The 56,345-nt window shown below is 70.9% G+C and carries 53 protein-coding genes (1 of these 53 running past the window's edge); 31 read left to right on the top strand and 22 right to left on the bottom strand.

Annotation, left to right across the window (positions count from 1 at the left end; translation table 11 throughout):
- The 3 genes from ABZY33_RS07365 to ABZY33_RS07355 all read left to right on the top strand — a co-directional run.
- Nucleotides 1-738, top strand: partial view of a DUF4097 family beta strand repeat-containing protein gene (locus ABZY33_RS07365; protein ID WP_356490522.1) — the 3' portion only. 60 nt of this gene lie to the left of the window's left edge; the window shows 738 of its 798 coding nt (coding positions 61-798); its start codon lies beyond the left edge, outside the window; the stop codon is at nucleotides 736-738.
- 209 nt (nucleotides 739-947) lie between these two features.
- The gene (locus ABZY33_RS07360; protein WP_356490615.1) at nucleotides 948-2,234 is read left to right on the top strand and encodes a hypothetical protein; all 1,287 of its coding nucleotides are present in this window, start codon (nucleotides 948-950) and stop codon (nucleotides 2,232-2,234) included.
- Between the two features lie 367 nt (nucleotides 2,235-2,601).
- On the top strand, nucleotides 2,602-2,823 hold the full coding sequence (locus tag ABZY33_RS07355; RefSeq protein ID WP_356490521.1) for a zinc ribbon domain-containing protein: 222 nt from the start codon (nucleotides 2,602-2,604) through the stop codon (nucleotides 2,821-2,823).
- 635 nt (nucleotides 2,824-3,458) lie between these two features.
- On the opposite strand, the gene ABZY33_RS07350 is transcribed toward ABZY33_RS07355, so the two are convergent.
- From ABZY33_RS07350 to ABZY33_RS07340, 3 genes are all read right to left on the bottom strand, one after another.
- The gene (locus ABZY33_RS07350) at nucleotides 3,459-4,271 is read right to left on the bottom strand and encodes an HAD family hydrolase (RefSeq protein WP_356490520.1); all 813 of its coding nucleotides are present in this window, start codon (nucleotides 4,269-4,271) and stop codon (nucleotides 3,459-3,461) included.
- On the bottom strand, nucleotides 4,268-6,736 hold the full coding sequence (locus ABZY33_RS07345) for a phosphoribosyltransferase (RefSeq protein WP_356490519.1): 2,469 nt from the start codon (nucleotides 6,734-6,736) through the stop codon (nucleotides 4,268-4,270). The genes ABZY33_RS07350 and ABZY33_RS07345 overlap by 4 nt, the downstream gene beginning before the upstream one ends.
- A gap of 218 nt (nucleotides 6,737-6,954) precedes the next feature.
- Complete coding sequence (locus ABZY33_RS07340) at nucleotides 6,955-8,118, bottom strand: HpcH/HpaI aldolase/citrate lyase family protein (RefSeq protein ID WP_356490518.1); 1,164 nt, start codon at nucleotides 8,116-8,118, stop codon at nucleotides 6,955-6,957.
- Between the two features lie 221 nt (nucleotides 8,119-8,339).
- Between ABZY33_RS07340 and ABZY33_RS07335 the strand changes: the two genes are divergently transcribed.
- Entirely contained in the window at nucleotides 8,340-9,140 is an 801-nt protein-coding gene (locus tag ABZY33_RS07335; protein WP_356490517.1) for a TerD family protein, read from the top strand.
- A 35-nt stretch (nucleotides 9,141-9,175) separates the two neighbouring features.
- Here ABZY33_RS07335 and ABZY33_RS07330 read toward each other — a convergent pair whose 3' ends face one another.
- The 6 genes from ABZY33_RS07330 to ABZY33_RS07305 form a co-directional block, all read right to left on the bottom strand.
- Complete coding sequence (locus ABZY33_RS07330; protein ID WP_356490516.1) at nucleotides 9,176-9,922, bottom strand: Tellurium resistance; 747 nt, start codon at nucleotides 9,920-9,922, stop codon at nucleotides 9,176-9,178.
- A 180-nt stretch (nucleotides 9,923-10,102) separates the two neighbouring features.
- Nucleotides 10,103-11,248 carry a DUF475 domain-containing protein gene (locus tag ABZY33_RS07325; RefSeq protein WP_356490515.1) on the bottom strand — a complete coding sequence of 382 codons (1,146 nt, stop codon included), beginning with the start codon at nucleotides 11,246-11,248 and terminating at the stop codon, nucleotides 10,103-10,105.
- Between the two features lie 81 nt (nucleotides 11,249-11,329).
- Nucleotides 11,330-11,905 (bottom strand): TerD family protein, encoded by a 576-nt coding sequence (locus ABZY33_RS07320; protein ID WP_356490514.1) that lies wholly within the window; start codon nucleotides 11,903-11,905, stop codon nucleotides 11,330-11,332.
- Between the two features lie 104 nt (nucleotides 11,906-12,009).
- Nucleotides 12,010-12,585, bottom strand: a complete 576-nt coding sequence (locus ABZY33_RS07315) for a TerD family protein (RefSeq protein ID WP_356490513.1) — start codon at nucleotides 12,583-12,585, stop codon at nucleotides 12,010-12,012.
- A 141-nt stretch (nucleotides 12,586-12,726) separates the two neighbouring features.
- Complete coding sequence (locus tag ABZY33_RS07310) at nucleotides 12,727-13,185, bottom strand: peroxiredoxin (protein ID WP_356490512.1); 459 nt, start codon at nucleotides 13,183-13,185, stop codon at nucleotides 12,727-12,729.
- 163 nt (nucleotides 13,186-13,348) lie between these two features.
- Nucleotides 13,349-13,780 (bottom strand): DUF3052 domain-containing protein, encoded by a 432-nt coding sequence (locus ABZY33_RS07305; RefSeq protein ID WP_356490614.1) that lies wholly within the window; start codon nucleotides 13,778-13,780, stop codon nucleotides 13,349-13,351.
- A gap of 441 nt (nucleotides 13,781-14,221) precedes the next feature.
- Between ABZY33_RS07305 and aceE the strand changes: the two genes are divergently transcribed.
- Nucleotides 14,222-16,969, top strand: coding sequence for a pyruvate dehydrogenase (acetyl-transferring), homodimeric type (gene aceE, locus ABZY33_RS07300; protein ID WP_356490511.1), 2,748 nt, complete (start codon nucleotides 14,222-14,224; stop codon nucleotides 16,967-16,969).
- Nucleotides 16,970-17,444: 475 nt separating this feature from the next.
- On the opposite strand, the gene ABZY33_RS07295 is transcribed toward aceE, so the two are convergent.
- The 3 genes from ABZY33_RS07295 to ABZY33_RS07285 form a co-directional block, all read right to left on the bottom strand.
- Nucleotides 17,445-17,753: a small hydrophobic protein gene (locus tag ABZY33_RS07295; RefSeq protein WP_356490510.1), complete on the bottom strand. Its 309-nt coding sequence runs from the start codon at nucleotides 17,751-17,753 to the stop codon at nucleotides 17,445-17,447.
- A gap of 82 nt (nucleotides 17,754-17,835) precedes the next feature.
- The gene (locus tag ABZY33_RS07290; RefSeq protein ID WP_356490509.1) at nucleotides 17,836-18,222 is read right to left on the bottom strand and encodes a peptidase inhibitor family I36 protein; all 387 of its coding nucleotides are present in this window, start codon (nucleotides 18,220-18,222) and stop codon (nucleotides 17,836-17,838) included.
- Between the two features lie 206 nt (nucleotides 18,223-18,428).
- On the bottom strand, nucleotides 18,429-20,039 hold the full coding sequence (locus ABZY33_RS07285; RefSeq protein ID WP_356490508.1) for an MFS transporter: 1,611 nt from the start codon (nucleotides 20,037-20,039) through the stop codon (nucleotides 18,429-18,431).
- Between the two features lie 109 nt (nucleotides 20,040-20,148).
- Here ABZY33_RS07285 and ABZY33_RS07280 point away from each other — a divergent pair, with 109 nt between their 5' ends.
- From ABZY33_RS07280 to ABZY33_RS07250, 7 genes are all read left to right on the top strand, one after another.
- On the top strand, nucleotides 20,149-20,784 hold the full coding sequence (locus tag ABZY33_RS07280) for a TetR family transcriptional regulator (RefSeq protein WP_356490507.1): 636 nt from the start codon (nucleotides 20,149-20,151) through the stop codon (nucleotides 20,782-20,784).
- A 187-nt stretch (nucleotides 20,785-20,971) separates the two neighbouring features.
- Nucleotides 20,972-22,183, top strand: a complete 1,212-nt coding sequence (locus ABZY33_RS07275; protein WP_356490506.1) for an alpha/beta hydrolase — start codon at nucleotides 20,972-20,974, stop codon at nucleotides 22,181-22,183.
- A 76-nt stretch (nucleotides 22,184-22,259) separates the two neighbouring features.
- Nucleotides 22,260-23,135 carry a DUF4429 domain-containing protein gene (locus ABZY33_RS07270; protein WP_356490505.1) on the top strand — a complete coding sequence of 292 codons (876 nt, stop codon included), beginning with the start codon at nucleotides 22,260-22,262 and terminating at the stop codon, nucleotides 23,133-23,135.
- Nucleotides 23,136-23,236: 101 nt separating this feature from the next.
- Nucleotides 23,237-24,631, top strand: coding sequence for a sensor histidine kinase (locus ABZY33_RS07265; RefSeq protein ID WP_356490504.1), 1,395 nt, complete (start codon nucleotides 23,237-23,239; stop codon nucleotides 24,629-24,631).
- Between the two features lie 15 nt (nucleotides 24,632-24,646).
- Nucleotides 24,647-25,321 (top strand): response regulator transcription factor, encoded by a 675-nt coding sequence (locus ABZY33_RS07260; RefSeq protein ID WP_356490503.1) that lies wholly within the window; start codon nucleotides 24,647-24,649, stop codon nucleotides 25,319-25,321.
- Nucleotides 25,322-25,575: 254 nt separating this feature from the next.
- Nucleotides 25,576-26,706: an alpha/beta hydrolase gene (locus ABZY33_RS07255; protein WP_356490502.1), complete on the top strand. Its 1,131-nt coding sequence runs from the start codon at nucleotides 25,576-25,578 to the stop codon at nucleotides 26,704-26,706.
- A complete protein-coding gene (locus tag ABZY33_RS07250; protein WP_356490501.1) occupies nucleotides 26,703-27,932 on the top strand; it encodes an acyltransferase in 1,230 nt (409 codons plus the stop codon). Before ABZY33_RS07255 ends, ABZY33_RS07250 begins: the two co-directional genes overlap by 4 nt.
- Nucleotides 27,933-28,224: 292 nt before the next feature.
- Here ABZY33_RS07250 and ABZY33_RS07245 read toward each other — a convergent pair whose 3' ends face one another.
- Both ABZY33_RS07245 and ABZY33_RS07240 read right to left on the bottom strand, forming a co-directional pair.
- Complete coding sequence (locus ABZY33_RS07245; RefSeq protein WP_356490500.1) at nucleotides 28,225-29,268, bottom strand: aldo/keto reductase; 1,044 nt, start codon at nucleotides 29,266-29,268, stop codon at nucleotides 28,225-28,227.
- Between the two features lie 64 nt (nucleotides 29,269-29,332).
- Complete coding sequence (locus tag ABZY33_RS07240) at nucleotides 29,333-29,827, bottom strand: MerR family transcriptional regulator (RefSeq protein ID WP_356490499.1); 495 nt, start codon at nucleotides 29,825-29,827, stop codon at nucleotides 29,333-29,335.
- Nucleotides 29,828-29,921: 94 nt separating this feature from the next.
- Between ABZY33_RS07240 and ABZY33_RS07235 the strand changes: the two genes are divergently transcribed.
- On the top strand, nucleotides 29,922-30,401 hold the full coding sequence (locus ABZY33_RS07235) for a GNAT family N-acetyltransferase (protein ID WP_356490498.1): 480 nt from the start codon (nucleotides 29,922-29,924) through the stop codon (nucleotides 30,399-30,401).
- A 73-nt stretch (nucleotides 30,402-30,474) separates the two neighbouring features.
- Nucleotides 30,475-31,284 (top strand): serine hydrolase domain-containing protein, encoded by an 810-nt coding sequence (locus tag ABZY33_RS07230; protein WP_356490497.1) that lies wholly within the window; start codon nucleotides 30,475-30,477, stop codon nucleotides 31,282-31,284.
- Nucleotides 31,285-31,303: 19 nt separating this feature from the next.
- Here ABZY33_RS07230 and ABZY33_RS07225 read toward each other — a convergent pair whose 3' ends face one another.
- Nucleotides 31,304-31,978, bottom strand: coding sequence for a pirin family protein (locus ABZY33_RS07225; protein ID WP_356490496.1), 675 nt, complete (start codon nucleotides 31,976-31,978; stop codon nucleotides 31,304-31,306).
- A gap of 93 nt (nucleotides 31,979-32,071) precedes the next feature.
- On the opposite strand from ABZY33_RS07225, the gene ABZY33_RS07220 reads away from it, so the two are divergent.
- The 5 genes from ABZY33_RS07220 to ABZY33_RS07200 all read left to right on the top strand — a co-directional run bounded on the left by ABZY33_RS07220 (nucleotide 32,072) and on the right by ABZY33_RS07200 (nucleotide 37,064).
- Nucleotides 32,072-33,304 (top strand): helix-turn-helix domain-containing protein, encoded by a 1,233-nt coding sequence (locus ABZY33_RS07220; RefSeq protein ID WP_356490495.1) that lies wholly within the window; start codon nucleotides 32,072-32,074, stop codon nucleotides 33,302-33,304.
- Nucleotides 33,305-33,393: 89 nt separating this feature from the next.
- On the top strand, nucleotides 33,394-34,308 hold the full coding sequence (locus ABZY33_RS07215) for an ACP S-malonyltransferase (RefSeq protein ID WP_356490494.1): 915 nt from the start codon (nucleotides 33,394-33,396) through the stop codon (nucleotides 34,306-34,308).
- Nucleotides 34,309-34,326: 18 nt separating this feature from the next.
- Nucleotides 34,327-35,358: a ketoacyl-ACP synthase III gene (locus tag ABZY33_RS07210; protein ID WP_356490493.1), complete on the top strand. Its 1,032-nt coding sequence runs from the start codon at nucleotides 34,327-34,329 to the stop codon at nucleotides 35,356-35,358.
- A 97-nt stretch (nucleotides 35,359-35,455) separates the two neighbouring features.
- Nucleotides 35,456-35,704: an acyl carrier protein gene (locus tag ABZY33_RS07205; RefSeq protein WP_356490492.1), complete on the top strand. Its 249-nt coding sequence runs from the start codon at nucleotides 35,456-35,458 to the stop codon at nucleotides 35,702-35,704.
- 88 nt (nucleotides 35,705-35,792) lie between these two features.
- Nucleotides 35,793-37,064, top strand: a complete 1,272-nt coding sequence (locus ABZY33_RS07200; RefSeq protein WP_356490491.1) for a beta-ketoacyl-[acyl-carrier-protein] synthase family protein — start codon at nucleotides 35,793-35,795, stop codon at nucleotides 37,062-37,064.
- Nucleotides 37,065-37,163: 99 nt separating this feature from the next.
- Here ABZY33_RS07200 and ABZY33_RS07195 read toward each other — a convergent pair whose 3' ends face one another.
- Nucleotides 37,164-37,658: a DUF3145 domain-containing protein gene (locus ABZY33_RS07195; protein WP_356490490.1), complete on the bottom strand. Its 495-nt coding sequence runs from the start codon at nucleotides 37,656-37,658 to the stop codon at nucleotides 37,164-37,166.
- 383 nt (nucleotides 37,659-38,041) lie between these two features.
- Here ABZY33_RS07195 and ABZY33_RS07190 point away from each other — a divergent pair, with 383 nt between their 5' ends.
- Nucleotides 38,042-38,962 carry an SGNH/GDSL hydrolase family protein gene (locus tag ABZY33_RS07190; protein ID WP_356490489.1) on the top strand — a complete coding sequence of 307 codons (921 nt, stop codon included), beginning with the start codon at nucleotides 38,042-38,044 and terminating at the stop codon, nucleotides 38,960-38,962.
- Between the two features lie 31 nt (nucleotides 38,963-38,993).
- On the top strand, nucleotides 38,994-39,986 hold the full coding sequence (locus ABZY33_RS07185; protein ID WP_356490488.1) for an aldose epimerase family protein: 993 nt from the start codon (nucleotides 38,994-38,996) through the stop codon (nucleotides 39,984-39,986).
- Nucleotides 39,987-40,050: 64 nt separating this feature from the next.
- On the opposite strand, the gene ABZY33_RS07180 is transcribed toward ABZY33_RS07185, so the two are convergent.
- Entirely contained in the window at nucleotides 40,051-42,510 is a 2,460-nt protein-coding gene (locus ABZY33_RS07180) for a glycoside hydrolase family 3 C-terminal domain-containing protein (protein WP_356490487.1), read from the bottom strand.
- A gap of 135 nt (nucleotides 42,511-42,645) precedes the next feature.
- On the opposite strand from ABZY33_RS07180, the gene ABZY33_RS07175 reads away from it, so the two are divergent.
- Nucleotides 42,646-43,254, top strand: coding sequence for a TetR/AcrR family transcriptional regulator (locus tag ABZY33_RS07175; protein WP_356490486.1), 609 nt, complete (start codon nucleotides 42,646-42,648; stop codon nucleotides 43,252-43,254).
- Nucleotide 43,255: 1 nt separating this feature from the next.
- Here ABZY33_RS07175 and ABZY33_RS07170 read toward each other — a convergent pair whose 3' ends face one another.
- From ABZY33_RS07170 to ABZY33_RS07155, 4 genes are all read right to left on the bottom strand, one after another.
- A complete protein-coding gene (locus ABZY33_RS07170) occupies nucleotides 43,256-43,585 on the bottom strand; it encodes a YrdB family protein (protein WP_356490485.1) in 330 nt (109 codons plus the stop codon).
- Nucleotides 43,582-44,370, bottom strand: a complete 789-nt coding sequence (locus tag ABZY33_RS07165; RefSeq protein ID WP_356490484.1) for an EI24 domain-containing protein — start codon at nucleotides 44,368-44,370, stop codon at nucleotides 43,582-43,584. Before ABZY33_RS07165 ends, ABZY33_RS07170 begins: the two co-directional genes overlap by 4 nt.
- A gap of 40 nt (nucleotides 44,371-44,410) precedes the next feature.
- Complete coding sequence (locus ABZY33_RS07160; protein ID WP_356490483.1) at nucleotides 44,411-44,833, bottom strand: organic hydroperoxide resistance protein; 423 nt, start codon at nucleotides 44,831-44,833, stop codon at nucleotides 44,411-44,413.
- A 128-nt stretch (nucleotides 44,834-44,961) separates the two neighbouring features.
- On the bottom strand, nucleotides 44,962-45,987 hold the full coding sequence (locus ABZY33_RS07155) for an NADP-dependent oxidoreductase (RefSeq protein WP_356490482.1): 1,026 nt from the start codon (nucleotides 45,985-45,987) through the stop codon (nucleotides 44,962-44,964).
- Nucleotides 45,988-46,152: 165 nt separating this feature from the next.
- On the opposite strand from ABZY33_RS07155, the gene ABZY33_RS07150 reads away from it, so the two are divergent.
- A complete protein-coding gene (locus tag ABZY33_RS07150) occupies nucleotides 46,153-46,590 on the top strand; it encodes a MarR family transcriptional regulator (protein ID WP_356490481.1) in 438 nt (145 codons plus the stop codon).
- Nucleotides 46,591-46,614: 24 nt separating this feature from the next.
- Here the strand turns inward: ABZY33_RS07150 and ABZY33_RS07145 are convergent, their stop codons facing one another.
- Complete coding sequence (locus tag ABZY33_RS07145; protein WP_356490480.1) at nucleotides 46,615-47,289, bottom strand: hypothetical protein; 675 nt, start codon at nucleotides 47,287-47,289, stop codon at nucleotides 46,615-46,617.
- A gap of 212 nt (nucleotides 47,290-47,501) precedes the next feature.
- Here ABZY33_RS07145 and ABZY33_RS07140 point away from each other — a divergent pair, with 212 nt between their 5' ends.
- The 8 genes from ABZY33_RS07140 to ABZY33_RS07105 form a co-directional block, all read left to right on the top strand.
- Nucleotides 47,502-48,659, top strand: coding sequence for a mandelate racemase/muconate lactonizing enzyme family protein (locus tag ABZY33_RS07140; RefSeq protein WP_356490479.1), 1,158 nt, complete (start codon nucleotides 47,502-47,504; stop codon nucleotides 48,657-48,659).
- On the top strand, nucleotides 48,656-49,660 hold the full coding sequence (locus ABZY33_RS07135; RefSeq protein WP_356490478.1) for an alcohol dehydrogenase catalytic domain-containing protein: 1,005 nt from the start codon (nucleotides 48,656-48,658) through the stop codon (nucleotides 49,658-49,660). The genes ABZY33_RS07140 and ABZY33_RS07135 overlap by 4 nt, the downstream gene beginning before the upstream one ends.
- 62 nt (nucleotides 49,661-49,722) lie before the next feature.
- Complete coding sequence (locus tag ABZY33_RS07130; RefSeq protein WP_356490477.1) at nucleotides 49,723-50,679, top strand: hypothetical protein; 957 nt, start codon at nucleotides 49,723-49,725, stop codon at nucleotides 50,677-50,679.
- Nucleotides 50,680-50,821: 142 nt separating this feature from the next.
- Nucleotides 50,822-51,940, top strand: a complete 1,119-nt coding sequence (chvE, locus tag ABZY33_RS07125) for a multiple monosaccharide ABC transporter substrate-binding protein (protein WP_356490476.1) — start codon at nucleotides 50,822-50,824, stop codon at nucleotides 51,938-51,940.
- Nucleotides 51,941-51,976: 36 nt separating this feature from the next.
- Nucleotides 51,977-53,539 (top strand): multiple monosaccharide ABC transporter ATP-binding protein, encoded by a 1,563-nt coding sequence (gene mmsA, locus ABZY33_RS07120; RefSeq protein ID WP_356490475.1) that lies wholly within the window; start codon nucleotides 51,977-51,979, stop codon nucleotides 53,537-53,539.
- Entirely contained in the window at nucleotides 53,536-54,783 is a 1,248-nt protein-coding gene (gene mmsB / locus ABZY33_RS07115) for a multiple monosaccharide ABC transporter permease (protein WP_356490474.1), read from the top strand. Before mmsA ends, mmsB begins: the two co-directional genes overlap by 4 nt.
- An 80-nt stretch (nucleotides 54,784-54,863) precedes the next feature.
- Nucleotides 54,864-56,018 carry an aldose epimerase family protein gene (locus ABZY33_RS07110; RefSeq protein ID WP_356490473.1) on the top strand — a complete coding sequence of 385 codons (1,155 nt, stop codon included), beginning with the start codon at nucleotides 54,864-54,866 and terminating at the stop codon, nucleotides 56,016-56,018.
- A 111-nt stretch (nucleotides 56,019-56,129) separates the two neighbouring features.
- A partial coding sequence (locus ABZY33_RS07105) for a hypothetical protein (RefSeq protein WP_356490472.1) occupies nucleotides 56,130-56,345 on the top strand: 216 nt, incomplete at its 3' end.

Genomic DNA, 56,345 nt, shown 5'->3' with positions numbered 1-56,345 from the left:
GTGGCGGCGGTGGCCGCCCTTGCCGCGACGGTCACCGCGTGCGGCGCCGACGCCTCGGACGACAAGCACCCCGACCACCGCTCGTTCGCCCTGCACGGCAGCACGCTCACCGTCGACTCGGACGACTCCGCGCTCGAACTGGTCCCGGGCGACGGGGACCAGGTGAAGGTCACCCGCTGGTTCCGCGGCTCCACCGTGGTCGGCTCGGACCCCAGGGTGTCGTGGGCATGGCAGGGAGACGAGGACCGGCTGACCCTGCGGCTGCACTGCAGCGGTTTCGTCGCCGACTGCTCGGCCCGGCACCGCGTCGAGGTGCCGCGCGACGTCGCCGTTGTGGTCCGCAGCGACGACGGCAGCGTCCGCGCGGACGGCTTCGGCAAGGGCCTCGACATCACGACGCAGGACGGTTCCGTACGCGTCAAGAACGTCTCCGGGACGCTGCGGCTGCACAGCGACGACGGTTCGGTGCGCGCCACCGGCGTCGACGCACGGCAGGTCTCGGTCCGTACCCAGGACGGCAGCGCGCACATCGACACGCGCACCGCCCCCGACCGGCTCGACGCGCGCACCGACGACGGCTCGCTCACCCTGACGCTGCCCGGCACGGCCAGGTACCGGGTCTCGACGCACACGCAGGACGGCGGCGTCGACGTCTCCGTCCCCCGCGACCCCCGCAGCGCGCACCGGATCACGGCCAGCACCCAGGACGGCAGGCTCACGCTGCGCACCGCGAACTGACCGGCCCGTGTATTCGCTCCCGACCGGTGGGAGAATGGACACCGGTCAGGGCGACGGCGGCACGGGCAGCACGGGAGTGGTTGGTGACAACGGCGGCGAACGAGCTTCCCGAAGAGGTGCGCCCGGCCCACAGCGGGCCCGGTTGCGCGGCCGACGACCGGCCGGCCTCCCGTGGCCGGCCTCTCCTCGATCTCCTCACGCTCACCCTCCTGCCCCTGCCGGTGCTGGCCGCCGCCATGAGCATCGCCTTCGCCGGGGGTGGCACGCGCAAGTGGTTCGGGGGCCGCGCCGAGTCCCAGCGCGCCCAGGCGCAGGAGGCGAAGGACGCCGCGGCCGCCGCCTTCTACGAGCTGGACACCGCGCAGCGGGACCTGCGCATCTCGATAGAGACCATCACGGCGGTCGACGACTCGCCCGCGGCGCGCCGCGCGGTCAGCGACTTCCAGCAGCTCGGCGCCCGCATCGACGAGGTCAGCGGTCAGTACATCACCGCCGTCGACGCCCACGACCTGGACCGGGACGACCTGGAGGCGAGCGTCGCGACCCAGGCCCGCACCGAGCTGACGCAGGCCAAGGACCAGCTGACCCGGACCAAGCAGGACCTGGACCGGTTCGCCGCCGGGCTCGGCCCGCTGCTCGGCAAGGCCGAGACTCAGCTGGCCCGCCTCGCCCCGTCCGTGGAGCGCGCCCGGCAGGCCCTGCTCGCCGCGACCACGGCCTTGGACGCCGTCCGCGAGGCCGGGCTCAAGGCCGACGACCTGGCCGGCCGGCTCGCCGCCCTCGGCCCGGAGCTGACCAGGCTGAACGAAGGCGCGGGCCGACACGGCGTCCCCGAGACGCTGGAGCGCGCCGACCGGGTCGCGCGGGACGCCGAGTCCGTACGGGCGGAGGCCGAGCGGCTGCCCGAGCGGGCCGCCGAGATCGACCGCCGCCTGGTCTCGCTGCGCACCCGGGCCCAGGCCCTGACGACGCGGGCGGGCCAGGTCGAGCCGGTCCTCAGCGAGCTGCGGCGCCGGTTCACCGCCGCGTGCTGGCAGGACCTCCAGGGCGTACCGGAGCAGGCCGCGGCGAACGTGGCGCAGGCCGAGGCCAAGCTCGCCGAGGCCCGCACCGCCCGCGCCGAACAGCGCTGGCCCGACGCGACCGCGCGCCTGTCCACGGTCCGCGCCCTGCTGAACACGACGGACGAGTCGGTCTCCGCCGCCGCCGACCGGCTGCACCGGCTGAACGCGGTGGCGAAGGACCCGCAGCAGGAGATCGACCGCACCCGGTTCGCCGTCCGCGACGCCCAGCGGCTCGCGATGACGGGCCGCACCACCCCCGACCCGCGCCACGCCCGCCCGCTCGACGATTCCGTGGCACGCCTGGAGCGCGCCGTCGCCGGTCTGGAGGGCCGCCACCCCGACTACTGGCAGTTCCTCACCGAGACGGAGGCGGTGCGGCAGACGGTGGCGCAGGTCGTGACGCGGATCCGCGAGGAGCGCGGCGGCGGCTGACCCGGCGCGGCCCTGCCCGCCCAACGGGCGCTGCCACAGGGCGGATGCTCTCTCACGGGTACCGTGCGAGCCTGCTCCGCATGACCAGCTCACCGCCGGTGCGCACGGGCACGACGTGCACCGCGCCGCGGTCGAGACACTGGCGCGCCGCACCGCATCACCGACGGCGCGTACACGACCGGCAGGCTTCTGCGGCCCGCCGTGCGCAGCGAGTACGGAACCCGCGAGCCCGCATCGTCATGCGTTGCCGTTGCCGCTGTACGCGGAAGTCGCGGGACAGGTGCGGGAGATGGATGCCGACGGGGCCCACACGGCGATGCTGGAACTCCTTGACATGTCGCTGCGCGGCGACCCGTAACCTGGGCGCATGCCTCGCTACGAATACCGCTGCCGGACCTGCGGCGACACCTTCGAACTCAGCCGCCCCATGTCCGAGTCCGCCGCCCCCGCGACGTGCCCCACGGGCCACGACGACACGGTGAAGCTCCCGTCAACGGTCGCCGTGACCGGCACGGCGCCGTCCTCCGGGGCTCCGGCCCCCTCAGGAGGCGGCGGAGGGGGTTGCTGCGGAGGCGGCTGCTGCGGCTAGCCCCCGGCGGGGCTCGGACGGGGCTCGCCTCGGGCGCCGGGACACCCTTCTCGCGCCGGGCAGGCCCCACGTACCGGGGCAGGCCCCACGTGCCGGGGCGTGCCTCACGCGCGGGGCGGACCCCACGTACCGAGGCGTGCCTCACGCGCGGGGCGGACCCCACGTGCCGGCGCAGGCCCCACGTACCGGGGCAAGCCCCACGTACCGGAGCGTGCCTCACGCGCGGGCGGACACCACGTGTCGGCGCAGGCCCCACGTACCGGGGCAACCCCACGTACCGGAGCGTGCCTCACGCGCGGGGCGGACCCCACGTGCCGGCGCAGGCCCCACGTGCCGGGGCAAGTCCCCACACGCCAGGGCAGGCACCACACCGGAGGAGGCCTCACGCCCCGAGACAGCCCCCACCCGCCGAGGACATGCCTCACTCACCGGGGCATGCCCTCACCCACCGGGGCAGACCCCACACGCCAGCCACCCCAGGCCACCGACGCCCCAGTCCCGCGCGACCAGGGCCACCAAAAACCGGGGCTACCAAGGCCCAGGACCACCAGAAAACCCGGCCCCCACAGGCCCCGGCCTCGCCACGCCACGCCAACGTTCGCCTCAGCACCGGCCCCGCCACGCCGATCCCCGCGTCACATCTCCCCCAGGAACCCCCTGAGCACCGCCTCCCCCGCCAGCACCCCGCGCTCCGCCAGCGCCGTCACCCCGGGTGCACTCCAGCCCGCGTCGGCCAGTTCGCCGTGGCCGGGGCGCCAGCCGCGGTCCACGGTGTGCAGCAGGTCCGCGTCGAGCAGGGAGTCCCCGGCGCCCAGGGTCCGCGCGGCCCCAGTCCGCCGGGCCACCTCCTCGACCGCCGCGCCCTTGGTGAGCGGCTTCGGCACGGCGTACACCTTGCGCCCCTGGAGCGACACACTCCAGCCGAGTTCGCCGGCCCACTCCGCCAGCTCCTCGACCCACCCGGGAGGCAGCAACGCCCGGTCCACGACGAGGTACGCGAAGAGGTCCTCGGCGACCCGCTCCTTCAGCAGCCAGGCCGGGTCCGCGGCGGCGACCATCCGCTCCCGCACCTCCCCCAGCGGCGCGCACCCCGCGTCGAGGCGGGCGGCCACCGCGGCGCTCCACTCCGGGTCGGACACCCCGTCGACCAGAAGATGGCCGCCGTTGGCACAGATCGCGTACCGCGGCGCGGGCCCGGGCAGCCGCACCCGCCCGTACTGCTCACGGGTCCGTGTCGTCGTCGGCACGAAGACCGACCGCCGCGCCAGCTCCGCCAGCAGCCCGGCCGCCTCCTCGGTGACGTACGACAGGGGCCGGCCCTCGTACACCTCGACGCAGAGCAGCCGCGGGGCCCGCGCGTCGGGCATGGTCAGGCCGAGCGCCCCCGCCGAGTAGATGAGCGTCCGGTCGAGGTCGCTCGCGACCACGGTCACCGCCGGGGAGTTCACGGTGCCGCCACCGCCTTGCCGTCCACGCCCGTCGCCCCGCGGGTGTACCGGGGATGGATCAACCCGACGCAGCTGTAAGGGAGTTCGCCGACCTCCTCGACCGGGACGCCGCGCTGCCGCGCGAGCAGCCGCACATGGTCCAGGTCGGCTCCGGCACCGGCCCGCGCCAGGATCTTCCACGGCACGCGCCGCAGCAGCACCCGCGTCGTCTCACCGACACCGGGCTTGACGAGGTTCACGTCATGGATGCCGTACTCCTCACTGATCCGCTCGACGGCGGCCCAGCCCTCCCACGTCGGCGCGCGGTCCGCCCCGAGCAGCTGCTTCACGTCCGCGTCGACCGCCTCCACGACTCCGTCGAAACGCCCTTCGACGACGTCGAGGAAGTGCCGCGACACGTCCGAACCGGCCAGCTCCGCATAGAACTTGGCGCCGTGGAAGTCGTCCGGGCCCACGAGGTCGGAGCGGAGCACGGTGCGCGATATCAGCCCGGAGACCGTGGAGTTCAGGCAGGCCGAGGGGATGAGGAAGTCCTCGCGCGTCCCGTACGTCCGCACGCAGGAACCGGGATCGGCGAGCACGGCTATCTCGGGGTTGAACCCCTCGAACTCGGCTACGGCGTCGGCCAGTTCACGCGTGATGGCGCCCTTGCCCGTCCACCCGTCCACGAAGACGACGTCCGCCGGGTCGTGGTGCGCGGCGAGCCAGCGCAGCGCGTTCGCGTCGATCCCCCGGCCGCGCACGATGGAGACCGCGTAGTGCGGCAGTTCCAGGCCGTGCCGCCGCAGTGCCCAGCGCCGCATCAGTACGCCGACGGGCGTCCCGGCGCGCGCGAGGGAGACCAGGACCGGCCGCGGCGACCGCTCGGCGAGCACGGTCTCCGTGACGACGCCCACCGCCCGCGCGATCCGGTCCGCCGACGCGTCGAGCGCCGCGTGGAACAACTCCTGGTACTCCGCGCTCGGCTGGTACTCGACGGGCAACGACTCCGCGTAGTGCGCGCCGCCGCTCTGGATGGCCTCCTCGCGCTCCTCGGTCGGCGCCTCCAGCGTCACGTCCGAGAGGTCCTGCAGCAGCCAGCCGACCTCGTCGGGCGCGTACGAGGAGAAGGCGGGGCCGCGCAGCGGCTCGGGCAACGACATGGCGGGCCTTTCCTGGGTTTCCGGGATCCCCGGCGTCGCGTGCGGCGCATGTGAGGGGAGCACGACCACGACGACGCGGGCCGCGTGCCCGGCGACCTGCTCCAGCAGCCCGCCGGGGGCGGCGGCCTCGGCGCTGTCGCCGACGGAGTCGAGGACGACGACGACCGTGTCGAAGCCCGCCCCCGCCACGTTGTACGCGTACCGCTCGCCGGGTCCGTCGGCCGGCGCGTCGTGTGCGGGGAAGACGAGGCGCGTGCGGATCGCGTAACCCGGGTCGTCGACGGCGAGGACGGGCGAGCGGGTCGTCGTGGAGTACGCGACGTCGGCGCCCGCCGCCTCCAGCGCGGTGGCCAGGCGCAGCGGCGCGTACATCAACTCCTCGTTGCCCAGGACGAGTACACGGCCACGGGTGTGCGGTGCGAGCCGCTCGGCCATGCCGGGCAGGGCCGCTTCGAGGCGGGCGCGGTGGGCCGGGGTGAACCCGTGCCGGCCGCCGTCCGGCACGCCGTCCGGCCAGCCGAGGTCACCGACCCGGACGATCTCACCGCGTTCGCGCGCGGCCTCGGGACCGGCCGTCGCCTCGTGCGCGGCGACGAGCGCCTGCCCCTTCTCCAGGACGCGGTCCGGCAGCCGTACGCAGCCGCGCGCCCGGGCCACCAGGTCGACGCGCGCGCCTATCTCGCGCGCGAACGCCTCCAGCCGGCCCTGGTCGCCGGGCGAGCGCATGTCGACCAGCGCCACGACGACGTAGTGGGCGCGGGCGTGCAGGGCGTGCAGCGCGCGGATGGTGTTCAGGACCGTGTTCCCCGTGGAGAACTCGTCGTCGACGAGGACGAGCGGTCCGTCCCCGGCGAGCAGCTCCGGATCCTCGGGCAGCAGCAGGTGGGAGGTGGCGTGCGAGTGGGACTCCTCGAAGCCGCCCGCCCTGGCCACACCCGCGACCGGGCGGCGCGTGGAGTGCAGGTACGGCGCGAGCGCGAGCCCGTCGGCGACCGAGTGGCCGAGGCCGGTCGCGGTCTCGGCGTACCCCAGGACGACGGCCCGCGCGGCCGCCTCGTCCCCGAGCAGCTCCCGCACGCGCAGCCCCAGTTCGCGTCCGGCGTGCCAGACCACCGACGGACGCTGCGGGACGTGCTTGCCCAGCACGTTCGACACGAGCAGATGCGCGCGCTTGGGGTTGCGCCGCAGGGCGAGCCCGAGGAGCCCGGTCAGCTCCTGGTCACCGGCCAGCTCGACGCCGAGCCGCTCGGCCACCCATGTACCCGACCACACCACGTCGCTGTTCTCGTCTCTCGTCGCTTCGGTCACTCGGAATGCGCTCATGCCGGCCCGGGCCGCGCCGGGCCCGGCCCCTCGGGCCGCGGCGCCGCGGCCTTCGCTTTCCCGGGGCCCGGTGCCACGGCCTTCGCTCCGGGGCCCGGTGCCACGGCCTTCGCTTTCGGGGGCTCCCATGCCATGAGCCTCGCTTTTCCGGGGTCCGGCGCCAGGACCCTCGCTTCCCCGGCCTCCGGTGCGACGGGCCTCGCTTTCCCTCGGTCCGCTCACGCCGGCAGCCCCGCCGTCAGCAGCTCCACGAAGCCGACGTCCTCGCGGGCCACGCCGAAGGCCTCCGCGCGCTGCAGGGTCCGCTCGGCCCAGGCGCGGTGCGGCTTCACCTCGTTCATCTTGTTCGTGTACGCGGATCTGAGGACTCCGCCGCCGCCCCGCTCGGGCCGCAGGATGTCCCGGGCGTCGCTGAACTCCTCGTGGCTCACGACGGACAGCGCGTGCACGGGCAGTACGTGCGAGGGGTGGATGCACGTCTTGCCGAGCAGGCCGTTGGCCCGGTCCAGCTCGATCTCGCGCAGCAGCCCGTCCAGGTCGTGCTGGATCAGCGCCTCGCGCAGCGGCTCGGCGCCCTCCTCCAGGAAGGGGCTGCGGCGCAGCTGCGGTTTGAACATCCGCTCCTGGTGGCGGAAGTACTCCCAGACCGGGCCGGTCACGGTGAAGCCGCTGCCGTCGGCCCGCCCCAGCAGATTGACCACGTCACCAATGACGGAGGCGACGATCTGCACGTCGTACGCGGTCATGTCCGGCGGCCGGCGCAGCCCGTACGCCGAGCAGAAGTCGGTGACGCCGAGCCGCAGGGCGAGGACCCGGTCGCGGTACTTGTCGACGGTGCGGGAGATGCCGGCCAGGGTCTCGGCGCGCGTCTCCAGGTGCAGCAGCTCGGGGGACTCCAGCACGGGCATGGCGAAGAGCCGCCGCCCGGAGGCGGCCTCGGCGGCGGTGAGCGCCTCCAGGAACGGAACGCCCCGCTCCTCCGTGAATTTCGGCAGCACGAATCCGGACAGCAGCGCGACGGAGGTGCCGAGCCGGTGCACGAGGTCGGTGATCTGCTCCGGCTCCCGGACCCGGACGAAGAGCAACGGCACCTCGCCCCCGTGGGCGGCGAGGTCGGCGAACTGGCGCACCAGGTTCTCCTCGGCGCCGCCCACCTCGCTGTCGTCTATCGAGTCCTCCAGGCACAACACCATGGAGACGACGCCGCGCCCCGCCTGCTTGCGCACGTCGTCCGCGAGGCGGGTCCGGGTCGCGGGGCTGTAGAGCGTCGCCCCCAGCGCCGCCGCGAGCATGCGGGGCGGCGCGTCCGCGCCGAAGACCTGCGGTTGCTGATGGAACAGACGCTCCCGCACCTCAGGGGCAATATGCCCGAAATGACGCATAAATCTCCCCTGATGCTGATCGGCCCGTCCGACATGAGTGGCCGGTAATAGTACGTACAAACCTGTGTCAAGAGTTCCCGTCCGCAATGAAATCCTGGTAACCCGTGCATGGCGGACCGGCCCACGCACCCCGTCGCCCGCCCGCCGACCCCCGCCGATCCCTGAGCCGAACTCGGCACCCCGCGTTGTCCCGGGCCCTCCCGGGACGACAGAATGACCGCATGACGCACGCGATGCTCAAGGGGGCGAACGTCCCGCTCGACGCCACGGCGGTACGCGCCGTGCTCCGGTGGACCCCCGGGCAGGGCGTGCCGGCGGTGGACGCCTCGGCGCTGCTGCTCGGAGCCGACGGCAAGGTCCGCTCCGACGAGGACTTCGTCTTCTACAACCAGCCGCGGCACCCGTCGGGGAAGGTCTGGCGGCTGGGCCAGAAGCGCGTGGCCGAGGGCATGACGGACACCCTTCAGGCCGATCTGGCGGGCATGCCGCCGGAGATCCACCGCATTCTCTTCACCGCCTCCGCCGACGAGGTCGCGTTCGAACACGTGCAGGCGCTGCGCATGATCGTCCACGACGCCGCGGCCGACGGCGCCGAACCGCTGGCGTACTTCGACATCAAGCCGGAGACCGGCGCCGAGACGGCGCTGATCTGCGGCGAGCTGTACCGGCGCGGTGACGGCTGGCGGCTGCGCGCGGTCGGCGAGGGTTATTCGAACGGACTGATCGGGCTCGCCACCGACTTCGGCATCTCGGTCGACGAGTCGGCCCCGGCGGAGCCGCCCACCCCGACGCCGCCCGCCCCGACGCCGACCCCCGTCACGGCGCCGGTCCCCGCTCCGGCGCCGTCCTTCCCGCTGCCGCCCCAGCAGCAGCCGACCTACGGCTATCCGCCGCAGCCCGCGACGCAGCCGGCCCCGGCGGCCCAGCCCGCCTACGGCTATCCGCAGCCGGTGGCGGCTCCGGCCTACCCCGACCCGGCGTTCCGGCTCCCGCCGCAGGGGCCGCAGTTCATCGGCCGCTGAGGGCTGTCGTCACCGGCCCGGCCCGCTGAGGGCGGTCACCGCTCGCCCACCTTGGTCTTGTAGCCCCGGCCCCACTGCAGCCCCCAGCCGTACAGCCGGTCCAGCTCGGCCTGGAACCCGTAGACGAACTTCACCTCGCGCCGCACCACCAGATCGCCCTTGACGTTCTCGATGGAGACGACGGCACAGGAACGGGCCTGCGGGGCGCGCTCGTCCAGGCTGATCTCGATGCGCGGGCCGTTGCTCGGGTACAGCGTCACGATCGCGTGCGTCCGGTCGAAGGCCGGCGTCTGGTCGTAGATGTAGACGAACAACAGCAGCCGTTTGAAGGACTCGCGGTGGTCGAGGTTGATGTAGACGGTCTCGCCGGACGCCGAGCCGAACCGGTCGTCGCCGCTGAGCTTCACGTACGGCGGCGCGTTGAGCGAGCCGAAGAAGCCACCGAGCGGCTGTACGACCCCCTTCTCGCCGTCCGCCAGCTCGTACAAGCAGCCGAGGTCCAGGTCGACATTGACCATGGACTCGGTGTGCGCCTGGACCACATCCGGTTTGAACATGCTGAACGGATGCCGCACCAGGCTGTTCTTCTCGAACGAGCCGATGTCCGATGTCCGCATCCGCCAGGAGAGGTTGACCCGCAGGTTGCCGGTGGCCGCGCCCTGTTTGGAGAGCGAGACGACCGGATGTCTTTTCGTGAGTTCGATGGAGTTCGTCGCCGCGCTGCCCGAATCGAACTCGAACTCCGCAGAGCGTCCACGCCAGATTTTGTCCCAGAAGGACATGCCGCCCCCAAGTGCCGTACCGGTACTGTCCGTTCTTGATCACTCCTGCCCGTTCCTGGCGAACGGGACCCCACTCATGCCGAACGGGGCGGCCGCGGGAGGACTGCTCCTCGTACGACCGCCCCGTTCAGAGAATTCCAGGAAGGGGCCCCGGCCCAAACACCGGGCCGCTGCTTCCGGTCAGACCCCGGACGGGACCTCGCTCTTGTCCGGGCTGCCCGCGTTCCCCTCCTCCGCCGCCAGCCGCTTGTTGCGGCGGACCGAGGAGAAGAAGGACCACGCGATCAGGATGACGCCGACGAGACCCGTGATGATCTCGTTGATCTCGTAGCGGATGGTGACCAGCAGGATCACGGCCAGGGCGCCGATCGCGTAGTGCGCGCCGTGCTCCAGGTAGACATAGTCGTCGAGCGTGCCCTGACGGACCAGGTAGACGGTGAGCGACCGGACGTACATGGCGCCGATGCCCAGGCCCAGCGCCATGATCACGATGTCGTTGGTGATGGCGAAGGCGCCGATCACGCCGTCGAAGGAGAACGACGCGTCCAGGACCTCCAGGTAGAGGAACATGAAGAACGCGGCCTGGCCGGCCAGCACCACAGCCGACTTCGGCTTGCCCTCACGGGCGGCCTTCTCCTCGGCCTCGTGCTCGCGCTCCTCCTCTTCCTCCAGCCGGTTCTCGAAGAAGCTGGAGAGACCGCCGACGACCAGGTACGTGATCAGGCCGGCGATGCCGGAGATGAGCACGGTCGACTGCTTGTCCGCGTGCACGCCGCCGTGCTGGTGGGCATGGGTGGCGAAGGTCATGGCGCAGACGAGGAGCACGATCAGCGCGATGCAGACCGACAGCATGTCGACCTTGCCGAGCTTGGCGAGCGGGCGCTCCAGCCAACCGAGCCACTTGATGTCCCGGTCCTCGAAGATGAAGTCCAGGAAGATCATCAACAGGAACATGCCGCCGAAGGCCGCGATGGACGGGTGCGCGTCCGTGACCAGCTGCTGGTAGCGGTTGGGCTGGTTGAAGGCGAGGTCGACGGCCTCGACGGGCCCCATCTTGGCACTGATCGCCACGATCACGACCGGGAAGACGAGCCGCATACCGAAGACCGCGATCAGCACGCCGACCGTGAGGAAGATCTTCTGCCAGAAGGCGTTCATCTTCTTCAGGATCCCGGCGTTGACCACCGCGTTGTCGAACGACAGCGAGATCTCCATGATCGCCAGGATCGCGACGAGGCCGAGCGCGGTCCATCCGTCGTAGAACACCGCCGCGATCAACCCGAGCACGGTGATCGCGAACGACCAGCCGAAGGTTTTCAGAACCACTGGCTACCCCATCATGTGTACGGGTTTCCCCGTGCTGGTTGTACGGGGCTCCCCCGCTCCGTGCACGGCTTTAGGAACGCTTTAAGAAACGTTGACTCCGAAGTCTAGAGCGATGCCACGCAGACCGGACGCGTACCCCTGCCCGACTGCACGGAACTTCCACTCCCCGCCGTACCGGTAGAGCTCGCCGAAGATCATCGCGGTCTCGGTGGAGGCGTCCTCGGAGAGGTCGTACCGGGCAAGCTCCTGGCCGTCCGCCTGGTTCACCACCCGGATGAAAGCGTTGCTGACCTGGCCGAAGGTCTGTCCGCGGTTGTCCGCGTCATGGATCGACACCGGGAAGATGATCTTGTCGCAGCCGGCCGGGACGGTGCCGAGGTCCACGATGATCGACTCGTCGTCGCCCTCGCCCTCACCCGTGAGGTTGTCCCCGGTGTGCTCGACCGAGCCGTCGGGGCTCTTGAGCTGGTTGTAGAAGATGAACCACTCGTCGCCCATGACCCGGCCGCCGCTGCACAGCAGCGCGCTGGCGTCCAGGTCGAAGTCGGCCCCGGTGGTGGAACGCGCGTCCCAGCCGAGCCCGACCAGGACCTGTGTGAGGTTCGGTGCGGCCTTGGAGAGGGAGACATTGCCTCCCTTGGCGAGCGTGACGCCCATGATCGTGGTCCTCCCCGCGTGTAGGCAGTGCTGTGGTCGAGCACGTCCGGCGCCGCACTGAGGGAGTGCGGCGCCGGACGGGTGAGCGTGGTGCGGTGCTCGGCTCAGACGTTGACGCCGAAGTCCTGCGCGATGCCGCGCAGGCCCGAGGCGTAGCCCTGGCCGACGGCGCGGAACTTCCACTCCGCCCCGTTCCGGTACAGCTCACCGAAGACCATGGCGGTCTCGGTGGAGGCGTCCTCGGAGAGGTCGTACCGGGCGATCTCGGCGCCGCCCGTCTGGTTCACCACGCGGATGAACGCGTTGCGCACCTGACCGAACGACTGCTGGCGGTTCTCCGCGTCGTAGATCGAGACCGGGAAAACGATCTTGTCCACGTCGGCCGGAACCGCCGCGAGGTCGACCTTGACCTGCTCGTCGTCGCCCTCGCCCTCACCGGTCGTGTTGTCGCCGGTGTGTTCGACCGAGCCGTCCGCGCTCTTCAGGTTGTTGAAGAACACGAAGTCCTGGTCGTTGCGGACCTTGCCCTCCGCGCTGATCAGAATGGCGCTGGCGTCGAGGTCGAAGTCCGTACCGGTGGTGGTGCGAACGTCCCACCCCAGGCCCACGACGACCGCCGTGAGGCCAGGGGCCTCCTTGCTCAGCGATACGTTGCCGCCCTTGCTGAGACTGACTCCCACGAGTCCTCCCTATGGTCTGTAGGGGCGGGGAGCCCCGTAGTGCGTCTGGTACCGGATCAACGTCTGGATCCTAGTGAGGGGTTCCCGCTCCCCGCGAGGCATCCTGCCGGGTGTCGTCGCACGGGAATCCCGGAACGTGCGTCAGAGGGCGGCGAGCGCCTTCGCGTACTCGCTCAGATCGCGGGCGTCGGGGAGGCCGTTGACGATGGTCCAGCGGACCACGCCCTCCTTGTCGATGATGAAGGTGCCGCGCACCGCGCAGCCCTTCTCCTCGTCGAAGACGCCGTACGCGCGCGAGGCCTCGCCGTGCGGCCAGAAGTCGCTCAGCAGCGGGTACTCCAGGCCCTCCTGCTCGGCGAAGACCCGCAGCGAGAACGGGGAATCGTTGGAGACCGCGAGCAGCTGCACGTCGTCGTTGACGAACGTGGGCAGCTCGTCGCGGAGCGCGCACAGCTCGCCGGTGCAGACCCCGGTGAAAGCGAACGGGTAGAAGAGCAGCACCACGTTCTTCTCGCCGCGGTAGTCCGAGAGCTTCACGGTCTCCCCGTGCTGATTCCTGAGCTCGAACTCCGGAGCCTGGGTGCCGACCTCGATCGCCATGGTGAAGCTTCCCTTCGATGGGGCTGTTCGGGTGGCTTCACCCTAGTTGGAGCCGGAGAACGGCCGGCCACCGCCTGCCGCCCGGACACGCGTGAGGCCCCGCGGGCGCGCTGTCACGCTCGCGGGGCCTCACGTCCGGGTCTCTCCCGTGCCGCCGGGCGGCTTACCGCTTCTTGGCGGCCGTCTTGGGCGTCACCAGCCTGCTGCCGGTCCAGTCCTTGCCCACGCTGACCCCCTTGGTCTGCGAGAGCCCGGCGGTGGTGGCGGCCTCACCGATCTCACTCGGCTCGACGTACCCGTCCCGCCCCGTCTTCGGCGTCAGAAGCAGGATGTAACCGCCGTCTTCGATGTACGTGGTGGTGTCCACCAGCGCATCAGTAAGGTCCCCGTCGTCCTCACGGAACCAGAGCACCACGGCATCAGCCACGTCGTCATAGTCCTCGTCGACGAGCTCCGTGGTGGTTGTGGCCTCGATGGCCTCACGGAGCTCCTGATCGACGTCCTCGTCGTAGCCGATCTCCTGGACCACCATGTCGGTCTGGAAACCAAGCCTTGCGGCAAGGTTCGTCTCCGCGTGGTCCGCGGTCGCGCTCACGGATTGCCTCCTGATCATGTTTACGAAGTTGTCTGCAGCGTCGCGCACGCGCGAAGCGTTGGCCGTAGTCCACACGTGCGCGACGGATCGCGCAAGTACCCGGCCGTCGAGACCGCCGAAACGGTGACGATCCAGGCCGTGCCACCACAACTCCTGTCAAGGATTCCCGCAGGCCGGTGATGTACGCCACAGCATTCTGCCGGGTTTGCCCGCCTGCTCCCGCACACAGCGTAACCAGGGTCGGGCCGCCCCACAGAACATCTGAACGAGATGGGCGGAACGGCATGGTTTGTTCACGGCTGACCGCAGTGATCCTTCCGACCTCTGTTTTACCTCTCGGTAGAGATGACGATTCCCTTTCCGAGGTACACGATGGACAACGGCGTACCGACGGCGTACCCGACAGTGGAACAGTGGCATCACCGACAGTGAAGGAACAGCGTGGCTTCCGGATCCGATCGCAACCCGATCATCATTGGCGGTCTTCCCAGTCAGGTCCCGGACTTCGATCCCGAAGAGACCCAGGAATGGCTCGACTCCCTTGACGCGGCAGTCGACGAGCGCGGCCGCGAGCGTGCCCGCTACCTGATGCTCCGGCTGATCGAGCGGGCCCGCGAGAAGCGCGTGGCCGTGCCCGAGATGCGCAGCACGGACTACATCAACACGATCGCCACCAAGGACGAACCGTTCTTCCCCGGCAACGAGGAGATCGAGCGCAAGGTCCTCAACGCCACGCGGTGGAACGCCGCGGTGATGGTCTCCCGCGCCCAGCGCCCCGGCATCGGCGTCGGCGGCCACATCGCCACCTTCGCCTCCTCCGCCTCGCTCTACGACGTGGGCTTCAACCACTTCTTCCGCGGCAAGGACGAGGGCGACGGCGGCGACCAGATCTTCTTCCAGGGCCACGCCTCGCCGGGCATCTACGCCCGCGCGTATCTCCTGGACCGCCTCACCGAGGCCCAGCTGGACGCCTTCCGCCAGGAGAGCTCGAAGGCTCCCAACGGCCTGTCGTCGTACCCGCACCCGCGCCTGATGCCGGACTTCTGGGAGTTCCCCACCGTCTCGATGGGCCTCGGCCCGCTCGGCGCGATCTTCCAGGCCCGGATGAACCGCTACATGGAGGCCCGCGGCGTCGCCGAGACCTCCAAGTCCCATGTCTGGGCCTTCCTCGGCGACGGCGAGATGGACGAGCCCGAGTCCCTCGGCCAGCTCTCCATCGCCGCCCGGGAGGGGCTCGACAACCTCACCTTCGTGGTCAACTGCAACTTGCAGCGCCTCGACGGCCCGGTGCGCGGCAACGGCAAGATCATCCAGGAGCTGGAGTCCCAGTTCCGCGGCGCCGGCTGGAACGTCATCAAGCTGGTGTGGGACCGCAGCTGGGACCCGCTGCTCGCGCAGGACCGCGACGGCGTCCTGGTCAACCGGCTGAACACGACCCCCGACGGCCAGTTCCAGACCTACGCCACCGAGCCCGGCTCGTACATCCGTAAGCACTTCTTCGGCGACGACCACCGGCTGCGCGCCATGGTCGAGAACATGTCCGACGACCAGATCCTGCACCTGGGCCGCGGCGGGCACGACCACAAGAAGATCTACGCGGCGTTCACGGCGGCCAAGGAGCACAAGGGGCAGCCGACGGTCATCCTCGCCCAGACCGTCAAGGGCTGGACCCTCGGCCCGAACTTCGAGGGCCGCAACGCCACGCACCAGATGAAGAAGCTGACGGTCGACGACCTCAAGGGCTTCCGCGACCGGCTGCACATCCCGATCTCCGACGCACAGCTGGAGGGCGGCGCCCCGCCGTACTACCACCCGGGCCGCGACTCCGAAGAGATCCAATACATGCACGACCGCCGCAAGGCGCTCGGCGGCTACGTCCCGACCCGCGTCGTCCGCGCCAAGCCGCTTCAGCTCCCGGACGACAAGGCGTACGCGACCGTGAAGAAGGGGTCTGGCCAGCAGTCGATCGCCACCACCATGGCCTTCGTCCGGCTCCTGAAGGACCTCATGCGGGACAAGGAGATCGGCAAGCGCTTCGTACTGATCGCGCCCGACGAGTACCGCACCTTCGGCATGGACTCCTTCTTCCCGAGTGCGAAGATCTACAACCCGCTCGGGCAGCAGTACGAGTCCGTGGACCGCGAACTCCTGCTCGCCTACAAGGAGTCCCCGACGGGACAGATGCTCCACGACGGCATTTCGGAGGCCGGCTGCACGGCCTCCCTGATCGCCGCCGGATCGGCTTACGCCACCCACGGTGAACCCCTCATCCCGGTCTACGTCTTCTACTCGATGTTCGGTTTCCAGCGCACCGGCGACCAGTTCTGGCAGATGGCCGACCAGCTGGCGCGCGGTTTCGTCCTCGGCGCGACCGCGGGCCGCACGACTCTCACCGGCGAGGGCCTCCAGCACGCCGACGGCCACTCCCAGCTGCTGGCCTCGACCAACCCGGCCTGCGTCGCCTACGACCCTGCGTACGCCTACGAGATCGCGCACATCGTCAAGGACGGCCTGCGCCGGATGTACGGCCCGACCGCCGACGGGCAGCCCGGCGAGAACGTCTTCTACTACCTCACCGTCTACAACGAGCCGATCCAGCACCCCGCGGAGCCGGCCGACGTCGACGTCGAGGGCATCCTCAAGGGCATCCACCGCGTCAGCACCGGGACCTCGGGCACGATCCCCGCGCAGATCATGGCCTCCGGTGTCGGCGTCCCCTGGGCCATCGAAGCCCAGCAGATCCTCGCCCAGGAGTGGAACGTGCGGGCCGATGTCTGGTCCGCGACCTCCTGGAACGAGCTGCGCCGCGAAGCGGTGGACGTCGAACGGCACAACCTGCTGCACCCCGAGGACAAGCAGCGCACGCCGTACATCACGCAGAAGCTCTCCGGCGCGGAAGGCCCGTTCATCGCGGTCTCCGACTGGATGCGCGCCGTGCCCGACCAGATCTCCCGCTGGGTGCCCGGCACGTACCAGTCGCTCGGTGCCGACGGGTTCGGCTTCGCCGACACCCGGGGCGCCGCGCGCCGCCACTTCCACATCGACGCGCAGTCGATCGTGGTCGCGGTCCTCACGGAGCTGGCCCGCGAGGGGAAGGTCGATCGCTCGGTCCTCAAGCAGGCGATCGACCGCTACCAGTTGTTGGACGTCGCAGCCGCCGATCCGGGCGCGGCCGGGGGCGATGCGTAGCCCTCACAACGGGTCTTGCTGTAGCGGGGCCTTGCTGCAGCGGGGTCTTGTTGTAGCGGGGTCTTGTTGTAGCGGCGGATCGGATCGGTGACAGTGAGCTTGGGCTGAGAAGGCCTCCGCTCGGAGCGGCCCCGGGGGTTGAGCCCGGGGCCGCGTCGCGTTCCGCCCGTGGTCAGGCGCCCATACTCGCGGCTCCTCGCGGCCGAACTGGTGCGTACCGTCGGCCCTGGCTTGAGCGCCGGGTCGGTGCTGAGCGCTGGGTCGGTGCTGAGCGCTGGGTCGTGCTCAGGCTCGCGGCCGAACCGGTGCTCCCTGTCGGTCCTGCCTTGCGCGCAGGGCCGTGCTGAGCACCGGGTCCATGTTGAGCGTCGGGTCAGTGCTCAGCGTTGGACTCGTACTCGGCGTCGGAAGCGGATCGCGCCTGGGCTCGGACTCGGCGCCGGAATCGCGCTGGGCGCCGAGCCCGGACTCAGCGTCAGAACAGCCCACCCGCGGCGGAGCCGGTCGCCGAGGCCAGCCAGACGATCGCGAGCAGGGTGTCGATCGCGCCGAGGACCAGGGCGACCAGGGCCGGCACCGAGTTCGTACCGGTCCAGCGTCGTCCCATCGCCAGCCAGCCGCAGACGACGGCGACCGGACCCAGCACGATCCCCAGTACGAAGAATCCGGCGATCGCGCTGACGAGTCCGATGATTCCGAGCGACGCGCGGTCCGGCCCGCTCCGCGAGCCTACGCGGCCGCGTGAACGGGGGTGCTTGCGCGTGGTGTGACCGAAACCCGCCATTATCACTCCTCGAGTTCGTATGGACTCGGGCAATGAACCGGGTACCCCGTCTGCCGCCGTCTATCGCCGCGCCCGCACGCGCTCATCTCTCCCAGACCTTGAACGCCCGGGATTTGTAAGGCGATTCGGGCTCCCACGTACCGCTGCCGGGGTAGGTCTGGAACTCACCGGTCTCCGCGCACTCCGTCGACTGGTAGGTGGTGACGGGGCGGCCGGTGCGGTTGGCGAGAGACGCCGCGCTGCTCCCCTCCGGCAGCGCGACGCAGCTCTCGATGTCGATCCCGGCCAGTTCGTAAGTGTGCCGGGCCCCCTTGAACCCCGCCTTGCCCCAGAGACAGAGCTCCCCCGCCGAGCAGTCCCCGAGCGTCGGTGGCGCCGCCGCGGCGGCGGAGCCGGGAGAGAGAGCCACCGCGGCGAGTGCCGCGACGGTGACCGTCATGGACATAGGCATGAGCATGGACGTACGCATGTGTCTGAACCCCCGTGTCGTGTCGACCAGTTGCGTTCGCGACTGATCGCTTGCCAGACACTTTGGCCCGGAAGATCTGGTTCCGGGAAGGCCTTCCGCCCGACGTCACTCGGATAAGCGAAAGCCCCCGGATAGTTCCCGGGGGCTTCCCTCACACGAGCGGTTTCGGCACGTCACGCCCGCCCTATCCAGGGGCGTGCCTGACGTCAGATGTGCGCCGCACCCGCCGCCGCGTCCGCGTTGGCACCCCGCTTGGTCAGCGTCGCGACGAGGATGGCGACGACCGCGACCCCCGAGGCGACCAGGCAGGCCAGGCTCATGCCGGAGATGAAGGTGTCGTGCGCGACGCCGGTTATCTTCTCGGCGAGCGAGGCCGGCGTGCCGGGCGGCACCGGCGCGGCCCCGACCTGGACGGCCTCCGACGCCTGGTCCAGCTGCGTGGACGAGAGCGGCGGGAGCTTGGCGTCCGCCCAGTTGCCCGCGAGGTCGCTGTCGACCTTCGACGCCATGACGGCGCCGAGGACGGCGGTGCCGAGGCTGCCGCCGATCTGCATGGCGGCCTGCTGGAGTCCGCCGGCGACGCCGGAGAGCTCCATCGGCGCGTTGCCCACGATGACCTCGGTGGCTCCGACCATCACGGGCGCGAGGCCGAGACCGAGCAGCCCGAACCAGACGGACATGATGCCGCTGCCGGTGCCGGCCTCAAGGGTGGACATGCCGTACATCGCGATGGCCGTGCACGCCATGCCGCCCGCGAGCGGGATGCGCGGGCCGACCTTCGTGATCATCGCGCCGGCCAGGGGGGAGGCCACGATCATCATGCCGGTCAGCGGCAGCAGGTGCAGACCGCTGTCGATCGGGCTCATGCCGTGCACGTTCTGCAGGTAGAAGGTGACGAAGAACAGGCCGCCCATGAACGCGATGGCCATGAGCACCATCAGCACCACGCCGGCCGACAGCGGCACGGAACGGAACAGGCCCAGCGGGATGAGCGGTTCGGCGACGCGCGTCTCCCACAGCGCGAAGAGCACGAAGCACACCACCGCCACCGCGAGGAACGTCCACGTCCGGCCGGCGCCCCAGCCCCAGGCGGGCGCCTTGATCAGGGCCCACACCAGGCAGAACATCGCGCCGGACAGCAGCAGGATGCCGGGGATGTCGAAGGACCGCGGCGCGTTCTTGGCGCGGTGGTCGAGGAGGATGACGAGCCCGAGGACGAGAGCGACGATGCCCACGGGGACGTTGATGAAGAAGACGGACTGCCAGCTGACGTGCTCCACGAGCACGCCGCCGAGGATGGGGCCGCCCGCGGTCGACGCGCCGATCACCATGCCCCAGATACCGATCGCCATGTTCAGCTTCTCGGCGGGGAAGGTGGCGCGCAGCAGGCCGAGCGCGGCGGGCATCAGCAGCGCGCCGAACAGCCCCTGGAACACGCGGAACGTGACGACCAGCGCGATGCTGTCGGAGAGCCCGATCGCCCCCGAGGCGGCGGCGAAACCGACCACGCCGATCAGGAAGGTCTGCCGGTGCCCGAACCGGTCGCCGAGCTTGCCCGCGGTGATGAGCGTGACCGCGAGGGCGAGGAAGTAGCCGTTGGTGATCCACTGGACGTCGGCGAAGCTCGCGCCGAGATCCTTCTGAATGGCCGGGTTGGCGATGGCGACGATGGTGCCGTCCAGGGCGACCATCATCACGCCGATCGCGACGGAGAAAAGGGTCAGCCAGGGGTGGCCGCGCAGCCCCTTGGCCGGTGCCGGGACAGGCTCGGGCTCCGGAACCCGGTCCGCCTTGTCGACAGTGGTCTGACTAGTCATACGTTCGAGGCTAGTGACAGTGCCTGACAGTTGACAAAGCATTTCACAAGTCGGTAACTGTCACGTCGCTCACACTACGGTGGAGCCCGCAACAGCCAGAAAGAGGATCATGGCGACCCGATTGAACCTGCGTGAACTGAAGAAGCAGCGGACCCGGGACGCCTTGCTGCGTTCCGCGCTCGAGCTCTTCACCTCGCAGGGGTTCGACTGCACCACGGTCGACGAGATCGCCGAGGCATGCGAGGTCTCCCAGCGCACCTTCTTCCGTTACTTCGCGAACAAAGAAGAGGCTGCTTTCGCCATCCAGGAGATGGTGGAGTCCCGCTTCGTCGTCGCTCTGCGGGAGCGTCCCGCGCAGGAGAGCCCGTTCGAAGCCCTGCGTCATACGGTTCTGAGCACCTGGGAGGCGCTGAGCCGTTCCGTGGAGGAGGTCATCCCGGTCGAACTCCACATGCGCACCTACCAGATGATCGAGTCCACCCCCGTACTCCTCGCCGCCCACCTGCGCCGCTCCGTGGAGCTGGAGGAGGAGGCCGCGCGCGTGATCGCCGAGCGCGAGGGCCTGGACGTGGACACCGATCCGCGCCCCAGGGTGGCCGTGGCCGCGTTCAGCGGGGTGATGCGGATGACGGGACGATTGTGGGGCGCGGGCGAGGACCCGAGCGTCGATGCCATCCGTAGGCTCACCGAGTCGTACCTCGACCACCTGAAGCCGTCGCTCGGCGAGCGGTGGGCTCATGACTGAGTGTGAACACGTGCGATCCGTCACGGAGCCGACCTCGCCTTACCGCACGCGTGGACCTGCCGCCTCCTTACGTAGGGTGAAGGTCTGGCTGCGGCCGCGTCTGTATTTACCCAAATAAGCGACCGGAAACGTGATCCGCCTCACCCGTGGCACGGAGCTTCCTCTGCTTCTCCTAGGGTGGTCCGCAGTGACTTCCTTCGACACTCCCCCCCAGCTCACCATCGGGCGCGCACTGCTCGCGCTGGCCGTCGTGTTCGTCATGCTGGCGACCACCGGCTGGACCGCGGTGCGCCAGCACCGGACCGCCCCTTCGCCGCTCCAGACCGCTCTGACCGCGTGGGAGCACGGCCGTCTGAACGGCCACGCCCTGCCCGCGCCGCAGAGTTCCCCCGCCCGCCTGGCGCACTTCTTCGCCTCTTTGGACCCCCATCAGCGCGACTGGCTGGCCGGCCGCTATCCGCTCGCGGTGGGCAATATGAACGGCGCGCCCGTCGCCCTGCGCTACCGCGCTAACCGGATCGCTCTGGATCAGGCCCGCAAGGTCGAGTCCGAGCGCGTGCACGACAACCGGCTGTCCTCCGTGGGCCACACCGAGGCGAAACAGCGCAGGAAACGCTTCGCGCTCCTGACCGCCCCCGGCCGCAACATCCTCGCCTTCGACCCCATGGGCAACGGCCGGGTGGCCGAGGTCTTCGGCGACCTCACCACGGCGCAGCGCGTCTCCGTCGTCGTGCCGGGCGTCGACACCAACCTGCTGACCTTCCAGCGCACGTTCCGCCCGTACTCGGCGCCCGTCGGCATGGCCCGCTCCTTGTACGCCGCCGAGCGTACGGCGAGCTCCCACACCCGTACCGCCGTCATCGCGTGGGCCGACTACACGGCGCCGGCCGGTCTCGGCGTTGACGCAGCCACCTCGATGCGCGCCGACGACGGCGCGGTCCGGCTGAACGCGATGCTGCGCGGCCTGCCCGGCAGCTCTCCCGTAGCCCTCTACTGCCACAGCTACGGCTCTGTGGTGTGCGGGGTGGCGGCACGTCACCTGCCCGCACGGGTGAGCGACATCGCGGTGGCCGGCAGCCCCGGCATGCGGGCCGAGACCGCCTCCGGCCTTGGCACCCACGCGCGCGTGTGGTCCACCCGCGACAAGGACGACTGGATCCAGGACGTGCCGTACATGGAGGTGGGGGGCCTGGGCCACGGCGCCGATCCGGTCTCCCCGGAGTTCGGCGCGCGAGTGGTCTCATCGGCGGACGCCAAGGGCCACACCGGCTACTTCGAACCGGGCACCGAGAGCCTCAGCAACTTCGCCGAGATCGGAACTGGCTCGTACCGATCGGTGCGGTGCGCGGCCGCGGACCACGACTGCCGGAAGAGTTTTTCCGGTGGTGCCTCCGCCTGACGCGCGTAGAAAACTGCGAAACGATGGTCCGACGCAACAGGCGACGGAGGCGCGCGTGCCGCATACGATGAGCCGCATGGGTGACGTACTGGCCGGATTCAATGCCGCCTGGGAGTTCGAGTCCGACTCCGTGCTCATCCGCTTCGAACGGGGGATCCGCACGCCGAAGCTCTTTCAGGCGCTCGGTGAACGCCGTATCCCCCTGGAAGCGATCGCGGCGGTGACTCTGACTCCTGGCAAGCGCGGCACCGTGGTGCTGCACGCCGTGCCCAGACCGGGCGCCGACCCGGTGATGGACGCGGCGGCAGGCCAGCTCAAGGAGGGCAGTGACCCGTACCGGCTGGTGCTGCCCGCCGAGCGGGAGACGCTGGCCGAGTACTACGCGGACGAACTGCGCGGGATGCTCGTCGCCGACGAGGACGTCTGGCCGGACGGTTACCTGGTGGCTCCGCCCGCGGCCCCGCTTCAGTTCAAGGCGTACGACGGCAAGGCCTCCTTCGACGGTGCGGCCGTGTCGTTCCGCTGGTTCTGGACGGGTGCCTCGTCCGCGAAGTGGAAGGCCGGCGACAAGACGTTCCCGGTCTCCGACCTGAGCGGCGTGGAGTGGCGTTCCCCCGAACTGTTCGAAGGGCACCTGCGCCTGCTGCCCCGGGAGCCGGCGGACGGAAAGCCCGGGCCGGCCGATCAGGACCCGGCCGCCGTGGTCTTCGGCCTCGGCTACGGGCCGGTGCACGAGTCGCTGCCCTTCGCCGCCTCGGTGCTGGCGGCCGTACGCTCCACGAGCCCCGCGCCGTCACCGGCCGGACAGCTCACCGGGGCCGTACCGGCGGGCCGTCGGGACCCGGCGGACATCGCCGACCGCATCCGCCACCTCGGCGAGTTGCATCAGGCGGGGCTGGTCACGGACGCGGAGTTCACGTCGAAGAAGGCGGAACTGCTCGCGGAGCTGTGACAGCCCTTCGCGTCAGCGCTGGTGATACTCGGGTATGAGGTGCGATTGAGCACCTGGGTATGACGGCGCGAACGGGGCTCAGTGCCTACGCTGACCGGGCGATGAGCACTCCACCTACTCCTCCCGAGCACGCCCCCCGCCCGCCGAGAACAGGCTCCGGGCCAGGAGGGCGACGGCGCCTGCGCGGGGTGCCGGGCGGTGATCTGCGCGGCGCCGGTGACAGGATCGCCACGGCCGTCTCGGCGCTCACGATCGCCGTGGGCGGCGACCGTTCCGAGCCGTTGCTGGCCCAGGCCCCCAGGCGCTGGATGCGGCTACTGCCGTATCTGGTCGCGCTGGGCTTCGTCGCCGTGCTCCTCCCCGTCACCGCACAGGTGCTGTCGCACGACTACGGCGTGAACGGAGGCCTCGCCGGCGCCATCGCCGTCGCGCAGGTCGCACCCTTGCTTCTCGCGGTCAGCCGTCCGCTGGCCGCGTGGTACCTCACGATCGTCGCCGCCGTGCTGGGCACGATCCCGCTGTTCCAGGGCGACGCGCACCATCCCTCGCCATGGACACCCATGATCGTCGTCGGGTACGTGGTGCTGTGCATCGCCCTGGCCCTGCGCGAGAGCCGCCGCACCCTTATCGGCATCTGGCTGGTCACGGTCGTGGTGAGCATCATCCTCGGGTCCTTCCGCGACGCCGACAGTCAGGACACGGGCGTCCTGCTCATCGTCCTGAGCGGCGGTGTCCTGCTGCTGGGCGCCCTGGTGCGGGAGCGGGGCGAGACGCAGCGCAAGCTGGTCGAGCAGGAGACGATCAGCGAGGCCGAGCGGACCCGCCGGACGCTGCTGGAGGAACGGACGAGGATCGCCCGCGAGTTGCACGACGTCGTGGCCCACCACATGTCGGTGATCACCGTGCAGGCCGATTCCGCTCCCTACCGCCTCCAGGGCCTGACAGAGGAGACACGCGAGGAGTTCACCTCCATCGCCGCGGGCGCCCGGGAGTCACTGACCGAGATGCGGCGGCTCCTGGCCGTCCTGCGCAGCGAGGGCGCGGAAGGCGACTTGGTGCCGCAGCCCGGCCTCGCACACCTGGGGCAGCTCGTGGAGGCGACGGTGCGCGGTGGTGTGCCGGTCGAACTGTCGTATCCGGAGCTGGCTCTCGTCGCCCAACTGACCGATGTGTCACCGGCGGTGGATCTCTCCGCGTACCGCATCGTGCAGGAGGCGCTCGCGAACGTGGTGCGGCACGCTCCCGGCGCGCGGGCACAGATCTCGGTCGGTCTGGACGAGGACGCTCTGTTGGTGATCGTGGTCAACGGACCGGCCGCGGAGCCCGTCTCCCCCATCGAGTCCACCGGCACGGGACACGGCCTGATAGGGATGCGCGAGCGCGTACGGTTGGTCGGCGGCGCGCTGGACGTGGGCCCGCTGCCCGCCGGGGGGTTCCGTGTCGCGGCCCGCCTGCCCCTGACCACGGCCACCTCTCCCACCTCGCCCCCGGCGTAAAGGAACGCACCGCGCATGACCATTCGCGTGATCATCGTCGACGACCAGAGCATGGTGCGGGCCGGGTTCGCCGCTCTGCTGTCCGCGCAGAGCGACATCGACGTCGTGGGCGAGGCCCCGGACGGCAGACAGGGGGTGGCGACCAGCCGGTCGACCCATCCCGACGTGGTCCTGATGGACGTGCGCATGCCCGAGATGGACGGACTGGAGGCAGCGCGCGAGCTGCTGGACCCGCCGCCCGGCGTGGTGCACCGGCCCAAAGTGATCATGCTGACCACGTTCGACGTGGACGACTATGTGTACACGGCCCTGCGGGCGGGGGCGTCCGGCTTTCTGCTCAAGGACGCGCCTCCCGCCGACCTGATCGCCGCGGTGCGTATCGTCGCGGCCGGGGAAGCGCTGCTCGCGCCTACCGTCACCAGGCGCCTCATCGAGGACTTCGCCAGAACCCGGCCGGCGCGCAGGGACCGCTCCCCGCGGCTCAACAGCTTGACGCCGCGCGAGCTCGAGGTCCTGGAGCTGATCGCACGCGGTCTGTCCAATCAGGAGATCGCGCAGAAGCTGGTGCTGGCCGAGCAGACCGTGAAGACCCATATCGGGCGTGTGCTGGCCAAGTTGGGGCTGCGCGACCGAGCCCAAGCGGTGATCTTCGCCTACGAGACCGGGCTCGTCACACCCGGCGATCAGTGACACCGTCGCGCGACGCTCCGGCGGTCCTCGATGTCCCCAGGCGTACGGGGCCGGCCTGCTCGCGCCCGCCCCAGCCACGCCGGTAGCACGGCAACGCACGAGGTCCGCGGGGTGCGGCGACGTCACCCCCTACTGGAGTATGTGGTCCATATACCCAGGTAGCAGCGGCGAGTTGGCTCCGCGGTGTGACGCCACGGCCGCGGTCGGCTTTCTACCTTCCCCTCGTCATACCGACGGTGGAGGGGAGACGGGCGATGGGCCTGGGTTCTTGGAAACGACGCGGCCGGCGCACGGTGGCCGCTGCCGCGCTCACGACGATGCTCGTCGCGGGTACGGCGGGCTGGGCTTCGGGCCGACAGCAGACCCCGCTCACCGGGCCACCACCGGGCACCTCTTCCTGGCGCACGGACACCGTGCTGGGGACGCGGCTGCCCGACCCGGCGACCGCGAGTCCGGGCCAGATCGCGGACTTCTTCCGCGGGTTGAGCGCACCGGAGCAGCACGGGCTGGCTGTCCGGCACCCGTCGGTCGTCGGCAACTTGGACGGGGCACCGATCCCCCTGCGGTACGAAGCGAATGTGCTGGCGTTGCGCACCGCGAAGACCCGGGCCCGCGCCGACGCGCAGGACACCAGCCTGCCCCCGCGGGTGCGCGCGACGGCACGCGTCCTCGCCGGGCGCTGCGCCGCTCTGCTCGCCTCGGGCCACCGGATACTCGCCTTCGATCCGCGTGGCAGTGGTCAAGTAGCCGAGGTCTACGGGGACTTGCGCACCGCTCATCATGCCGCCGTGGTCGTGCCGGGCTCTGACATCGATCTGTACTCGTTCGACCGGGCCAAGGACAGGTACGGGACGCCCGCCGGGATGGCGAAGTCCTTGTACAAGGCGGCAGGCGGACAGACGGCTGTGGTGGCCTGGGTCGGCTACACCACGCCGGTCGGTCTCGGCCCGGATGCCGCCACCGGCCGGCTCGCGGAGGCCGGCGCCCCGCGCCTGGCCCGCTTCGTGCAGGGCCTCACGGCCACGGGCACCTCGAAGCCTGCCGTCTTCTGCCACAGCTACGGCTCGGTGGTGTGCGGGCTCGCGGCGCCCCGGCTCCCTGTGTCCGACCTCGTCGTCCTGGGCTCCCCCGGCATGCGCGCGGACCGTGTCGGCGACCTGCACACCCGGGCCCGGGTGTGGGCGGCGCGGGACGACAGTGACTGGATCTCCAAGGTGCCGCATGTCGAACTGCTCGGCCTGGGACACGGAACCGACCCCACCGACCCGTCCTTCGGAGCCCGCCGGGTCCCTGCCGAGCGGGCTGAGGGCCACACGGGTTACTTCGCGCCAGGCACGGACTCGTTGCGTGCCTTCACCGACATCGCCACCGGAGCATCGTCATGAACCTCACCACCCTGCGTTCCTCCACCATCTCTACCGTCACCGCCATCGACGCGCGGACCCCGGCCCACCGCGACCGGGCGATCGACGGGCTGCGTGCCGTGGCCCTGCTCGCCGTCCCGACCGGCCACTGGCTCCTCGGCGGTTTCACTCTCGACCCCAACGGCGCGCTGCACAACGCGAGTCCGCTGTCCGCCTTCGGATTCTTCGCACCGGCGTCGTGGGTGCTGCAGATGCTGGGCGTGTTCTTCCTCGTAGGCGGTTACGCCTCGGCCCTGTCGTACCGCCGCGCCCAGGAGGGCGGGGTGTCGACGGTCCGCTGGCTGCGCGGCCGACTGGCCCGGCTCGGCCGTCCGGTGCTGGGAGTGACAGCGGTCTGGGCCGCGCTGCTCCCGGTGTTGTACGCCCTCGGCGTGCCGGGGACGACCTTGCGCACGGGCTCCACTCTGGTGATACAGCCCCTCTGGTTCGTCGGGGTCTACTCCGTGGTCACGGCGCTCACACCCTGGTGCATAGGGGTCTCCCGCCGGCTCGGCGCATGGGCCGCGGCCGCGCTGCTGGCCGCGGTCGCCGCGGTCGACTTCCTGCGATACGGGCCACTCGGCTCGGCGATGCCGTCCTGGCTGAGCCTGTTGAATCTCTTGCCGGGCTGGATGTTCGCCTATCAACTGGGCGTCTGCTGGAGCGAGAAGAGGATCGCCCGGCGAGGCGCATGGGTCCTGCTCGTCGGCGGGACGGCGCTCTTCACGACGCTCCTGTTCGCCTTCCACTACCCGGCGTCAATGGTCGGGGTGCCCGGCGAGGCACGGACGAACTCGCATCCGCCCTCGCTTCTGGTCCTGGCCCTGGCCGCCGCTCAGTGTGGCGCCGCAATACTGCTGCGGGACCGCATCGGGCGCCTGCTGCGCCGGCCCGTGCTCTGGGCACCGGTCGTGATGATCAACCTGTCGGCGATGACCATCCTGTGCTGGCACCAGACGGCGATGCTCACGGCAGCGGTCCCCGCGTCCTTCGCGGGAGAGATACCCGGGTTGACATCGGGCCCGGACAGCTGGCTCTGGATAGCGGCTCGTCTGGCGTGGCTGCCACTGTTCGCGATCCTGCTTGTACTGATAGGCCGCTACGCGCGGGGCTTCGAAACACCCTGGAAGCGAGCGACTCGGGGGTGGCGAGCCCTGGCTGGACTGCTCGCCGCCGGGTTCACGGTGTTCGCGCTGGGGCTGGCGTGAGGAGCCCGGGGCGGCCGTCAGTGACCCTGGACGACCGCAGCGCCTCCGGTCCGGTGAGCCCCACCCGGCAGGTGAGACTCGCCTCGCCGGTGGGTCCTGCTGGACAGGTGGGTCCTGCCGAGCAAGCGGGGCCCGCTGAGCAGGCGGGTCCCGCCAGGCGGACCGGATCCCGCCGATCAGACAGATACGCCAGGGCCGGGCGGCCCGGCCACCCCAGCCCCAGCCCCGCCCCGGACCGGCCCCAGGCCCGACCCCAAGACCCGGACCCGACCCCGCCCCCGGACCCGGCGCTCTACTCGCGGCCCGCCGACGTGAAGGCCATGTCGGCGTAGCGGTCACCCGACACCTGGGCGGCGATCGGTTCGAGGAGCCTCAGCTCATCGTCCGTGAGGGTGAGACGGGTCGCGGCGGTGTTCTCCTCGGCCCTGTGGCGCTTGCGCGTGCCGGGGATGGGGACGACGGGGAGGCCGAAGAGTTCCGCCTGTTGCTGCACCCAGGCCAGGGCGATCTGGCCCAGGGAGGCGCCGTGCGCGTCGGCGACTTGGCGGACCGGTTCGAGGAGGGCGGCGTTGACGGCGGCGTTGTCGCCGGTGAAGCGGGGCTGCTGGCGGCGGAAGTCGTCCTCGGACAACTCCTTGTCGGCGCTGACGAAAGCACCGGTGAGGAAGCCGCGGCCGAGCGGTGAATAGGGGACGAGCGCGACGCCGAGTTCCGCCGCGGCCGGCACCACCGACCGCTCGATGTCGCGGCTGAACAGCGACCACTCCGACTGGACGGCCGCGATGGGATGGACGGCCTGTGCGGCTCGCAGTTCGTCGGCGGTGACCTCGCTGAGGCCGAGGTGCTTGACCTTGCCGGCGGCGACGAGTTCGGCCATCACGCCGACCGTCTCCTCGATGGGCACCTTCGGGTCCCGGCGGTGCATGTAGTACAGGTCGACCGAGTCGGTGCCCAGGCGCTGGAGGCTGGCATCGATGCAGGTCCGGATGTAGGCGGGGTCGTTGCGGATGGTGCGCTTGGTGGGCTCGTCCGGGTCGATCCCGAGGGCGAACTTGGTGGCCAGGACGATCTCGTCCCGGTGCGCCTTGAGGAAAGGAGCCAGGAACTTCTCGTTCTCGCCGGCCCCGTAGGCGTCGGCGGTGTCGTACAAGGTGACGCCGAGTTCGAGCGACCGCTCCAGGGTGGCTCGTGCCTCATCGGCGTCGGTCGGACCGTAGGCCCAGCTCATGCCCATGCAGCCGAGGCCCTGAATGCCCACCACGGGCCCGTTGTTTCCCAACTCAACAGTGGAGATGCGCTGGTCGTCCGCGTGCGGCGGTCGTTCCGTGCCGGTCATGTGGTTCAGGTCCTTTCAGGTGTCGCCGTCGTGTCCGTCGTTGTCGTGTCCCCGGCGCCGACGTCTACTGGGCACCCGCATAGAAGTTGATCTTGTGGTCGAGCACGGCCAGGGTGTCCTGCAGCTCGGCCATCCGGTGCAGGACGTCGCGGCGGGTCGATTCGAGGAGTTCGCGCCGCTCCTCGAAGGTCTGCTCCCCGAGCCGGACGAGTTCGGCGTAGCGGACCATGTGGGCGACCGGCATGCCGGTGAGGCGCAGCTTGCCGACGAAGGCGAGCCAGTCCAGGTCGCGGTTGGTGTAGCGGCGCTGGCCGGTGTGCGAGCGGTCGACGTCGGGCATCAGGCCGATCCGCTCGTACCAGCGCAGGGTGTGCGCGGTCAGGCCGGTGAAGGCGACGACCTCACTGATCGTGTACCGGTCCTGGCCCTCCGGACGCGGATGGGCGCTCGGCGTCGCGGCGCAGGCGTCGACCTTGGTGCGGTCTGCCGTGGCCCGGTCCGTCGGGGTCGGGCCGGTCTTGGTCGGGGTGGGTGCGGGCGGGGTCTCCATCACCGTCATGACTCCCACGCTAGAACCTTGGAGTGCACTCCAAGCAAGTGATCGCGGGAATTGCCGGCGACACCCGGGCGGCAGTCGCACTACGGTGCGGATCATGTCTCTCGTCCGGCCCCTCGTCCGCCGCGCCGTCCCTGAGGACGCCGCAGAGCTGGTCCGACTGCGCAAGATCATGCTCGACTCGATGAGCCCCAGTGCCGATGTGAGCTGGCAGCCGGGCACGGTGGCGGCTCTGCGCGCGCATCTCGCCGATCCCGGGGGCGAGCTGACCGCGTTCGTCATCGACGCGCCGGGAGCGGATGGACGGCTCGCGGCTTGTGCCTCCGGTGCCATCCACCACGGTCTCGGCAGCCCGGGTAACCCCGCCGGCACCTCCGGACACGTCTTCAATGTGTGCACCGATCCGGAGTACCGGCGCCGGGGGTTCTCGCGGGCCTGCGTGGAGGCGCTCCTGGACTGGTACCGGGAGCGTGAGGTGCACCGGATCGATCTGCACGCGACGGCAGAGGGTGAGCCGCTCTACACCTCGCTGGGGTTCGCCCGCACCCCCGCGCCCGCGATGAGGCTGACGCTCTGAGGCGAGCCGGGCAGGCTGCCAGGCTCCAGGGCCCGCCCGAGGGGAGCCGAGGGCAGGCTCTAGGCTCGGGGGCATGCAGAGCCTCGCGTTGATCGAGAACTGGCCGGTCCCGACCGCCGCCGCAGCCGTCGTCCGGGCGGACGGCACGGTCCTGGGCACGCACGGCCCCACGGCCCACCGTTTCCCGCTCGCCTCGGTCACCAAGCCGCTCGCGGCCTACGCGGCTCTCGTGGCGTACGAGGAGGGGGCGATCGAGCTCGACGAGCCGGCCGGTCCGCAGGGATCGACGGTGCGGCACCTGCTGGCCCACACCAGCGGCCTCGCCTTCGACGAGCACCGGACGACCTCGGAGCCGGGTGTGCGGCGGTTGTACTCGAACGCGGGTTTCGAGGTGCTCGGGGACCACATCGAGAAGGCGACGGAGATCCCGTTCGGGGAGTACCTGCGTCAGGCCGTGCTCGAACCCCTCGGGATGACCGCGACCACTCTGGACGGCTCACCGGCCAAGGACGGGGTGTCGACGGTGGACGACCTGGTGCGGTTCGCCGCGGAGCTCCAGGCGCCGCGGTTGCTCGATCCGCGGACGGTCGCCGAGGCGATGACGGTGCAGTACCCGGGGACGAAGGGCGTGCTGCCGGGGTACGGGCACCAGAACCCGAACGACTGGGGACTCGGGTTCGAGATCAGGGACCACAAGTCGCCGCACTGGACGGGGAGTTCCTCGTCCCCGCGGACCTTCGGGCACTTCGGTCAGTCCGGCACGCTCCTGTGGGTCGATCCCGATGCCGGGGCGGCCTGTGTGGCACTGGCGGACCGTGCGTTCGGGCCGTGGGCGGCGGAGGTCTGGCCGCCGTTCACGGACGCGGTGCTCGCGGAGCTGTGACCCGGGCAGGGGGCACAGGTCAGTCGCTCATCTCCCAGATCAACAAGTGCGCGGCGGTGGACGCGAGGACGTCAGGGCCCGACGATGCCGTGATCCGGGCGGCGTCCCCCTGCTCCAGTTCTGTGTCCCCCAGCAGTTCTGTGTCCCGCAGCCGCACGGTGCCCTGCGCGACGTGCAGGTAGACGTAGGGGGCGGCCGGCAGTTCCGTCCGCTCGCCCTCGGCCAGGCGCCGCACATGGAGCAGGGCGCCCGCCTCCGGGACGTCGTAGGGGGTCGAGTCGGCTATGCCGTGCACCACCTCGTAGGCGGGGTCGCCGCCCGGGGAGCGCGGGGCCAGCCAGGTCTGGATGAACGTGAGGGGCTCGGTGCTGTCGTTGCGCTCCACATGCCGGACGCCGCCGCCGGAGCTCAGGCGCTGGACGTCGCCGGGCCGCACGACGGACTCGTGGCCCGTGGAGTCGCGGTGGGTGAGTTCGCCGGTCACGACCCAGGTGACGATCTCGGTGTGGCTGTGGGGGTGCTCGTCGAAGCCGGCACCGGGGGCCAGCTGTTCCTCGTTGCAGGCGAGGATCGCGCCGAAGCGCAGGTTCTCCGGGTCGTAGTGCGGGCCGAAGGAGAACGCGTGGAAGGAGCGGATCCCGGCCTCGCGCTCGCCTCCCGGATAGCGGTCGCCGGAGCGACGGACATCGATCACGCCCTCCACCGTAGCCGTCGTCTCCGGCCGTGCGGGGCGATCGCGGCGACCCCTCCACTCCGCCGAGCCGTCCCGGTAAGGCAGTCTTGTCCCGTGCCCCCATCGGAATCAGCGCAGCCTTCAGCGAACGAATCAGCGGACCGCCGCCCGGACGTCCGTGCGGCTCCCCACCCGCATGCGGCGACTCTGAAGCGCCTGGAGAAGTCATCCGGGGCGCTCGCCGCGCAGGCGATCACGCGCATGGACGAGACGCTGTCCTGGTACCGGGCCATGCCTCCGGAGAACCGGTCGTGGATCGGGCTGGTGGCGCAGGCGGGGATCGCCGCGTTCACCGAGTGGTTCCGGCGGCCGGATGCCCCGCAGGCCATTTCCACGGATGTCTTCGGCACCGCGCCGCGCGAGCTGACGCGAGCGATCACCCTGCGCCAGACCGTGGAGATGGTGCGCACCACGATCGAGGTCATGGAGTCGGCCATCGACGAGGTGGCCGCGCCCGGGGACGAGCGCGTTCTGCGCGAGGCGCTGTTGGTGTATGCGCGGGAGATCGCGTTCGCGACGGCCCAGGTGTACGCGCAGGCGGCGGAGGCGCGGGGCGCGTGGGACGCGCGGCTTGAGTCCCTCGTGGTGAACGCCGTGCTCTCCGGGGAGGCCGACGAGGGAGCGATCAGCCGGGCCGCGGCGCTGGGCTGGAACTCTCCGGAGCATGTGTGTGTGGTGCTCGGGACCGCGCCGGACGGCGACAGCGAGCTGACGGTGGAGGCGATCCGGCGGGCGTCGCGCCACGCGAAGTTGCAGGTGCTGACCGGGGTGCTCGGGGACCGGCTCGTGGTGATCGCGGGTGGTAGCGACAATCCGCTGGCGGTGGCGAAGTCGCTGATCGGTCCGTTCGCGGCGGGGGCCGTGGTCGCCGGTCCGGTGGTGCCGGACCTGCTGGCGGCCACGCGGTCCGCCCAGGCCGCGGCTGCCGGGTTGAAGGCGTGCGGTGCCTGGCAGGACGCCCCGCGCCCGGTGCTGGCGGACGATCTGCTTCCGGAGCGCGCGATCGCCGGAGACCCCTCCGCGCGGGAGCAGTTGGTGGAGGAGATCTACAGACCGCTCGAGGAAGCCGGTTCGGCGCTGCTGGAGACGCTCAGCGTCTATCTGGAGCAGGCGAGCAGTCTGGAAGGCGCGGCCCGGATGCTCTTCGTGCACCCGAACACCGTCCGCTACCGGCTCCGACGTGTGACCGACGTCACCGGCTGGTCGCCGTCCGATGTCCGCTCGGCCTTCACCCTGCGGATCGCGCTCATCCTGGGACGTCTCGTCGGCGCCGATCTCCAGTCGTAGCCTTTTGTCGGGGGTCTACAATTCCCCCTTCGGTTCTTCGTCCCTGTCCCCACGGGCGGCCCGCACCGTCCACAAGAGAGAGTGTGAGAGTGCTCGTACTCGTCGCTCCCGGCCAAGGCGCTCAGACGCCCGGCTTCCTGACTCCCTGGCTCGACCTTCCCGGCGCGGCGGACCGCCTCGCCGGGTGGTCCGACGCCATCGGCCTCGACCTCGCCCACTACGGCACGCAGGCCGACGCGGACGCGATCCGTGACACGGCCGTGGCCCAGCCGCTCCTCGTGGCGGCAGGCCTCCTCTCGGCGACCGCGCTCGGCGATGTCAGGCCGGGTGCGGTGGCGGGGCACAGCGTCGGTGAGATCACCGCGGCGGCGTTCGCCGGGGTGCTCGACGACACCGCCGCCCTGAAGCTCGTGCGCGGACGCGGTCTGGCCATGGCGGAGGCCGCCGCGATCACCCGGACCGGCATGTCGGCGCTGCTCGGCGGTGACCCCGAGACCACCGTGGAGCACCTGCAGAAGCTGGGCCTGACCCCGGCGAACCGGAACGGCGCGGGCCAGATCGTGGCCGCCGGCACCCTGGAGGAGCTGGCCGCGCTCGAGGCGGACAAGCCCGAGGGCGTGCGCCGCGTGGTGCCGCTGAAGGTGGCCGGGGCGTTCCACACCCTGCACATGGGCCCGGCGGTGGCGAAGCTGGCGGAGGCGGCGAAGGAGCTGACCCCGGCCGACCCCACGGTCACGTACGTCTCGAACAAGGACGGCAAGGCGGTCGCGACCGGCGACGAGGTCCTCGCACGCCTGGTCGGACAGGTCGAGAACCCGGTCCGCTGGGACCTGTGCCTGGAGACGTTCCAGGAGCTCGGCGTGACCGCGCTGATCGAGGTGTGCCCGGGCGGCACCCTCACCGGCATCGCCAAGCGTGCCCTGCCCGGCGTCAAGACCCTCGCCCTGAAGACCCCCGACGACCTCGACGCGGCCCGCGCCCTGATCGCCGAGCACACGGCCTGAGAAGGAGATCCGAGCAGCATGTCGAAGATCAAGCCCAGTAAGGGTGCCCCGTACGCGCGCATCCTCGGCGTCGGCGGGTACCGGCCGACGCGGGTCGTGCCGAACGAGGTGATCCTCGAGAAGATCGACTCGTCCGACGAGTGGATCCGTTCGCGCTCCGGCATCTCCACCCGCCACTGGGCGAACGACGAAGAGACCGTGTCGATGATGTCCGTCGAGGCGTCCGGCAAGGCGATCGCCGACGCGGGCATCGGGGCCGAGCAGATCGGCGCCGTGGTCGTGTCGACCGTCTCGCACTTCGCGCAGACGCCGGCCATCGCCACGGAGATCGCGGACAAGCTGGGCACGCAGAAGGCGGCGGCGTTCGACATCTCCGCCGGCTGCGCCGGGTTCGGCTACGGTCTGACGCTGGCCAAGGGCATGATCGTCGAGGGCAGCGCGGAGTACGTGCTGGTCATCGGCGTGGAGCGGCTCTCGGACCTGACCGATCTGGAGGACCGGGCGACGGCCTTCCTGTTCGGTGACGGCGCCGGTGCCGTGGTCGTCGGCCCGTCCCAGGAGCCCGCGATCGGCCCCACGGTGTGGGGTTCCGAGGGCGACAAGGCCGGCACGATCAAGCAGACGGTGCCGTGGGACAAGTTCCGTGTGGGCGATGTCTCACAGTTGCCCCTGGACTCCGAGGGCAACGTCAAGTTCCCGGCGATCACCCAGGAGGGCCAGGCGGTCTTCCGCTGGGCCGTGTTCGAGATGGCGAAGGTCGCCCAGCAGGCGCTGGACGCGGCCGGGATCAGCCCGGACGACCTGGATGTCTTCATTCCCCACCAGGCCAACGAGCGGATCATCGACTCGATGGTGAAGACTCTCAGACTGCCGGAGCACGTCACGGTCGCCCGGGACGTGCGCACCACCGGCAATACTTCGGCCGCCTCGATTCCGCTCGCGATGGAGCGGCTTCTGGCGACCGGCGAGGCGAAGAGCGGCGACACCGCGCTCGTCATCGGCTTCGGGGCGGGTCTCGTGTACGCCGCCACGGTCGTTACCCTCCCCTAGGCATCCCGTCCGGACCACCCGGTCCGTACGGTCGTCACACCTGCCGCTGACGCGGCGGGCGCCACACCCTCTGGATACACACCGAAGGAGCGCCACCATGGCCGCCACTCAGGAAGAGATCGTCGCCGGTCTCGCCGAGATCGTGAACGAGATCGCCGGGATCCCCGTTGAGGACGTCCAGCTGGACAAGTCCTTCACCGACGACCTGGACGTCGACTCGCTGTCCATGGTCGAGGTCGTCGTCGCCGCCGAAGAGCGCTTCGACGTCAAGATCCCGGACGACGACGTCAAGAACCTCAAGACCGTCGGCGACGCCACGAAGTACATCCTCGACCACCAGAACTGAGCCACCCGCCTCAGTTCGTAGGTCAGTCGCTCCGCCACCCGGCGGTGGCGCCGCTGAATCCCTCGCATCCGTTGGAGAAAGAATTCCTGTGAGCCCGACCAATCGCACCGTGGTCGTCACCGGTATCGGCGCAACCTCACCGCTGGGTGGCGACGCGACATCCACCTGGGAGGGCCTGGTCGCCGGACGTTCCGGTGTCAAGCCCCTCGAAAAGGAGTGGGCCGCCGAGCAGGCGGTCCGTATCGCGGCACCGGCCGCCGTGGACCCGAGCGAGGTCATTCCTCGCCCGCAGGCCCGCAAGCTGGACCGCTCCGCGCAGTTCGCGCTGATCGCCGCCAAGGAAGCCTGGGCCGACGCCGGTTTCACCGACAAGGCGGGCGACGACCCGGCGATCGCCCCCGAGCGGCTGGGCGCGGTCATCGCGTCCGGCATCGGCGGCGTGACCACGCTCCTCGACCAGTACGACGTGCTGAAGGAGAAGGGCGTCCGCCGCGTCTCCCCGCACACCGTGCCGATGCTGATGCCCAACGGCCCCTCGGCCAACGTGGGCCTGGCCGTGAACGCCCGGGCGGGCGTGCACACCCCGGTCTCCGCCTGCGCGTCGGGCGCCGAGGCCATCGGCTACGGCATCGAGATGATCCGCACCGGCCGCGCCGACGTCGTCGTCTGCGGTGGCACGGAGGCGGCCATCCACCCGCTGCCCATCGCCGCGTTCGGCAACATGATGGCGATGTCCAAGAACAACGACGACCCCGAGGGTGCCTCGCGCCCCTACGACACCGCTCGGGACGGTTTCGTCCTCGGCGAAGGCGCCGGCGTCGTCGTCCTGGAGTCGGCCGAGCACGCCGCCGCGCGCGGTGCGCGGGTCTACGCCGAGGCCGTCGGCCAGGGCATCTCCGCCGACAGCCACGACATCGTGCAGCCGGAGCCGGAGGGCCGCGGTATCGCGCAGGCCCTGCAGAACCTGCTGGACAGCACCGACCTGGACCCGGCCGAGGTCGTGCACGTGAACGCGCACGCGACGTCGACGCCCGCCGGTGACGTGGCCGAGCTGAAGGCGCTGCGCCGGGTCTTCGGTGACGACACCGACCACATCGCCGTCTCCGCGACGAAGTCGATGACCGGGCACCTGCTCGGTGGCGCCGGTGGCGTCGAGACGGTGGCGTCGGTGCTGGCCCTGTACCACCGGGTGGCTCCGCCGACCATCAACGTGGAGAACCTGGACCCCGAGGCCGAGGCGGCCGCGGACATCGTCCGTGGCGAGGCGCGCAAGCTGCCCGTCGACGGCCGCATCGCCGCACTGAACGACTCGTTCGGCTTCGGTGGGCACAACGTGGTCCTGGCGTTCCGCACGGTCTGAGCTGACCCGTCAGACGTCCTGTGCCGCGAAACGCACGGTGGGCCCGCCCGGGATGTCCCGGGCGGGCCCACCGTCGTACGGCCGGGTGGGGCCGCCGGCTCACACCACCTGGTGGAGCCAGCGGACGGGGGCGCCTTCTCCCGCGTAGCGGAAAGGCTCCAGTTCGTCGTCCCAGGGCTTGCCGAGGAGCCGGGCCACCTCGGACTCCAGGTCGGTCTCGCCGCCCGTGGAGCGGGCCAGCGCGGCGCGCAGCCGGTCCTCGGGGATGAGGATGTCGCCGTGCATACCGGTGACGGCGTGGAAGATGCCGAGTTCGGGCGTGGCGCTGTACCGCTCGCCCTCGGCGCTCGCGCAGGGCTCGGCCGTCACCTCGAAGCGGAGCAGCTGCCAGCCGCGCAGCGCGGAGGCCAGCTGGGCGGCCGTGCCCGCCTCGCCCCGCCAGGAGAACTCGGATCTCCAGGTGCCCGGCGCGGCGGGCTGCCGGATCCAGTCGAGGCTGACGCGCGCGCCGAGTACGCCCGCGACCGCCCATTCGACGTGCGGGCACAGCGCGCGCGGCGCGGAGTGCACGTACAGAACTCCACGTGTCGTCACCGGACCTCCAGTGTGGGTCGAGGTTCGCCTTCCCCAGCGGCCTCGCGCCCGTGCCGAGCCTTCTTCCCTCCGTGCCCGGACCGACTAGGTCCAGACAAAAAGGGACACATCTGACGTGTTGTAATTTAGCGGAACCGGTACAGCGGGGTCTCACTGGGTCGACCGGGGACCCCGGGGCGAGGCTATCGCGCAGCGGTGCAAGGAGTGTGACGTACTGTCGGTCCCGGGACACACAAACGCCGACCTTTCACCCGGCTGGGGCGCAACCCCGGCCCCGCGTACGGCATCCATAGGGACAGACCCCCGCATCGACGGGGATGGATGCCCGCCCGGACCGGTGCGGGTGGCGAGAAAGTGACAGCGCGCGACCGAGGGGACCACAGATGCGGAAGCGAAGCCACGGGTCGGCTGTTTCCCGGGCGGTCCTCGCCTCCGCGGCGGCGGCCGCGCTCGGTGTCACGGCGCTCACCGCCTGCGACAGCGCCGGTGGCGACTCCCCCGGTCCCGGCGGCTCCACCGCGTCCGCGCGACCCTCGCCGAAGCCGACGCCGCGGTGGGACACGAGCCCGCGTTCCGTGGCCGCGGTCGGCGACTCGATCACCCGGGGGTTCGACGCGTGCAGCGTGCTCTCCGACTGCCCCGAGGTGTCCTGGGCGACGGGATCCGACGCGCACGTCAAGAGCCTGGCGGTGCGGCTGCTCGGCAAGGACCGGGCGAGGACGCACAGTTGGAACTACGCGCGGACGGGGGCCCGGATGGCGGAGCTGCCGGCGCAGATGCGGCGGGCGGCGGGCGAGCGGCCCGGCCTGGTGACGGTGATGGCTGGAGCCAACGACGCCTGCCGTCCGACGACCGGCGCCATGACCCCGGTGGACGCCTTCCGCAGCGACTTCGAGGAGGCGCTGCGGCAGTTGCGGAAGGCGGCTCCCAAGGCGCAGGTGTATGTGATGAGCGTGCCGGATCTGAAGCGGCTGTGGTCCGAGGGCCGGACGAACGCGCTGGGCAAGCAGGTCTGGAAGCTGGGCATCTGCGCGTCGATGCTGGCCGATCCGGACGCCATGGACACCGCGGCGACGCAGCGGCGCGACGCGGTCCAGGAGCGCGTCGAGGCGTACAACGAGGTGCTGAAGGACGTGTGCGCCAAGGACCGGCTCTGCCGGTCGGACGGGGGTGCGGTCTTCGGGTACCGGTTCGACGGGGACCAGTTGAGCAAGTGGGACTGGTTCCATCCCAGCAGGAACGGCCAGGCGCGGCTCGCCGCGCTCGCCTACCGCGGGGTGACGGCCACGGAGCCGCTCGCCTGAGGGACGGGGGCGCGGGCGTAGGGTCTCGATCATGCGCAGCGAACTCTTCGACGCCCTGCCCGACGGCACCGACGTCCACCGCTGGACCCTGGAACGGGACGGGGTGCGGGTACGCGTCCTGACGTACGGGGGCGTCCTGCAGTCGGTCGAGGTCCCCGACCGTGAGGGGGCCCGCGACGACATCGTGCTGGGCTTCCCCGACCTGTCCACGTATCTGGCCCACCCCGAGCCCTACTTGGGCGCCCTGGTCGGCCGGTACGCGAACCGGATCGCGGGCGGCCGCTTCCCGCTCGACGGGCGGATCTACCACCTGGCGCAGAACAACGGGCCGAACTCGCTGCACGGCGGTGAGCGCGGCTTCGACAAGCGGGTGTGGGACGCGGAGGCGGTCGAAGAGCACGCGCTGCGGCTGTCCCGCGTCTCGCCGCACGGCGAGGAGGGGTTCCCGGGCCGGCTCGAGGTCGCGGCGACGTACGCGCTGGAGGAGGGCGGGGTGCTGCGCCTGTCCTACGAGGCGGTGACCGACGCTGCGACGATCGTGAACCTGACCAACCACAGCTACTGGAACCTGGGCGGCGCGGGGTCCGGGAACGCGGCGGGCGGTCACGAGCTGCGGATCGACGCGGGCCTGGTGACGGCCGTGGACGAGGAGCTGATCCCGGTCGGTGAGCCGGTGGCGGTCGGCGGGACCCGGTTCGACTTCCGCCAGAGCCGCAAGACCGGGCCCGGCTACGACCACAACTACGTGCTCGACAAGGGCGTCACGGCGCAGGCCGAGGTCAGCGCCGAGCTGCACGATCCGGCGTCGGGCCGGGTGCTGACGATCGCCACGACCGAGCCGGGGCTTCAGCTCTACACCTCGGACGGGTTCGACGCGGGGCTGCCGTTCGCGCCTGGCGACGGGATCGCCCTGGAGACGCAGCACTTCCCCGATTCGCCGAACCGGCCCGACTTCCCCTCGACCGTGCTGCGGCCGGGAGAGGTGTACCGGTCGCAGACGGTCTACGGGTTCGGCGTCCGCTAGTCCCGTAGTCCCGCCGGCGCTTGTGCGCGAAGGAACCGGCGCTTGTGCGCGAGGAACCCGGCGCTCAGGCGATGAGCGTCTCGCTGACGCGGCCGTCGGTGAGCGAGCGGCCGGCGGTCAGTTCGTAGCGGCCGGGGCGGTGCGCCCACGCGTTCGCGCGCTCGTCCCAGGTCTCGAAGGCGCGGCGCGGGAGTTCGACCACGGCTTCGGCGCTCTCGCCTGGGGCGGCCGTGACGTTCGCGAAGCCGGCCAGCCAGCGAGCCGGGCGGTCCGGGTCGGGCTCGGCCGGCGAGAGGTAGAGCTGGACGGTCTCGCGGCCGGGGCGGGAGCCGGTGTTGCGGACGCGGACCGTGGCGGTGGTGCCGGTCACGTCGATCGACTCGTACGTCCAGTCGGTGTAGCCGAGGCCGTGGCCGAACGGGTAGGCGGGCGTGGCTGCTGACCGGTCCCAGGCGCGGTAGCCGATGAACACGCCTTCGGTGTAGTCGAGCCGGCCGTCGGCCGGTGTCACCCGGGTGACCGGGGCGTCGGCGAGGGCGCCCCAGGTGGTGGGCAGCCGGCCGCCCGGCTCCTCGGCGCCGAGCAGGACGTCGGCGAGCGCGTCGCCGCCCTCCTGGCCGGGGAACCAGCTGAGCAGTACGGCGGCGACGTCCTCGCGCCACGGCAGCTCCACCGGGGAGCCGGAGTTGACGACCACGACGGTGCGGGGGTTCACGGCGGCGACGGCGCGGACCAGGTCGTCCTGGCGGCCGGGCAGGCGCAGGTCGGTGCGGTCGAAGCCCTCGGACTCCACGCGTTCGGTGGTGGCGACCACGACGACGGCGGCTTCGGCGTCCCGGGCGGCCTCGACCGCCTCGGCGATCAGCGTGTCCGCGTCGCGGCGCGGTTCGAGGTGGGTGAGGCTGAAGATCACGGCGGGCAGCGGCATGGCGAGGGACGTGTCCAGCGGGTGGAGCAGGGAGACCGCCACCGGCTCGCCCTCGGTGAGCGGCACCGTGCCGCGCTCCAGCGGGGCGCCGAAGAAGGCTTCGAAGGGGTCGGACTCGCTGCCCATGGCCTGCACGCCGTCGTAGAGGACGGTGCCGTCGACGGTGAGGGTGAAGGCGCCGAGCCCGCGCGTGCCGAAGACGTGTTCGCCGCTCACGCGCGGGGTGAAGGTGCCCGTGATCTCGACGCTGCGCAGCGCCGCGTGGGTGACGCCGGCGGGCAGGTCGTCGCCCATCCACTGGAGCAGGCCGCTGGGCAGCGAGCCCTCGCCGATGACGGTGCCGTCGGCGTCGCGGCAGACGGCGCGCAGGGCGAACCCCTTGTCGGCGGCGGCGACCTCGTCGCTGGGGTCGGCGCCGACGGCGTAGGTCAGGGAGTCCGTCGCGGCGCGGAGGCCGTCGAGCGGCGAGACGAGGTGGTCGGGGAAGACGGTGGCGGAGCCGCCGCCGAGGATGCGGGCGTCGCGGGCGGCGGCGCCGATCAGGGCGAGCTTCGCGTCCTTGCGCAGCGGCAGGACGCCGGTGTTGCGGAGGAGGACGAAGGCGCGGTGGGCGAGTTCGCGGGCCAGGGCCACGCCGTCGATCTCGGCCGGGCGCTCGGCTGCGGCCACCTCGGGCTCCGCGCCGTCGAGGGCGCCGACGCGGGCGGCGAGCCGCAGCACGTTGCGCACGGCCGCGTCGACCTCGCTCTCCTCGGCCTCGCCGGCCCGGACGGCGGCGGCGAGCGCGGGTCCGTAGACCGTCTGCGGGCCGGGCATGGCGATGTCGAGGCCGCCCGTGAGGGCGCCGGTGGTGGAGCGGGCGGCCAGCCAGTCGGAGACGTTGACGCCGTCGAAGCCCCACTCGCCGCGCAGGATCTCGCCGACGAGGTGGCGGTGTTCGGTCATCGTCGTGCCGTTGACCATGTTGTAGGCGGTCATGACGCCCCAGGGGCGGGCGTTCGCGACGATGGTCTCGAAGGGGGCCAGGTACAGCTCGCGCAGCGCCCGCGCGCGGACGCGGTTGTCGACGGTGAAGCGGTCGGTCTCGGCGTCGTTGGCGACGAAGTGCTTGACGGTGGTGCCGACGCCGCCGGACTGGACGCCCTGGACGTAGCCGGTGCCGATGGCGCCGGTGAGGAGCGGGTCCTCGCTGTACGCCTCGAAGTGGCGGCCGCCGAGCGGGGAGCGGTGCAGGTTCACGGTCGGGGCGAGCAGGACGTGGACGCCCTTGCGGCGGGCCTCCTGGGCGAGCAGCGCGCCCGCCCGGCGCGCGAGCGCGGGGTCCCAGGTCGCGGCGAGCGCCGTCGGGGACGGCAGGGCGATCGAGGGGTCGTCGGCGGTCCAGCGCACCCCGCGGACCCCGATCGGGCCGTCGGACATGACCAGCGAGGCCAGGCCGATCTCGGGGAGCGCGGGCAGCGACCACATGTTCTGCCCGGCGAGCAGCCGCGCCTTGGCGTCGAGGTCGAGCTTGCCGAGCGCGGCCTCGACCGCCGCCTCGCGGGCCGGGTCCTTGCCGTCGGCGCCGCCGCCGGTTCCGTCTGCCTGGGTCGTCATGCCGGCTCTCCTCGTCGAGGTCCTCAGGTACGTGCGCACGGATGCGCCGAGCGCGTCCATCCTGCACCCGGCGCCTGTAGAGCGGTAGGTTTCGTTATTTTGGCGTTATGGAACCCATTCGGCGAGCCCGGGCCCGTGTCGTACGGTGACCGCATGAGCAGCACCAGAACCGCCCGGAGCGAGGGGCGCCGGGCGGAGATCCTGCGGTCGGCCCTGGAGGTGATCGCCGAGCGTGGGTACCGCGGCGCGAGCCTCGCGGCGGTCGCGGAGCGCGTGGGCCTGACCCAGCAGGGGCTGCTGCACCACTTCCCGACGAAGGAGGCGCTGCTCGTCGCGGTGCTCGCGGACCGGGACCGGTGGGACGCCGTGCCGAGCACGCAGTGGCGCCTGGACCTGCTCGGTTCCCTGGTCGAGTACAACGCGATGCGGCCGGGGATCGTGCAGACCTTCGCGGCGCTGCTCGGGGAGTCGGTCACCGAGGGCCATCCGGCGCGGGCGTTCTTCACCGGCCGCTATGGGGAGGTACGCGCCTCGATGGCCGAGGTGCTGCGCGCGGAGTACGGGGAACGGCTGCCGAACGGGCTCACCCCGGAGCGGGCCGCGCCGCTGCTCGTCGCCGTGATGGACGGCTTGCAGTACCAGTGGCTGCTCGACCCGGAGTCGGTGGACATGCCCGGCGCGTTCCGCGACTTCCTGGCGCTGCTGGGCGAGCCCGGCGGCGGGGCCGGGTCCCGGGAGAGCTGACCTACTGGTTCCAGTGGACCGCGAGCGCCTTGCTGAGCGCGCAGACCGCCGCGAGGAGCGCCGCCCAGACGTACGCGCCGGTCAGGGCCAGGGCGGCGACGCCGGCGCCGAACCAGACGGTCTCGAAGGCGACGCGGGTCGCGCCGCGGGTCTTGTGGACGGCCTTCTGGGAGCCGAAGAGCGCCCACGTGGTGATCATGGCGGCCAGTCCGAGCAGGCCGTAGAGCCAGGCCAGAGGCGCGGCCACGTCACGGGTGAAGCCGTAGGCGCCCACGGCGGCCAGGGCCGCCAGTTCGATGAGGAACAGGACGCCCAGGTTCGCTGTCTTCATGTGGTCGCCCCTCGCACGCTCACGTCCGTCCTGTCGCCGTCCGGCGCCCCGGCCTGTTCCATGTCACGCACCATCAAGGTTGCTCCCGCCACCGCTCCCGGCATCAGGAACACCGCCACCACCGGGACCAGGAAGGCGACCGCCAGGGGTGCGCCGAAGCCCCACGCGAGGCCCTTGCGCGAGCGCAACAGGGCGAGGCGGTCACGGAGTTGGACCCCGCGTCGTTGCAGCGCCACCGAGGTCAGCTCCTCGCAGAGGAAGAAGCCCGTGACGAAGAAGCCGAGGACCGGGACGACCGTCTGGCCGACGAAGGGCAGGAAGCCGAGCGCGAAGAGCAGGACGCCCCACAGGCAGGCCCGCACCAGGATGCGCAGGCTGTCCCGGGCGGAGATCCACAGCTCGCGCCAGAGCGGCAGGCCGGACTCGGGGGCGTGGCCGCCCTCGGCGAGGTCGACCTGCTCCGAGAGGGACTCGTAGAAGGGCTGGCCGACCAGCAGGGTGACGGCGGTGAAGGTCAGCACGGCCAGGAGCAGGGCCAGGGCGAAGAGCACGGCGGTCAGCAGGCCGCGGAAGAGGCCGGCCCACGGCGACGACCAGTCGTCGGCGAACGGGGTCGCCCAGCCGACGAAGTCGGCGCCCCAGACGGCCAGGCAGACCAGGGCCGCCGCGTACAGGACGAGGGTGATGAGGCCGGGCAGCAGGCTCCAGCCGAACTGTCTGCCGTGCCGGGCGACCCAGCGCTGCCCCTGCACCAGATAGCCGAAGCCCGCCCCGAGATCACGCATGGCGCAAACCTTACGGGACGGGCCGGGGCCGTTCGAACGGTCAGACCGAGAGCGTGACCGTGATGTTGCCGCGGGTCGCCTTGGAGTACGGGCAGACCTGGTGGGCCTTCTCGATCAGGGCCGTGGCGGTGGCCGTGTCCGCGTTCGGGATGGCCGCCGAGATGTCGACGATCAGGCCGAAGCCGTCGTCGTTCTTGCCGATGCCGACCTTCGCGGTGACGGTCGAGCCGGCGATGTCGATGCCCTCCTGGCGGGCGACGACGGCGAGGGCGCCCTGGAAGCAGGCGCTGTAGCCGGCCGCGAAGAGCTGCTCGGGGTTGGTGCCGGCGCCCGAACCACCCTGCTCCTTGGGCGGGTTGACGACGACGTCGAGCTTGCCGTCGTCGGTGGAGACGCGGCCGTCGCGGCCGTTCTCGGCGGTGGCTACGGCGGTGTAGACGACGTCGTCCTGCGTGATGGCCATACCCGTACTCCCTCATTCCAATATGCGGAAAGCTTCATCCGTCAGATGGAAACAGCCTAGCGAATGCCGCCAGGAACGAAAGTGGCCCCCGTCACAGAATCGGGGGCCACCACGGTAGAGCGCGAGCGTCAGAGCTTGACGACCATCTTGCCCGTGTTGTCGCCGCGCAGGACGCCGAGGAACGCCTCCACGTTGTTCTCGATGCCCTCGACGACCGTCTCGCGGTACTTCAGCTCGCCGGAGCGGACCCAGGCGCCGACCTCCTGGACGAACTGCGGCTGCAGGTCGTAGTGGTCGCCGACGAGGAAGCCCTCGATGCGGCCGCGGGTCTGGATGAGCCGGGAGAGGTTGCGCGGGCCGGGGGCCGGCTCGGTGTTGTTGTAGACGGAGATCGCGCCGCAGATGGCGATGCGGCCGTCACGGTTGAGCCGGGCGATGGCGGCTTCCAGGTGGTCGCCGCCGACGTTGTCGAAGTAGGCGTCGACGCCGTCGGGGGCCGCCTCCTTGAGCTGCTCGTGGACGCTGCCGGTCTTGTAGTTGAAGGCCGCGTCGAAGCCGTACTCCTCCAGGAGCAGCTTGACCTTCTCGTCCGAGCCGGCCGAGCCGATGACCCGCGAGGCGCCTTTGAGCTTGGCGATCTGGCCGACCTGGCCGCCGACCGCGCCCGCGGCGCCGGAGACGAAGACGCTGTCGCCCTCCTTGAAGGAAAGCGTGCGCAGCAGGCCCGCGTAGGCCGTCAGGCCGGTCATGCCGAGGACACCGAGGTACGTCGACAGGGGCGCGGCCTCGGGGTCGACCTTCACGGCCTGCTTGGCGTCGAACGTCGCGTACTCGCGCCAGCCGAAGAAGTGCAGGACGTGGTCGCCGACCGCGACACCCTCGTCGTTCGAGGCGATGACCTCGCCGACGGCGCCGGCCTGCATGGCCTTGCCCAGCTCGTAGGGGGCCACGTACGACTTCGCGGCGCTCATCCGGCCGCGCATGTACGGGTCGACCGACACGAAAAGGTTGCGGACCAGGACCTGACCGGGACCCGGCTCGACGACCGGGGCCTCGCGCAGCTCGAAGTCCGTGGGCTCGGGCCAGCCGACGGGACGGCTGATCAGGGCCCACTCGCGGCCGGTGGCGGGGATCTGGGGGGTCTCGGCGGGCATGCGCGGATCATCCTTCGTCGCAGAGAGGAACGGGTTCAGCGGTACGGGCGAAGTACGCCGGTCAGGCGGCGGTGCGGCCGCCGGCGCCCGGCAAGTACTTCAGTACATGAAACAACCATGCTCCTGAATATTTCATGATGTCAAGTAACTGGGTACCCTGGATCCATGACCGCCACCCGTCCGCGCCGCACCGATCCGCTCACCCGCGAAGTCGTCGAGCTGATCGGCGCCGTCGTCGCGCGCTACCACCAGGAGTACGAGGAGGCGGCCGCGCGGCACGGGCTGACCGGCGCGCAGGCCCGGGTGCTCAGCCTGCTCGCGCTCGAACCCCTGCCGATGCGGCAGATCGCGCAGCGGCTGAAGTGCGAGCCGTCGAACATCACGGGGATCGTGGACCGCCTGGAGGCGCGTGGGCTCGTGGAGCGGCGGCCCTCGCCCGGGGACCGGCGTGTGAAGGTGGCCGCGACCACCGAGGAGGGCGCACGCGTGGCGGGGAGCCTGCGCGACTCCCTGGACTTCGCCCGGGAGCCGCTCAGCGGGCTCGACCGGGAGCAGCGCCTCGCGCTGCGGGACATGCTGCGGACGATGGTCGGGGCGGAGTGATCCCGCGCCGGTGACGTCCGGCCCCTACCTGCACCACCACAGGAAGCGGTCGCACGTCTGCGTCGGGGTCGGCTCGGGCGTCGGGGACGCGGTCGTCGGGCTCGGGTCGGCGCTGGTGGGCCGGGCGGTCGTCGGCGAGTCCGGGGGCGGGCCGGTCGGGGACGCGTGCGCGCCGGCCGGCGTCGTGGCGGCGTCCGTCGCCTGCGCCGACGGGGAGGCGCTGCTCTCCCCCGCGCTCGGTGACGCCGAGGCCGACGGGGAGGCGGAGGCGCCGGGCGAGCGGGACGCGCCGCCGGCCGGAGCCGACGCGCCGGCGCGCGGGGCGTCGGCTCCGGCCACCGGTGACGTGACGTCCGCGTCCGCCTGCGGCACGGCGTCGGCGGTGTCCGGCGCCGCCTGGGCGTCGCCGCCGCCGGAGGACTCCGTGCCGAGTTCGGCGAGGCTCAGGCCGCCCGCCGCGAGCGCGAGGCCGGCCGTGACGAGCAGGATGCGGCCCCGGCGCCTGCGGTGCGCCCGGCGGGGGCGGCGCCTGCTGCGCGGGCGGGCGGACGTGCCCTCGCGCGCCGCCTCGGGCTCCTCGGCCGACTCGTGCGCGGTGAGCGCCTCGGCGTAGGCGCGCACGGCCTCGGCCGGGGTGCCGCAGCCGGGGCAGGCCAGAGCGCCGTTGAGGTGTCTGCGGCACGGGTGGCAGTAGTCCATGACGTAGGGAGGCTAGGCGCCCGGGCGGTGACGGAGAAAGCCGGTGCTGTGAATCTTCTGTGCGGAACGGCCTGTTCCGACCCGGGTGACGCTCCGGAGAACCTCTGCCCAGACCATTGACACCCCTATGCGGCCGTCTTTACTGTCACGCCAGCATTTCGAACGCATGACGAAATATCGAACAACATCGATCGGCACAGGGGGCAACTGCCTTGCGCATCACGGGAATCAGCACGCATGTGGTCGGAACGCCCTGGCGGAACCTGACCTATGTCCAGGTGCACACCGACGAGGGGATCACCGGCGTCGGCGAGACCCGCATGCTGGGCCACACCGACGCGCTCATCGGCTACTTGAACGAGGCGCTGGCCAACCACATCGTGGGCTCGGACCCGTTCGCCGTCGAGGACCTCGTGCGGCGGATGAAGTACGGCGACTACGGGCGGGCCGGGGAGATCGTCATGTCCGGCATCGCCGTGGTGGAGATGGCCTGCTGGGACATCAAGGGCAAGGCGCTCGGCGTCCCGGTGTGGCAGCTGCTCGGCGGCAAGGTCACCGACAAGGTCAAGGCGTACGCGAACGGCTGGTACACCACCGAGCGGACCCCGGAGGCCTACCACAAGGCCGCGCGGGCGGTCATGGAGCGCGGGTACCGGGCGCTGAAGATCGACCCGTTCGGGACCGGGCACTACGAGCTGGACCACCAGCAGTCCCTGTACGCCGTCTCGTTGATCGAGGCCGTACGCGACGCGATCGGGCCGGACGCCGAGCTGATGCTGGAGATGCACGGGCGGTTCTCCCCCGCGACGGCGATCCGGCTCGCGAACGAGCTGGCGCCGTTCAAGCCCGCCTGGCTGGAGGAGCCGGTGCCGCCGGAGAACCTCAAGGCGCTGGAGAAGGTCGCCGCCAAGGTGGAGATCCCGATGGCGACCGGCGAGCGCATCCACGACCGGATCGAGTTCCGGGAGCTGTTCGAGAGCCAGGCCGTCGACATCATCCAGCCGGACGTCGGCCACCTCGGCGGCATCTGGGAGACGCGCAAGCTGGCCGCCACCGCCGAGACCCACTACATGCTGGTCGCCCCGCACAACGTGGGTGGGCCCGTGCTCACCGCCGCCTCGCTCCAGGTCGGGTTCACCTCCCCCAACTTCAAGATCCTGGAGCACTTCAACGACTTCGCCGACGCGGAGATCAAGAAGGTCGTGACGGGCGCGCCGCAGGTCGTGGACGGGTACTTCGAGCTGTCGCACGCGCCGGGCCTCGGTGTCGAGCTGGACGTCGACGCGGCGGCCGAGTTCCCGCAGCAGCAGGCCCGGTTCGACCTGTGGGCCGAGGGCTGGGAGAAGCGCGCGCCGAAGGGGAGCCAGTGAGCCGCGCCGTCGTCGTCGACGCTCCCGGCCGCCACCGGGTGGTGCCGCACGAGCCCGCGCCGCCCGGCGCGGGAGAGGCGCGGGTGCGGGTGCACGCGGTGGGGATCTGCGGCAGCGACCGCGAGGTCTACCAGGGCAACCGGCCCGAGGGGTACGTCCGGTATCCGCTGACGCCCGGCCATGAGTGGTCCGGGGTCGTGGAGGCGGTGGGCGACGGCGTGCCGGCCGGGCTCGTCGGGCGCAAGGTCGTCGGCGAGGGCTTCCGCAACTGCCAGGTCTGCGACCGGTGCCACGCCGGTGAGACGACGCTGTGCACCGCCGGGTACGAGGAGACGGGCTTCACGCAGCCCGGGGCGATGGCCGCGACGCTGGTGCTGCCGGCCCGGCTGCTGCACGTCCTGGCGGATGACGCGGAGCTGAGCGCCGCCGCCCTCCTGGAGCCGGCCGCGTGCGTGGCCGCCGCGGCGCTCAAGGCCGGGGCCCGGCCCGGGCAGCGGGTCGCCGTGGTCGGGACCGGGACGCTCGGGATGCTGGCCGTGCAGTTCCTCGCCGCGGCCTCGCCTGCGGAGCTGCTCGTCGTCGGCACCCGGGACGAACGGGCCGTGCTGGCCCGGCGGTTCGGGGCGACGGACTTCCGGCTGCGGACGGACCCGCTGCCCGCCGATGCCGATGTCGTGATCGAGACGGCGGGCTCCGCCTCGGCCGCCCGGACCGCGGCGTCCCTGCTGCGGCGGGGCGGGCGCCTGGTGCTCACCGGCATCCCCGCGGCGGGCGCCGAGGGGCTCGACCCCACCGATCTCGTGGTGCGCCAGCTGGAGGTGCGCACCGTGTTCGGCGCGGCTCCCGACGCGTGGGCGCACGCGGTGCGGATGTTCGGGGCCGGGCTGCTCGATCCGCTGCCGCTGGTGACGCACGAGGTGCCGCTGGAGCGGTTCGCCGAGGCCATCGAGTGGGTCGGAGCCGGGGACCCCGCGGTGGGGAAGGTGCTGCTGCGGCCCTGACGGGCCCGCGCCCCTTGCCCGGACACATTCTTCTCAGACGCCGAACGAAACGAAGGACGAGCGTGACCGACTCACCCCGCCGACCCGGCGAACCCGCCCTCTCCTCCCTCGGGCTGAGCGCACCCGCTCCGGACCCGGCGGACGCCTCCCCGCACACCTTCCCGGACGGCGGGACGTGGCGCGTGGAGATCCCCTCCGTCGAGGGCCCCGAGGCCGTCGGTGTCGTACTGAAGGAAGCCTCGCGGCTCGACGTGCCCGTCCACCGGATCAGCCAGGGCAGCGGCGTCTGGATGCTGCGGGACACCGAGATCGTGGAGATGGCCGAGGCGGCCGCCGAGCGCTCCATCGAGCTGTGCCTGTTCACCGGGCCGCGCGGCACCTGGGACACCGGTGCCTCCGTGCGCACCGACTCGCGCGGCGCCGGTCTGCGCGCCCGCGGCCACGACGCCGTCGCCGGCTGCGTCGAGGACGCGATACGGGCGACGGAGCTGGGGGTGAAGTGCCTGCTCGTCGCCGACGAGGGCGTGCTGTGGACGCTGCACCGGGCGCGCACCCAGGGCGTCATCCCGGCCGACACCACGCTCAAGGTGTCGGCGCTCATCGGGCCGGTGAACCCTGCCTCGTACGCGGTCTACGAGCGGCTCGGCGCCGACTCGCTGAACGTGCCGTCCGATCTGACCCTGGCCCACCTCACCGAGATCCGCCGGCTCTCCGCGGCCCCGATGGACATGTACGTCGAGGCCCCCGACGACCTCGGCGGCTTCATCCGGATGTACGAGATCGCCGAACTGGTCCGCCGCGGCGCCCCCTTGTACCTGAAGTTCGGGCTGGCCAAGGCGCCCGGGATCTACCCGTACGGCACCCACCTGCGGGACGTGGCCCTGGACACCGCGCGCGAGCGCGTGCGGCGGGGACGGCTCGCGCTCGACCTGCTCGCCCGGCACGGGGCGGACGGCGGTATGTCGCCGCTCGGCGCCCGGCTGCCCGGCACACTGCGGCGCTTCGACACGGCCCAATAACGTTCTGGACACGCAACTTCACAGAACACGACAGAGCCGCGCACAATCCAACGCACTTCGGTTCTCGGTCAATCTCCGCTCCCTGTCAGCGACTTCGCCCCTTCCGACCGAGCTCTGCACTCACACATCAAGGATGATGACCATGCGAAACCGCCGAGCCGCTCTCGCAGCGATAGCCGCCACCGCCTCCCTCGCGCTGACCCTGACCGCGTGCGGCCAGGACAGCGAGGGCGGCAAGGAAGAGGGCAAGAAGGACGCCAAGGGGTCGACCGTCGGCATCGCGATGCCGACGAAGTCCTCGGAGCGCTGGATCGCGGACGGCAACAACGTCGTCAAGGCGCTGAAGGCCAAGGGGTACAAGACGCAGCTGGTCTACGGCGAGGACGACCCCGACCAGCAGGTCTCCCAGATCGAGAACATGATCACGCAGGGTGTCTCCGCGCTGATCGTCGCCGCGATCGACAACAAGTCGCTGAACTCGGTGCTGCAACAGGCCGCCGACGCGGACATCCCGGTGATCTCCTACGACCGGCTCATCCTCGACACCAAGAACGTCAGCTACTACGCGACGTTCGACAATGAGAAGGTCGGCCGGCTCCAGGCCACGTCCCTCGTCGACAAGCTGGGCCTGAGCAAGGGCGAAGAGGGCCCCTTCAACATCGAGCTGTTCGCCGGCTCCAACGACGACAACAACACCCGGTACTTCTTCAACGGCGCGATGAAGGTGCTCCAGCCCTACATCGACAAGAAGCAGCTGGTCGTCAAATCCGGCCAGACCAAGCTCAACCAGATCACCACGCTGCGCTGGGACGGCGCCACCGCCCAGAAGCGCATGGACGACATCCTGACCTCGACGTACAAGGGCAGCACCCGCGTGGACGCCGTGCTCTCCCCCTACGACGGCATCTCCATCGGCATCCTGTCGGCGCTGAAGTCGGACGGCTACGGCTCCAAGTCGAAGCCGCTGCCGCCCATCTCCGGGCAGGACGCCGAGGTCGCCTCGGTGAAGTCGATCATCGGGGGCCAGCAGTACTCGACCGTCTACAAGGACCTGCGCAAGCTCGCCAAGGTCGCGTCGACCATGGTCGACGACGTGCTGCACGACAAGAAGCCCGAGGTGAACGACACCAAGAGCTACGACAACGGCGCGAAGGTCGTCCCCTCGTACCTGCTCAACCCTGTCCTGGTCACCAAGGACAACTACGAGAAGGAACTCGTCGACAGCGGCTACTACTCCAAGGCCGACCTCGGCCAGAAGTAAGTACCCCTGTCCGCTCACTAGTCGAAGGGCACGACCATGGCGGGACCCGTCCTGGACATGCGCTCCATCGTCAAGACCTTCCCCGGCGTCAAGGCGCTCTCGGACGTCACGCTGACCGTACGCCAGGGCGAGGTCCACGCCATCTGCGGGGAGAACGGCGCCGGCAAGTCCACCTTGATGAAGGTGCTCTCCGGCCTTCATCCGTACGGCAGTTATGAGGGCGAGATCCTTTTCGAGGGCGAACCCTGCCGCTTCAAGGACATCAACGCGTCCGAGAAGCGCGGCATCGTCATCATCCACCAGGAGCTGGCGCTGATCCCCTTCCTGTCGATCGCCGAGAACATGTTCCTCGGCAACGAGCACGCGAAGCGCGGGCTGATCGACTGGAGCAAGACCCTGGGAAACGCCACCCGGCAGCTGCGCCGGGTGGGCCTGGCGGAGAACCCCAACACCCGGATCGCCGACATCGGGGTCGGCAAGCAGCAGCTGGTGGAGATCGCCAAGGCGCTCGCCAAGGACGTGAAGCTGCTGATCCTGGACGAGCCGACCGCGTCGCTGAACGACGAGGACTCCGGCAAACTCCTCGATCTGATCCTGGAGTTGAAGGACCAGGGCATCACCTCGATCATCATCTCGCACAAGCTGAACGAGATCCGCCGCGTCGCCGACTCGGTGACGATCCTGCGCGACGGCCGCACCATCGAGACCCTCGACGTGCACGCCCCGGAGACCACCGAGGACCGGATCATCTCCGGGATGGTCGGGCGCGACCTGGAGAACCGCTTCCCCACGCGCACCCCGCACACGCCCGAGGAAGGGGCGGCGCCGGCCCTGGAGATCCGCGACTGGACCGTCCACCACCCCCTGGACCGGGAGCGCAAGGTCGTCGACCACGTCTCCCTGGAGGTACGGCGCGGGGAGATCGTCGGGATCGCCGGGCTGATGGGCGCGGGCCGCACGGAGCTGGCGATGAGCGTCTTCGGGCGGACCTACGGCCGCTACGCGGGCGGCACCGTGCTCAAGGACGGCAAGGAGATCCGGACGAAGACGGTCGCGGAGGCCGTCGGACACGGCATCGCCTACGCGACCGAGGACCGCAAGCACTACGGCCTCAACCTCATCGACACCATCAACCGCAACATCTCCCTCGCGGCCCTCGGCAAGGTCTCCAAGCGGGGCCTGGTCGACGAGCACGGGGAGCGGCAGGTCGCCGAGGAGTACCGCAGGTCGATGAATATCAAGGCCCCGACGGTCTTCGAACCGGCGGGCAAGCTCTCGGGCGGCAACCAGCAGAAGGTCGTCCTCAGCAAGTGGATCTTCGCCGGGCCCGAGGTACTCATCCTCGACGAGCCGACCCGCGGGATCGACGTCGGTGCCAAGTACGAGATCTACACGGTCATCGACAAGCTCGCGGCCGAGGGCAAGGCGGTGGTGTTCATCTCCTCCGAACTGCCCGAGCTGCTCGGCATGTGCGACCGCATCTACACGATGAGCGCGGGCCGGCTGACCGGCGAGGTCCCGCGTGCGGAGGCGACGCAGGAGTCCCTGATGCGCCTGATGACCAAGGAAAAGAACGGGACAGAAGAGGTAACGCGATGAGCACGGACGTGATGGACAAGTCCCCGGCGCCCGCGCCGCCGGGCAAGGGCGGCGGCGCGGGCGCCGGGGGCGGGCTGCTGCACCTCGTGCTCGACGGGATGCGCCGCAACATGCGCCAGTACGGCATGCTGATCGCGCTCGGCCTGCTCGTGGTCGTCTTCGCCGTGTGGACGGACGGCGACCTGATCCTGCCGCGCAACGTCTCCAACCTGGTGCTGCAGAACAGCTACATCCTGATCCTCGCGATCGGCATGATGCTCGTCATCATCGCCGGCCACATCGATCTGTCGGTCGGCTCGCTGACCGCCTTCATCGGCTCGACGGCCGCCGTCCTCATGGTCAGCCACGACGTGCCCTGGCCGCTCGCGGCGGTCATCTGCCTCGCGATGGGCGGCGTGGCGGGCTGTGTGCAGGGCTGGCTGATCGCGTACGGCGGCATACCGTCGTTCATCGTGACCCTCGCGGGCATGCTCGTGTGGCGCGGGCTCACCGAGATCCTGCTCGAGGGGCAGACCCTCGGCCCGTTCCCGGAGGGCCTGGGCAAGCTCGGCAACGGCTTCCTGCCGGAGGTCGGCCCGGACACCAACTACCACAACCTCACCCTGCTGCTCGGGGTCGTGCTCGCCGCGGCCGTGGTCGTGCAGGAGGTCCGGGACCGGCGCCGCCAGCACGAGTTCGCGCTCGACGTGCCGCCGTTCAACCTGTTCGTGCTGAAGCTGGTCGCGATCGTCGCCGCCATCGCCGTGGTCACGATGCTCCTCGCCAGCTACAAGGGCGCCCCGATCGTCCTGCTCATCCTGGGCGTCCTGGTGGTGGGCTACGGCTACCTGATGCGCAACTCGATCTTCGGCCGGCACATCTACGCCATCGGCGGCAACCTCCCGGCGGCGAAGCTCTCCGGGGTGAAGGACAAGAAGGTCTCCTTCTACGTCTTCCTGAACATGGGCGTACTCGCGGCCCTGGCCGGCCTGGTCGTGGCCGCCCGCCTGAACGCGGCCTCGCCGAAGGCCGGGCTCAACTTCGAACTGGAGGCGATCGCCGCGTCGTTCATCGGCGGCGCCTCCATGAGCGGCGGCGTCGGCACCGTCCTCGGCGCGATCATCGGTGGCCTCGTCCTCGGTGTACTGAACAACGGCATGAACCTGCTCGGCGTCGGCTCCGACTGGCAGTCGGTCATCAAGGGTCTGGCGCTGCTCGCCGCGGTCGGCTTCGACGTATGGAACAAGCGGCGCGCCGGTTCCTGACCCCGCGCCACCGCCCTCGTCCGCCAGGGCCGCTCGCCTCGCACGTCATCAGGCACCACTCCCCTTCTTAGGAGCGTCAGATGGACACGACCAGACGTACGGTCCTCGCGGCGGCCGCCGCCGCGGGCGTCGCCACCACGGTGGGCGGCGGGGGCACGGCGCACGCCGCGCCGGGAAGGAAGCCCGTGAAGGAGCTGTTCGGCAGGCTCGCCGACGGCACGAGGATCTACCGCTGGAGCCTGGCCAACGGCGGCACCCGCCTGAAGGTCCTCTCCTACGGCGGCATCGTGCAGTCTTTGGAGCTGCCCGACCGGCACGGCCGGTACGTGAACGTCTCCCTCGGCTACGACCACATCGAGGGGTACGTCACCGGGACCACGTTCTTCGGCGCGACCATCGGCCGGTACGGCAACCGCATCGCCGGCGGCCGCTTCACGCTGGACGGCACGGCGTACCAGCTCTCCGTGAACGACGGGGAGAACTCGCTGCACGGCGGGGCGCAGGGCTTCAACACGCGGGTGTGGGACGTGGAGCCGTTCACGTCCGGCCCCGACGTGGGGCTCGCGCTGCACTACACGTCGGTCGACGGCGAGATGGGCTACCCGGGCACGCTCCGGGTCACCGTCACCTACACCCTCACGGCGCGCGGCGACTGGCGTATCGACTACCGGGCGACGACGGACAAGGCGACCGTCGTCAACCTCACCAACCACACCTACTACAACCTCGCGGGCGAGGGCAGCGGCGACATCTACGACCACCGGCTCGCCCTCGCCGCCTCGCGCTACACGCCCACCGACGCGGGGCTCATCCCCACCGGTGAGCTGGCGAGGGTCGCGGGCACGCCGTTCGACTTCCGCTCCGGCAAGACCGTCGGCGAGTCCATCCGGGCCGGACACCCGCAGCTGATCACCGCGAAGGGTTTCGACCACAACTGGGTGCTCGACAAGGGCAGTACGGACCGCCCGGTCCCCTTCGCCACCCTGCGCGACCCGGGCTCGGGCCGCACGCTGCGGATCGCCACGGACCAACCCGGGGTGCAGTTCTACTCCGGGAACTTCCTCGACGGCACGCTCGTCGGCCCGTCCGGCCGCGCCTACCGGCAGGGCGACGGACTCTGCCTGGAGACCCAGCACTTCCCGGACTCCCCGAACCAGCCGGCGTTCCCCTCGACGGTCCTGCGCCCCGGCGAGACGTACCGCTCGACGACGGTGCACTCCTTCGGCATCTCCTGAGCGTCCGCGGCCCGTCTCCGCAACCGCAGCCCCGCCGGGGAACGTCAGCCCCAGTAGGGTTCGAACGCGGATGCGGCGACGGGACCGCTCAGGCACGAGAGGGCACGGGGGATGGGCTACACGATTCCGGGTTGGCTGGATGACGTCCTGGACTTCATCGGGATCAACTTCCCGAACGTGGACGAGGACGACTACCGCGAGATGGCCATCGCCATGCGGGAGTTCGCGGAGCAGTTCGAGGGACACGGCGGTGACGCGCACAAGGCGGTGACGCGCATCCTGTCCTCGTCCGAGGGCTGGGCCGTGGACTCGTTCGAGAAGCACTGG

It is taken from the genome of Streptomyces sp. NPDC006552 (assembly GCF_040611655.1).
In the GTDB taxonomy this organism is placed as follows: Bacteria; Actinomycetota; Actinomycetes; order Streptomycetales; family Streptomycetaceae; genus Streptomyces.
Note: the sequence above shows the minus strand (reverse complement) of the source record. Positions and strands in the feature narration are given on the sequence as shown.

Coding starts and splice junctions, on each gene's coding strand:
- ABZY33_RS07245 (WP_356490500.1), bottom strand. CDS start 29,268: ATGACCGGCACGGAACGACCGCCGCACGCGGACGACCAGCGCATCTCC.
- ABZY33_RS07255 (WP_356490502.1), top strand. CDS start 25,576: ATGGGCCTGGGTTCTTGGAAACGACGCGGCCGGCGCACGGTGGCCGCT.
- mmsB (WP_356490474.1), top strand. CDS start 53,536: ATGAGCACGGACGTGATGGACAAGTCCCCGGCGCCCGCGCCGCCGGGC.
- ABZY33_RS07150 (WP_356490481.1), top strand. CDS start 46,153: ATGACCGCCACCCGTCCGCGCCGCACCGATCCGCTCACCCGCGAAGTC.
- ABZY33_RS07285 (WP_356490508.1), bottom strand. CDS start 20,039: ATGACTAGTCAGACCACTGTCGACAAGGCGGACCGGGTTCCGGAGCCC.
- ABZY33_RS07205 (WP_356490492.1), top strand. CDS start 35,456: ATGGCCGCCACTCAGGAAGAGATCGTCGCCGGTCTCGCCGAGATCGTG.
- ABZY33_RS07250 (WP_356490501.1), top strand. CDS start 26,703: ATGAACCTCACCACCCTGCGTTCCTCCACCATCTCTACCGTCACCGCC.
- ABZY33_RS07335 (WP_356490517.1), top strand. CDS start 8,340: ATGACGCACGCGATGCTCAAGGGGGCGAACGTCCCGCTCGACGCCACG.
- chvE (WP_356490476.1), top strand. CDS start 50,822: ATGCGAAACCGCCGAGCCGCTCTCGCAGCGATAGCCGCCACCGCCTCC.
- ABZY33_RS07330 (WP_356490516.1), bottom strand. CDS start 9,922: ATGTCCTTCTGGGACAAAATCTGGCGTGGACGCTCTGCGGAGTTCGAG.
- ABZY33_RS07280 (WP_356490507.1), top strand. CDS start 20,149: ATGGCGACCCGATTGAACCTGCGTGAACTGAAGAAGCAGCGGACCCGG.
- ABZY33_RS07355 (WP_356490521.1), top strand. CDS start 2,602: ATGCCTCGCTACGAATACCGCTGCCGGACCTGCGGCGACACCTTCGAA.
- ABZY33_RS07190 (WP_356490489.1), top strand. CDS start 38,042: ATGCGGAAGCGAAGCCACGGGTCGGCTGTTTCCCGGGCGGTCCTCGCC.
- ABZY33_RS07110 (WP_356490473.1), top strand. CDS start 54,864: ATGGACACGACCAGACGTACGGTCCTCGCGGCGGCCGCCGCCGCGGGC.
- ABZY33_RS07180 (WP_356490487.1), bottom strand. CDS start 42,510: ATGACGACCCAGGCAGACGGAACCGGCGGCGGCGCCGACGGCAAGGAC.
- ABZY33_RS07310 (WP_356490512.1), bottom strand. CDS start 13,185: ATGGCGATCGAGGTCGGCACCCAGGCTCCGGAGTTCGAGCTCAGGAAT.
- ABZY33_RS07185 (WP_356490488.1), top strand. CDS start 38,994: ATGCGCAGCGAACTCTTCGACGCCCTGCCCGACGGCACCGACGTCCAC.
- ABZY33_RS07165 (WP_356490484.1), bottom strand. CDS start 44,370: ATGCGTGATCTCGGGGCGGGCTTCGGCTATCTGGTGCAGGGGCAGCGC.
- ABZY33_RS07210 (WP_356490493.1), top strand. CDS start 34,327: ATGTCGAAGATCAAGCCCAGTAAGGGTGCCCCGTACGCGCGCATCCTC.
- ABZY33_RS07320 (WP_356490514.1), bottom strand. CDS start 11,905: ATGGGCGTCACGCTCGCCAAGGGAGGCAATGTCTCCCTCTCCAAGGCC.
- ABZY33_RS07290 (WP_356490509.1), bottom strand. CDS start 18,222: ATGCGTACGTCCATGCTCATGCCTATGTCCATGACGGTCACCGTCGCG.
- ABZY33_RS07230 (WP_356490497.1), top strand. CDS start 30,475: ATGCAGAGCCTCGCGTTGATCGAGAACTGGCCGGTCCCGACCGCCGCC.
- ABZY33_RS07170 (WP_356490485.1), bottom strand. CDS start 43,585: ATGAAGACAGCGAACCTGGGCGTCCTGTTCCTCATCGAACTGGCGGCC.
- ABZY33_RS07240 (WP_356490499.1), bottom strand. CDS start 29,827: ATGACGGTGATGGAGACCCCGCCCGCACCCACCCCGACCAAGACCGGC.
- ABZY33_RS07160 (WP_356490483.1), bottom strand. CDS start 44,833: ATGGCCATCACGCAGGACGACGTCGTCTACACCGCCGTAGCCACCGCC.
- ABZY33_RS07345 (WP_356490519.1), bottom strand. CDS start 6,736: ATGAGCGCATTCCGAGTGACCGAAGCGACGAGAGACGAGAACAGCGAC.
- ABZY33_RS07260 (WP_356490503.1), top strand. CDS start 24,647: ATGACCATTCGCGTGATCATCGTCGACGACCAGAGCATGGTGCGGGCC.
- ABZY33_RS07270 (WP_356490505.1), top strand. CDS start 22,260: ATGGGTGACGTACTGGCCGGATTCAATGCCGCCTGGGAGTTCGAGTCC.
- ABZY33_RS07295 (WP_356490510.1), bottom strand. CDS start 17,753: ATGGCGGGTTTCGGTCACACCACGCGCAAGCACCCCCGTTCACGCGGC.
- ABZY33_RS07340 (WP_356490518.1), bottom strand. CDS start 8,118: ATGCGTCATTTCGGGCATATTGCCCCTGAGGTGCGGGAGCGTCTGTTC.
- ABZY33_RS07265 (WP_356490504.1), top strand. CDS start 23,237: ATGAGCACTCCACCTACTCCTCCCGAGCACGCCCCCCGCCCGCCGAGA.
- ABZY33_RS07145 (WP_356490480.1), bottom strand. CDS start 47,289: ATGGACTACTGCCACCCGTGCCGCAGACACCTCAACGGCGCTCTGGCC.
- ABZY33_RS07235 (WP_356490498.1), top strand. CDS start 29,922: ATGTCTCTCGTCCGGCCCCTCGTCCGCCGCGCCGTCCCTGAGGACGCC.
- ABZY33_RS07155 (WP_356490482.1), bottom strand. CDS start 45,987: ATGCCCGCCGAGACCCCCCAGATCCCCGCCACCGGCCGCGAGTGGGCC.
- mmsA (WP_356490475.1), top strand. CDS start 51,977: ATGGCGGGACCCGTCCTGGACATGCGCTCCATCGTCAAGACCTTCCCC.